The sequence below is a fragment of the Pseudomonas sp. GM41(2012) genome (genome assembly GCF_000282315.2).
Lineage (GTDB): Bacteria > Pseudomonadota > Gammaproteobacteria > Pseudomonadales > Pseudomonadaceae > Aquipseudomonas.
Genome location: NZ_AKJN02000006.1, coordinates 1,484,419 through 1,542,089 on the forward strand (window position 1 = coordinate 1,484,419; position 57,671 = coordinate 1,542,089).

Annotated in this window: 50 protein-coding genes (1 of these 50 running past the window's edge); 28 read left to right on the forward strand and 22 right to left on the reverse strand. The window is 58.2% G+C overall.

Annotated elements, in window-relative coordinates; genetic code table 11:
• Positions 1-347, reverse strand: the start of a protein-coding gene (locus PMI27_RS19215; protein ID WP_008155767.1) for an oligosaccharide flippase family protein. 1,030 nt of this gene lie to the left of the window's left edge; 347 of the gene's 1,377 nt are visible here — the first part of the coding sequence; its start codon is at positions 345-347; its stop codon lies beyond the left edge, outside the window.
• 95 nt (positions 348-442) lie between these two features.
• Here PMI27_RS19215 and PMI27_RS19210 point away from each other — a divergent pair, with 95 nt between their 5' ends.
• Both PMI27_RS19210 and PMI27_RS19205 read left to right on the forward strand, forming a co-directional pair.
• Complete coding sequence (locus PMI27_RS19210; protein ID WP_008155768.1) at positions 443-1,966, forward strand: O-antigen ligase family protein; 1,524 nt, start codon at positions 443-445, stop codon at positions 1,964-1,966.
• A gap of 5 nt (positions 1,967-1,971) precedes the next feature.
• Positions 1,972-4,590, forward strand: a complete 2,619-nt coding sequence (locus tag PMI27_RS19205) for a hypothetical protein (RefSeq protein ID WP_008155769.1) — start codon at positions 1,972-1,974, stop codon at positions 4,588-4,590.
• 64 nt (positions 4,591-4,654) lie between these two features.
• Here the strand turns inward: PMI27_RS19205 and PMI27_RS19200 are convergent, their stop codons facing one another.
• The gene (locus tag PMI27_RS19200; RefSeq protein WP_008155772.1) at positions 4,655-6,301 is read right to left on the reverse strand and encodes a phosphoethanolamine transferase; all 1,647 of its coding nucleotides are present in this window, start codon (positions 6,299-6,301) and stop codon (positions 4,655-4,657) included.
• A 257-nt stretch (positions 6,302-6,558) separates the two neighbouring features.
• Between PMI27_RS19200 and galE the strand changes: the two genes are divergently transcribed.
• Entirely contained in the window at positions 6,559-7,536 is a 978-nt protein-coding gene (gene galE, locus PMI27_RS19195) for a UDP-glucose 4-epimerase GalE (protein ID WP_008155774.1), read from the forward strand.
• 44 nt (positions 7,537-7,580) lie between these two features.
• Here the strand turns inward: galE and PMI27_RS19190 are convergent, their stop codons facing one another.
• The 5 genes from PMI27_RS19190 to PMI27_RS19170 form a co-directional block, all read right to left on the reverse strand.
• Positions 7,581-8,312 (reverse strand): CpsD/CapB family tyrosine-protein kinase, encoded by a 732-nt coding sequence (locus PMI27_RS19190; RefSeq protein ID WP_238545902.1) that lies wholly within the window; start codon positions 8,310-8,312, stop codon positions 7,581-7,583.
• A gap of 68 nt (positions 8,313-8,380) precedes the next feature.
• Complete coding sequence (locus PMI27_RS19185) at positions 8,381-9,940, reverse strand: GumC family protein (RefSeq protein ID WP_008155777.1); 1,560 nt, start codon at positions 9,938-9,940, stop codon at positions 8,381-8,383.
• A gap of 20 nt (positions 9,941-9,960) precedes the next feature.
• Complete coding sequence (locus PMI27_RS19180; protein WP_050595035.1) at positions 9,961-11,016, reverse strand: hypothetical protein; 1,056 nt, start codon at positions 11,014-11,016, stop codon at positions 9,961-9,963.
• A gap of 86 nt (positions 11,017-11,102) precedes the next feature.
• Positions 11,103-11,660, reverse strand: a complete 558-nt coding sequence (locus tag PMI27_RS19175; protein WP_008155781.1) for a polysaccharide biosynthesis/export family protein — start codon at positions 11,658-11,660, stop codon at positions 11,103-11,105.
• 449 nt (positions 11,661-12,109) lie between these two features.
• Positions 12,110-12,607: a hypothetical protein gene (locus tag PMI27_RS19170; RefSeq protein ID WP_008155783.1), complete on the reverse strand. Its 498-nt coding sequence runs from the start codon at positions 12,605-12,607 to the stop codon at positions 12,110-12,112.
• 375 nt (positions 12,608-12,982) lie between these two features.
• Here PMI27_RS19170 and PMI27_RS31870 point away from each other — a divergent pair, with 375 nt between their 5' ends.
• Positions 12,983-13,153, forward strand: coding sequence for a hypothetical protein (locus tag PMI27_RS31870; protein WP_008155785.1), 171 nt, complete (start codon positions 12,983-12,985; stop codon positions 13,151-13,153).
• 3 nt (positions 13,154-13,156) lie between these two features.
• Here the strand turns inward: PMI27_RS31870 and PMI27_RS19165 are convergent, their stop codons facing one another.
• Entirely contained in the window at positions 13,157-13,810 is a 654-nt protein-coding gene (locus PMI27_RS19165; RefSeq protein ID WP_008155786.1) for a peroxiredoxin, read from the reverse strand.
• Between the two features lie 1,234 nt (positions 13,811-15,044).
• On the opposite strand from PMI27_RS19165, the gene PMI27_RS19160 reads away from it, so the two are divergent.
• Complete coding sequence (locus PMI27_RS19160) at positions 15,045-15,761, forward strand: glycosyltransferase family 25 protein (protein ID WP_008146733.1); 717 nt, start codon at positions 15,045-15,047, stop codon at positions 15,759-15,761.
• A 101-nt stretch (positions 15,762-15,862) separates the two neighbouring features.
• On the opposite strand, the gene PMI27_RS19155 is transcribed toward PMI27_RS19160, so the two are convergent.
• Positions 15,863-16,192, reverse strand: coding sequence for a hypothetical protein (locus PMI27_RS19155; protein ID WP_008146735.1), 330 nt, complete (start codon positions 16,190-16,192; stop codon positions 15,863-15,865).
• A gap of 185 nt (positions 16,193-16,377) precedes the next feature.
• Here PMI27_RS19155 and potE point away from each other — a divergent pair, with 185 nt between their 5' ends.
• A complete protein-coding gene (gene potE / locus PMI27_RS19150; RefSeq protein ID WP_008146737.1) occupies positions 16,378-17,787 on the forward strand; it encodes a putrescine-ornithine antiporter in 1,410 nt (469 codons plus the stop codon).
• Positions 17,784-20,069: an Orn/Lys/Arg decarboxylase N-terminal domain-containing protein gene (locus tag PMI27_RS19145; RefSeq protein ID WP_008146739.1), complete on the forward strand. Its 2,286-nt coding sequence runs from the start codon at positions 17,784-17,786 to the stop codon at positions 20,067-20,069. Before potE ends, PMI27_RS19145 begins: the two co-directional genes overlap by 4 nt.
• Positions 20,070-20,162: 93 nt before the next feature.
• On the opposite strand, the gene betA is transcribed toward PMI27_RS19145, so the two are convergent.
• The 4 genes from betA to speB form a co-directional block, all read right to left on the reverse strand.
• Positions 20,163-21,851: a choline dehydrogenase gene (gene betA, locus PMI27_RS19140; RefSeq protein ID WP_008146741.1), complete on the reverse strand. Its 1,689-nt coding sequence runs from the start codon at positions 21,849-21,851 to the stop codon at positions 20,163-20,165.
• Between the two features lie 2 nt (positions 21,852-21,853).
• Positions 21,854-23,422 carry a purine-cytosine permease family protein gene (locus PMI27_RS19135; RefSeq protein WP_008146743.1) on the reverse strand — a complete coding sequence of 523 codons (1,569 nt, stop codon included), beginning with the start codon at positions 23,420-23,422 and terminating at the stop codon, positions 21,854-21,856.
• A 187-nt stretch (positions 23,423-23,609) separates the two neighbouring features.
• The gene (locus PMI27_RS19130) at positions 23,610-25,118 is read right to left on the reverse strand and encodes an aldehyde dehydrogenase family protein (protein WP_008146745.1); all 1,509 of its coding nucleotides are present in this window, start codon (positions 25,116-25,118) and stop codon (positions 23,610-23,612) included.
• A 27-nt stretch (positions 25,119-25,145) separates the two neighbouring features.
• Complete coding sequence (gene speB / locus PMI27_RS19125) at positions 25,146-26,150, reverse strand: agmatinase (protein WP_008146747.1); 1,005 nt, start codon at positions 26,148-26,150, stop codon at positions 25,146-25,148.
• Positions 26,151-26,301: 151 nt separating this feature from the next.
• Here speB and PMI27_RS19120 point away from each other — a divergent pair, with 151 nt between their 5' ends.
• The 6 genes from PMI27_RS19120 (at position 26,302) to lipA (ending at position 35,029) form a co-directional block, all read left to right on the forward strand.
• On the forward strand, positions 26,302-27,216 hold the full coding sequence (locus tag PMI27_RS19120) for a LysR family transcriptional regulator (protein ID WP_008146748.1): 915 nt from the start codon (positions 26,302-26,304) through the stop codon (positions 27,214-27,216).
• A gap of 57 nt (positions 27,217-27,273) precedes the next feature.
• Positions 27,274-28,782 (forward strand): sigma-54-dependent transcriptional regulator, encoded by a 1,509-nt coding sequence (locus tag PMI27_RS19115; protein WP_008146749.1) that lies wholly within the window; start codon positions 27,274-27,276, stop codon positions 28,780-28,782.
• Between the two features lie 432 nt (positions 28,783-29,214).
• Complete coding sequence (gcvH, locus tag PMI27_RS19110; protein WP_008146750.1) at positions 29,215-29,592, forward strand: glycine cleavage system protein GcvH; 378 nt, start codon at positions 29,215-29,217, stop codon at positions 29,590-29,592.
• Between the two features lie 10 nt (positions 29,593-29,602).
• A complete protein-coding gene (gcvP, locus tag PMI27_RS19105; RefSeq protein WP_024164555.1) occupies positions 29,603-32,458 on the forward strand; it encodes an aminomethyl-transferring glycine dehydrogenase in 2,856 nt (951 codons plus the stop codon).
• 141 nt (positions 32,459-32,599) lie between these two features.
• A complete protein-coding gene (glyA, locus tag PMI27_RS19100) occupies positions 32,600-33,856 on the forward strand; it encodes a serine hydroxymethyltransferase (protein ID WP_008146395.1) in 1,257 nt (418 codons plus the stop codon).
• 156 nt (positions 33,857-34,012) lie between these two features.
• Complete coding sequence (gene lipA, locus PMI27_RS19095) at positions 34,013-35,029, forward strand: lipoyl synthase (RefSeq protein WP_008146394.1); 1,017 nt, start codon at positions 34,013-34,015, stop codon at positions 35,027-35,029.
• Here the strand turns inward: lipA and PMI27_RS19090 are convergent.
• Complete coding sequence (locus tag PMI27_RS19090; protein ID WP_008146391.1) at positions 35,004-35,513, reverse strand: winged helix-turn-helix transcriptional regulator; 510 nt, start codon at positions 35,511-35,513, stop codon at positions 35,004-35,006. The two genes, lipA and PMI27_RS19090, sit on opposite strands and share 26 nt — an antisense overlap.
• 100 nt (positions 35,514-35,613) lie before the next feature.
• Between PMI27_RS19090 and PMI27_RS19085 the strand changes: the two genes are divergently transcribed.
• Positions 35,614-36,243 (forward strand): isochorismatase family cysteine hydrolase, encoded by a 630-nt coding sequence (locus PMI27_RS19085; protein WP_008146390.1) that lies wholly within the window; start codon positions 35,614-35,616, stop codon positions 36,241-36,243.
• 5 nt (positions 36,244-36,248) lie between these two features.
• On the forward strand, positions 36,249-37,814 hold the full coding sequence (locus PMI27_RS19080) for an aldehyde dehydrogenase (NADP(+)) (protein WP_008146388.1): 1,566 nt from the start codon (positions 36,249-36,251) through the stop codon (positions 37,812-37,814).
• Positions 37,815-37,895: 81 nt separating this feature from the next.
• Here PMI27_RS19080 and PMI27_RS19075 read toward each other — a convergent pair whose 3' ends face one another.
• From PMI27_RS19075 to PMI27_RS30350, 3 genes are all read right to left on the reverse strand, one after another.
• Complete coding sequence (locus PMI27_RS19075; protein ID WP_008146386.1) at positions 37,896-38,276, reverse strand: RidA family protein; 381 nt, start codon at positions 38,274-38,276, stop codon at positions 37,896-37,898.
• A gap of 141 nt (positions 38,277-38,417) precedes the next feature.
• Positions 38,418-38,876 carry a metallophosphoesterase family protein gene (locus PMI27_RS19070; RefSeq protein WP_033053336.1) on the reverse strand — a complete coding sequence of 153 codons (459 nt, stop codon included), beginning with the start codon at positions 38,874-38,876 and terminating at the stop codon, positions 38,418-38,420.
• A gap of 33 nt (positions 38,877-38,909) precedes the next feature.
• Entirely contained in the window at positions 38,910-39,302 is a 393-nt protein-coding gene (locus PMI27_RS30350) for a GFA family protein (protein ID WP_008146382.1), read from the reverse strand.
• A 152-nt stretch (positions 39,303-39,454) separates the two neighbouring features.
• Between PMI27_RS30350 and PMI27_RS19065 the strand changes: the two genes are divergently transcribed.
• From PMI27_RS19065 to PMI27_RS19045, 5 genes are all read left to right on the forward strand, one after another.
• On the forward strand, positions 39,455-39,856 hold the full coding sequence (locus PMI27_RS19065) for a hypothetical protein (protein ID WP_033053149.1): 402 nt from the start codon (positions 39,455-39,457) through the stop codon (positions 39,854-39,856).
• 231 nt (positions 39,857-40,087) lie between these two features.
• Positions 40,088-40,369, forward strand: coding sequence for a DUF3303 domain-containing protein (locus PMI27_RS19060; protein ID WP_008146380.1), 282 nt, complete (start codon positions 40,088-40,090; stop codon positions 40,367-40,369).
• Between the two features lie 289 nt (positions 40,370-40,658).
• Entirely contained in the window at positions 40,659-42,272 is a 1,614-nt protein-coding gene (locus PMI27_RS19055) for an arylsulfatase (protein WP_008146379.1), read from the forward strand.
• 69 nt (positions 42,273-42,341) lie between these two features.
• Complete coding sequence (locus tag PMI27_RS19050) at positions 42,342-43,610, forward strand: OmpP1/FadL family transporter (RefSeq protein WP_008146378.1); 1,269 nt, start codon at positions 42,342-42,344, stop codon at positions 43,608-43,610.
• A gap of 48 nt (positions 43,611-43,658) precedes the next feature.
• Complete coding sequence (locus tag PMI27_RS19045) at positions 43,659-44,333, forward strand: DUF3313 domain-containing protein (RefSeq protein WP_008146377.1); 675 nt, start codon at positions 43,659-43,661, stop codon at positions 44,331-44,333.
• A gap of 87 nt (positions 44,334-44,420) precedes the next feature.
• Here the strand turns inward: PMI27_RS19045 and ligD are convergent, their stop codons facing one another.
• Together ligD and PMI27_RS19035 are read right to left on the reverse strand one after the other, a co-directional pair.
• Complete coding sequence (gene ligD, locus PMI27_RS19040) at positions 44,421-47,012, reverse strand: DNA ligase D (protein WP_008146375.1); 2,592 nt, start codon at positions 47,010-47,012, stop codon at positions 44,421-44,423.
• On the reverse strand, positions 47,009-48,001 hold the full coding sequence (locus PMI27_RS19035) for a methyltransferase (protein WP_008146374.1): 993 nt from the start codon (positions 47,999-48,001) through the stop codon (positions 47,009-47,011). The genes ligD and PMI27_RS19035 overlap by 4 nt, the downstream gene beginning before the upstream one ends.
• A 316-nt stretch (positions 48,002-48,317) precedes the next feature.
• On the opposite strand from PMI27_RS19035, the gene PMI27_RS19030 reads away from it, so the two are divergent.
• On the forward strand, positions 48,318-48,764 hold the full coding sequence (locus PMI27_RS19030; RefSeq protein WP_008146373.1) for a cupin domain-containing protein: 447 nt from the start codon (positions 48,318-48,320) through the stop codon (positions 48,762-48,764).
• 216 nt (positions 48,765-48,980) lie between these two features.
• On the opposite strand, the gene PMI27_RS19025 is transcribed toward PMI27_RS19030, so the two are convergent.
• Entirely contained in the window at positions 48,981-49,706 is a 726-nt protein-coding gene (locus PMI27_RS19025) for a tellurite resistance TerB family protein (RefSeq protein ID WP_008155509.1), read from the reverse strand.
• Positions 49,707-49,854: 148 nt separating this feature from the next.
• On the opposite strand from PMI27_RS19025, the gene PMI27_RS19020 reads away from it, so the two are divergent.
• The 5 genes from PMI27_RS19020 to PMI27_RS19000 all read left to right on the forward strand — a co-directional run bounded on the left by PMI27_RS19020 (position 49,855) and on the right by PMI27_RS19000 (position 52,990).
• Positions 49,855-50,280, forward strand: coding sequence for a GNAT family N-acetyltransferase (locus PMI27_RS19020; protein WP_008155508.1), 426 nt, complete (start codon positions 49,855-49,857; stop codon positions 50,278-50,280).
• Between the two features lie 248 nt (positions 50,281-50,528).
• Positions 50,529-51,245 (forward strand): phosphatidylcholine synthase, encoded by a 717-nt coding sequence (gene pcsA, locus PMI27_RS19015; protein ID WP_008155506.1) that lies wholly within the window; start codon positions 50,529-50,531, stop codon positions 51,243-51,245.
• Between the two features lie 16 nt (positions 51,246-51,261).
• Positions 51,262-51,648 carry a DUF488 domain-containing protein gene (locus tag PMI27_RS19010; protein WP_008155504.1) on the forward strand — a complete coding sequence of 129 codons (387 nt, stop codon included), beginning with the start codon at positions 51,262-51,264 and terminating at the stop codon, positions 51,646-51,648.
• A gap of 78 nt (positions 51,649-51,726) precedes the next feature.
• Positions 51,727-52,212, forward strand: coding sequence for a GNAT family N-acetyltransferase (locus tag PMI27_RS19005; protein WP_008155502.1), 486 nt, complete (start codon positions 51,727-51,729; stop codon positions 52,210-52,212).
• A 10-nt stretch (positions 52,213-52,222) separates the two neighbouring features.
• Entirely contained in the window at positions 52,223-52,990 is a 768-nt protein-coding gene (locus PMI27_RS19000) for a metallophosphoesterase (RefSeq protein WP_008155500.1), read from the forward strand.
• On the opposite strand, the gene PMI27_RS18995 is transcribed toward PMI27_RS19000, so the two are convergent.
• Positions 52,964-53,839 carry an alpha/beta fold hydrolase gene (locus PMI27_RS18995; RefSeq protein ID WP_008155498.1) on the reverse strand — a complete coding sequence of 292 codons (876 nt, stop codon included), beginning with the start codon at positions 53,837-53,839 and terminating at the stop codon, positions 52,964-52,966. The genes PMI27_RS19000 and PMI27_RS18995 overlap by 27 nt on opposite strands.
• Positions 53,840-54,319: 480 nt before the next feature.
• Between PMI27_RS18995 and PMI27_RS18990 the strand changes: the two genes are divergently transcribed.
• The gene (locus PMI27_RS18990) at positions 54,320-55,420 is read left to right on the forward strand and encodes a Gfo/Idh/MocA family protein (RefSeq protein WP_008155496.1); all 1,101 of its coding nucleotides are present in this window, start codon (positions 54,320-54,322) and stop codon (positions 55,418-55,420) included.
• A 4-nt stretch (positions 55,421-55,424) separates the two neighbouring features.
• Here the strand turns inward: PMI27_RS18990 and PMI27_RS18985 are convergent, their stop codons facing one another.
• Complete coding sequence (locus PMI27_RS18985) at positions 55,425-56,309, reverse strand: LysR family transcriptional regulator (RefSeq protein WP_008155493.1); 885 nt, start codon at positions 56,307-56,309, stop codon at positions 55,425-55,427.
• A gap of 147 nt (positions 56,310-56,456) precedes the next feature.
• Here PMI27_RS18985 and PMI27_RS18980 point away from each other — a divergent pair, with 147 nt between their 5' ends.
• Entirely contained in the window at positions 56,457-57,557 is a 1,101-nt protein-coding gene (locus PMI27_RS18980; RefSeq protein WP_008155491.1) for an alkene reductase, read from the forward strand.
• The last annotated feature ends 114 nt before the right edge of the window (positions 57,558-57,671 follow it).

Here is a 57,671-nt window from a genome sequence, read left to right on the forward strand (position 1 = left end):
TGTGCATACCAGGCGAGGGCCGCGAGGAGAAGTGTCGAAGCAAAAAGGATAAAGCCGCGCACGATCTGCACGGTCCAGATGGTATTGAGAAAAACCGGATCGTCGCCACGCGGGCTCTGGATGATGTTCTGGCGCAAGCCGACATCGGAAAGCATGTGCAGAACCAGAGAAACGGTGATGGCGATCATCATGATGCCGAACATCTCCGGCATCAGCAGACGGGCCATTATCAGGTTGCCGCCCAAGCGAAAGGCTTGAGACGTAACCAGTGCCCCCAGATTCCATGCCCCGGCAGAGATCGCACGCTTACGAAGGCCCAACGATGGCGACAAATCAACTAACGACATAGCATCATCCCCGGACTCAATGGCTCAAAAGGAACTATAGTCGCGTTTAGCCATTCCACTAGCCGTCGCTCATCAATCAATAAGTCCAATCATCCATGCCTGAGCACTTCCGAGCGTTGATTGTCATTCTGGTCCTTGCTGGCATCGTTTTTGCCATGGCACGTCGACCAGCGGCAGACCTGATTCCCGACCGTAATTTCACTCGTCGGCGCAATCTGTGGTTCGTATTGACGCTACTGGCATTTGTTTCGCACAGTTTCTGGGTGTACGCAGGCATTGCCGCGATCGTGTTGACCTTCGCACGAAATCGCGAGCGCAATCCCGTGGCGCTATTCTTCCTGCTGCTGTTTCTCATCCCACCGGCCACGGCGGAGATTCCGGGCTTCGGCCTGATCAACTATTTTTTTGCCATTAACCATATTCGTCTGCTGGCACTGTGTGTGTTGCTTCCGGCTTTTTTGGTTCTGCGCAAGCGCGCCGACACGGTCAGTTTCGGGCGCACCTGGCCTGACAAACTGTTAGCCGCCTACCTCCTGCTGACGAGTCTGCTTTTCCTGCGCGAAACCACCGTCACCGACACCTTGCGCCAAATGCTCTACATATTCATCGAAGTTTTTTTGCCTTACTACGTTGCCAGCCGGGCGCTGAAGAACCTCAGCGACTTCAAGGACGCTCTGTTCGGTTTTGTACTCGCCGCCATGGTGCTGTCGCTTATAGGTCTCTTCGAATATGCCAAGCACTGGCAGCTGTACAGCGCGGTTGTCTACGCCATGGGCATGCAATGGGATCCCGGCTACTTGAGCCGTGATGGCTCATTACGCGCCAGCGCCACTACCGGCCAGGCCATTGCGCTGGGCTTAGTCATCAGCGTGGCCATCGGCTTTTATCTGTACTTGCAGGAGGAGGTACGTAGCAAATTGCAGCGCAGCCTCGGCGCACTGTTGCTCGCCGGTGGTCTGTTCGCACCGCTGTCGCGCGGCCCCTGGATCGGGGCAGCCGTCATGATCGTCGTGTTCATCGGCACCGGCCGTAAAGCGATCAAACGCCTGATGCTGCTGGCGGCCGCCGGGGCGCTCGCCCTGCCCTTGCTGGCCATCGTGCCGGGCGGGCAAAAAGTGCTCGATCTGCTACCGTTTATCGGCACGGTGGAAGTCGAAAATATCACCTACCGGCAGCGCTTGATTGATAACGCCTTGATCGTTATCCAGCGCAACCCTTGGTTGGGTTCTTTCGATTTCCGCAGCACACCGGAAATGCAATCCATGATCCAGGGTCAGGGGATCATCGATATCGTGAACACCTATATCGGCATAGCGCTGTCGTTCGGTTTGATTGGCTTGACGCTCTTCGTGGTTTTTTTCGCCAGTGTCCTGCAGGGCATCCGCAAGGGGATGCGTTCGTTCCCCAACGAAGACGATGAGGCGCGCCGACTCGGACGTGCACTTCTGGCGACACTGGTCGGGATCCTGATCACCATCGTTACCGTTAGCAGTATCACGGTCATCCCTGTGGTGTATTGGTCGGTAGCTGGACTGTGCGTGGCCTACGCTCAGATGGCACGCAGGCTCAAGCACACCTCGACGGCCGTCTCGGCGAGTACCCATCTCCAACTCAGGTAGACCTCATGATCCAGTTGTCTCGCCGCCCCCAGATACTGCTCCTGCTGTTTTTGGCTATTTGGCCGTTTCGTATCTGGGCGTCGGACTGGGTCGTCAGTGTGGATGAGCGCAACGGCCTGCCAATGCTGGAGCGTGGTGGCAGTCCGGCAGTTGCTACGACATTCTCATTCTTTGGGCGCAACTGGGACTGGACGTATTTGCAGACCGAGTTCAAGGTAAACGCCCCTTATCGATACTCCCTTGCAGGCAAAAACAAAGCGCTGGATTTCGACTTGACTGCGCAGATTCAGAAGCAAAACGAGCAGAAGCTGACCTGGAACTTTGCCGTGGATGCACACAGCGGGAAGTCGGGCATTTCAGGTGGTGGCATTGTCTTCGAATTCGACCCCGCTCTTTTCGCTGGAGAAATGGGCGAACCCACTTTGCTACCCGACAACCGCGGCTGGACCTGGGGCAATGCACAAGGGCGGCGCATCGAAATGCGCTTCGAGCCCGCACTGGCGAGTGTGTACCTGGAACCGGGCAGTAAATCCGAGGTGCGTGCTTTTTTCTTCAAGAACACAATCAAACCTGGCCGCCTGGATTTCACAGCGACCTTGAGCGTTTCTGGCGATGTGGCGGTCGGCCCAACCACTACCGAGCGCTTCGGACTGTCGGACCCAAAGAGCTGGCCGACTGACAAGCTCGACTGGAAAACCTCGCCGGTCGACCTGTCCTTTCTCAACGCTCAGGAAAAACCTGCAGGCAAGCGCGGCTTCGTCAAAGCCTCCGGCGAGCAATTGCTATTTGCCGACAACACGGCGGCGCGTTTCTGGGGCACCAACCTTTCGGCTTACGCGCTGTTCCTCACGTCAGACGATGCAATCAAGCTGCAGGCCAAACGCCTGTCTGCACTGGGCTTCAATCTTGTACGACTGCACCACCATGACTCGCCATGGGTCTTCCCGAACATCTTTGGCGACGGGAGGGTCACGCGCAGCACCCAGCAACTGAGCCCGGAATCGCAGAAAAAAATCGACTGGTGGATCAAGTGCCTGAAAGACGAGGGCATTTATGTGTGGCTCGATCTGCACGTCCAGCGAGTCTTTACTGAAAAGGACAACATTGATGGCTTCGATGAATTGCCGAAAGAAGAACAGAATTTCACCTATCTCAAGGGCTATTCCTATGTAAATCTCTCCATTCAACAAGCCATGAAGCGCTTTACCGAAGCCTACCTGACCCATGTAAACAGCTATACCGGTCTCGCCTACAAAGACGACCCGGCAATTGCCGCCGTACTGATTACCAACGAAAACGACGTCACCAACCACTTTGGCAACGCCCTGCTGCCAGACAAGAATTTGCCGAAGCACAACCGCGTCTACATGGCGCAGGCCGAGGCTTTTGCCAAACAGCACAATCTGTCTGCAGACCAGACCTGGCGATCCTGGGAGCCAGGCCCTTCCAAGATGTTCCTTAACGATCTGGAGCGACGTTTCAACGTCGACATGATTCAACACCTGCGTGGAATAGGCGTGAAGGTCCCCATCGCCACGACCAGTAGCTGGGGCCGCAATGGCCTGAACTCCCTGCCGGCCCTTACCGCCGGCGACGTAATCGATGTCCATAGCTACGGTGGCTCGGGACAGGTCGAGAAAAACCCGCTCTACAGCGACGGCATAGTGAATTGGATTGCCGCCGGCCAGGTCATCGGCAAACCCTTGACTGTCACCGAGTGGAACAATGAGCCCTTCCCGATACCAGACCGTCACTCGCTGCCACTCTATATCGCCGGCACCGCCAGCCACCAAGGCTGGGATGCACTGATGCAATATGCCTACAGCCAGGAACCAATGGGGGGCGTAGGGATGAGTGCCAACAACTGGCACGCCTATAACGACCCTGCAATGCTGGCCACCCTGCCCGCCGCCGCCCTGCTTTATCGCCGTGCAGACGTTCGCGAAGCAACAACGACCTACGTCTTCGCGCCGTCGTCAGCCACCCTGTTCAACCAAATGATCACACCGGCCAACTCTGCTCTCCTGCGCACAGCCATGGAGAAAGGCAAGCTGGAAATCGCGATGCCACAGACGCCGGAGTTGCCTTGGTTGCAACAGAGCGTTATCCCAAGCAATGCAAAGGAATTTCATGCCCCTGACCAGTCGCTGCTGGACGCCAATGCCATCGAGTCCACGACCGACACCGGTGAGCTAAAGCGCAACTGGAAACAAGGCGTCTACACCATCAATACGCCGCGCACCCAGGCCGCTACCGGCTGGATCGGCGGTGAGTCGATCAGCCTTGGCAACATTAAGGTTCAAGTGAAGACCGCCAATGCCAGTGTGGTGGTGCAAAGTCTGGACGACTCGCCTTTGAGCCGATCGCAGGATTTGCTGATTTCGTTAGGCACCCGTGCCATCCCCCAGGACGACGACAAAATACCTTTTTACGTTGAGCCACTCGAGGGCACGCTAACCATCCAGGCACCGCAAGGCTTGACACTGGTCACCCACGGTATTCTGGGGCAAATGAAGAAGCTGCCCGCGACCTACCTTGATGGCCGCTATACAATCAAGTTCGACGGCTTGCAGGCGTCGAACTGGTTGTTTTTGAAAAAAGGCGTCACGCAAGCACAACCTTAGGCGACGCGCAGCCAACTTCAACCTGATGGAACAACGCCTTGCGGCGTTGTTCCGCGAGGGCTGTTTAAAGGGCGTCAAAATCAAACGATGGAACATAGCCTGCGCCGAGCAAATGTGGACATTTCGACGATACAAAATCATCACTCAATAAATCCTCCGAACTTTTATACCTGCTCGTGAAAACCCCTGTGATATTTAAAAGCGTATGCGACAAGGAGGAAATGCTGATTTTCTGACTCTCTCTCGCCTTCAACTTTAAAAGCTTGAGCGATTGCGGGTTTGAAACATTATCGGATGCCCAGATAAATGCCGAAACCGGGAGATCATATTTATTGCCAATACCATGACCCAAGAGCCCTCGACTGTCATCCATCATGTTTTCACCATGATCCGATGAATAAAACAAGACAGATGGTTTTTTGCTTGACTTCAACCGATCAATAATGGTGCTCAATAGCCAGTCCGTATACAAAATACTATTGTCATATTCTGCGGTGATTTTGTCTTTGAAGTTGTCTGTTGAAGGCTTGAACTTATCGAAATTTTCCGGGTATCGGCGTGAATACTCGAAATGACTACCCTTGACATGAATGAATATGGCTTTCTTTTGTGTATCGCTTTTATTTAGTATTTCTTCATACTCTGAAATCAATGCCCCATCATAGCTTCTCTCAAAATACTGACGGTATTGTGCCTCTGCGGCTATTTGTGGAATTATTCCGCCAAAACTATCAACCTCTTGCACAGACAACCAATAGGTCATGTACCCGGCGGCGCGATATATACTTACCAATGATTTTGTCGACGCAATGGCGTCCCAATCCGATATAGGCTCAAGGCTCAGCATTGAAGGAACCGCAAACGAGGTATAGGGGGCTGTCGTGCAGATCTGATTAAACTTGAAAAGCCCTGCCTGCTTACCGAGATTCGGGGTTGTTTCCTTGTTATAACCGTAGAGGGACCAGTTCTGCGGCCGTGATGACTCACCGATGACAAAAACAATGGTTTCTATATTGGATTGATCCGACATACTGGTTATTTTTACATCAGACTCCCGACGGCGCTTGATAAGGTTCTCCGTCCCCAAATACAAGTTTGCAGTCAAGGCAATTTGTGACAAATAACCTACTGGCGTGCTTTGATCTTTTGCCAGGAGGTCCATGACTGCAGATTTCCCGAATGAATTAAGTTTGACGGTTTTATAAAAATACGCCCCATACCCCACTAACAAGGCGCTAACAACCAAAACAAAAATACCTTTGTTTTTATACAACTCACGCTTGTGCAGGCCTATTAATCCAGCCCCATAGCACAATATGAAAACCACCAAAACGATACTAATGGGCTGCCAATAGGTCGGCAGAAACTCGCTGGCCTCCTGATAGTTTGTCAAACCAATGAATATATAGGCAGCTGTTAATCTCGAGTTGAAATTCAGCACCAAAAACAGATCAATAGCTGCTACCAAATAGAACGGCAGCAGAATAATGTGAACCTTGAATTGACTGGATGAAACAAATCTAATTGCCAAAAGCCACAACACCGACATGCCAAGGGTGTAAACGACCAATAAATCAATTTTAGAGTATTGATAGTTTGCCAGCGTTCTAACAATCAACGGTGATAGCAGAAATGACCACAATACTAAATTTGGCCATTCCGCTTTAAATATTTTTAATGAGTAATCGATAATTCTGGCAGGATTTTTCATTTGATAATTATCCTCGCAGGATGCCCAAATGTCTCCTCAGAGGGTAGCTTCAATTGGCGCGCTCGCTGCAACGTGTTCGAAATATTCTGTCCTTTGGCGTTCCAAACGTAGCGAGTCGCAAGGCTTGACACTGCTCACACTTGGCATTGCGGGGCAAATGAAGAAGCTGCCCGCGACCTGCCTTGATGGCCGACTACAATCAAGTTCGACAGGCAGTAGCTTGCACAGCGATAGTGCCCAGGAAATCGGAGATCAGGATGAAATTTTTGGTGGTGGGTGGCGCGGGTTATATCGGCTCGCACATGGTGAAGCAGCTACTGAGTTCAGGTCACGATCTTGTGGTGGCAGACAATTTCTCAACGGGTTATCGCAGCGCGTTGAGGGGCGGGACATTGGTCGAACTGGACATAGCCGACGAACAGGCGCTGGACGCCCTGTTTGCGGGACACCACTTTGATGCCGTGTTCCACTTCGCCTCCTTTATACAGGTGGGCGAATCCGTCGCTGAACCTGCCAAGTACTATCAAAACAACTTCGCCGCCACCCTGACGCTGCTCCAGGCGATGGTTCGCGCCGGGGTTAAACACTTCATTTTTTCCTCGAGCGCCGCCGTCTACGGGGACCCGGTGTATGTACCGATCGACGAGGAGCATCCCAAAGCCGCGATCAACCCTTATGGGCGCAGCAAGTGGATGGTGGAGCAGATGCTTGAAGATTTCGACCGCGCCTATGGGCTGAAATCGGTGTGCCTGCGCTACTTCAACGCCGCCGGAGCAGACCCTGAAGGACAGTTAGGTGAACGCCATGAACCGGAAACCCACCTGCTGCCCCTGATCCTGCAAGCAGCCTCCGGACGGCGCGCAACCATCACCGTCTATGGCCGTGATTACGACACACCTGACGGCACTTGCATTCGCGACTACGTCCATGTTGTCGACCTTGTTGCCGCTCACGCGCTTGCCGTGGATTATCTGCTGGCAGGAGGTGCAAGCACGGCGTTCAACCTCGGTAACGGTCAAGGTTTCTCAGTACAGGAAGTGATAGATACCGCGCGCGACGTGACCGGCCAGGATATATCTGTCAGCGAAGCGCCACGTCGCGCGGGCGATCCACCACGCCTTGTGGCCGATCCCCGCAGGGCCAACACATTACTTGGCTGGCAACCGCAATTTGGCTCACTTGAACAGATAGTGGCGCACGCCTGGAGCTGGGAGCAGAAGTACCCTTGGCACTGACCGCCGGCGCTAGCCAATAGCGCCGACCTCCTGCGGGTGATGCTCTAGTAGTAAGAGCGGTTTTCGGGTTCGGCTTTGTTCAACACCGTGCCAATCAGATTGGCTGTCCCAAGATGATGCAGGCTTTCCTCGATCTCTTTCCTGCTGTTCAATCCGTTAGCGACAACGAGCAGGACGCAGTCGAACCTGGGCAGGACGTTAATCACATCATCCGAACTCAACAACGGCGGCAAGTCGAAAATCACGATGCGTGAGTTGTAGCGCTCGCGCAGATCAGCAATCAAATGGCTGACTGCAGGCGATGACAACACCTCGGTGGAAAGAGGAATCGGCTCGCGCGTCGGCAAAACCACAAAGCGCGGCAAGGTCGGATTGACCAATACTTCTTGCAGTTCAGCTTCATCTGCCAACAATTCATTAAGCGATTTATCCATCGGCAGACCCAGGTACTCACCCACCTTCGGACGACGCAAGTCGAAGTCCACCAACAACGCCGTCTTGGTCGTGTGATGCGCGATACTCATCGCCAGGTTTATAGCCAACACCGTCTTGCCTGCCTCTGGTGTCGGCGAGGTGATGGCGAGCGTGCGCCAGCCATTTTCCTCCATGGTTTTTAGAACTTGTGTACGCAGTAGATCGAATGCCCCGCTCATACTCGAATTTTTGTTGTAAGCCACAATGCGGTTGCGCTCAAGGTGATCTGGTCGCAAAGGTACAACCTTGGTTTGCACATAACTGAGTGCATTCAGACCTGTGGACTGCGCGGTCGGTGTCATGGCTTTTGACGAGGTCTGTTGCTCGGTTTTTTCGGTATCGGGATTGAACATTTCCATGGCTATATTCCTTACGCAAACCGGCCCAGAGCTTTAAACATCAGAAGATCCAGAGGCATGTAGAGGAAGTGCAGGAGCACCAGAAAAATCGCGATTGTCGCGACTCCACAGACGATCAATAGCATTCGCCACTTCCTGCGGCGTGCCAGTTCAGCCTTGGTGTGAATGTAGGGAATGGAAACCAATACGCGTCTACCCAGCACGCTGGCCAAGGCCTGGGCACCGCGTACACGCTGACTTATCATCTCGAGGAACATCACCAGCGCGCCAGCACCCACCGGGGCAAGCAAGAAACCCATGGCAACCACTTTTTTACGGTTAGGCCGTACCGGCTTCTCGGGCATCAGCGGCGACTCCAGAAGAACAAAACGCTCGGCTTTGTTTTCCTGCTCCAGGCTTTCGGAAATTTTCGCACTCATTTCCTTCGTGCGAATCTCCTCATATTTTTTACGAGCATTATCATGGTCACGCATCACCGTGACCAAGCCGCGCTCGACTTGCGGCGTCTCAATAATTTGTGCCTCGTATTCGGCTATTTTTCCGAGTATTTGCTGCTTTTGATCGGCCAACGACTTGATACGTGCTTCCGCTGCGGTGATCCGCGCCTGGGCCTTGGCAACGTCCAGATTGACCGAAGCCGCTGAACCAGCACCTTTGCCAGCCTCAAGTGCAGCAATTTTGCGTTTGACGGCACGCACGTCGGGGTGGGCTTGCGTATACAGCGACTGCAACCGGATGTACTCCGCTTTGAGGCTAGCGAGATCCTGTGGTTTATCAACTGCCGCACCGGGTGTTCCAGGCCTGGTCGCTAGCCCGGCATTCGCGGCGGAAAGCTCCAGCTCATTGAAGCGCAAGTCCTCACGGGCAGTTTTGTAGTCACGGTCGACCTCTTTAAGCTCGGTTTCGGCGCGCGTCAACATATTCATGCGCAGCTCTTGATGCTCGGGCAGCGCGTTGCTGTGTGCCTGCTTGAAGTCCGCCAACCGGTTCTCGAGGGCTTCCAGTTCCACCCTGAGTTTGTCCGCCTCCTGCGTCAGGAACTCTGTCGTTTCACTGGCGCGTTCGGTACGCTGCTTGATGTTTTCATCCAGAAACAGCGTCACCAGTTCCTTGGCAACTTTGTTCGCAACCTCTGGCTGCCTGTGCTCAAAGGAAAGACGGAAAGCAATCGTCACCTCTCCGCGCCCCTTGACCGCAGCACTGACCAGGGAGACCACAATCGCATTGCGCATTTCTTCAATCTTCTCGCTAACGCTCAGTTGCCGGCTTTGCGAAGCAAAAAGATTGTATTTGTCGATGATCCCTTCCAGATGTTCACGGGTCATCACGCGCTGGCGAATGACTTCGATGCGCTCATCGGCAAAGGTATTGTTGTTGGCCGCCACCAGGTCTGGCGAAATCTGTTGAGACTCCACCAGAATCGTGCCGGATGACTCATAGGTCGGCGGGAGAGAGATCGCTACCGCTATGCACACGCCGAGTATGACCACGAAACTCACGATCAACAGCAGGGCGTGGTGCTTGATGATAGCTAGGTAGTCGTTGAACGACATTTCGTATTCAGAGGCCATATTTCTCACACAGCTGAATTTCAGAGACCGGGATAACTATAGGTCAACGTCAGCCCGACGACGTTTGCAGTGGCATCCGGCAAGCCATCTTGCTGGCGTTGTTTGTATGTGTAGGATAGGCGTGCAATCCAAAAAGGCGAGAGTTCTTGGCTAAACCAGGCACTGTAATTTCGCAGGGTATTCGGCGTCCGGCCTTTGGCGTCTTGCCAGGAGGCATCGAGACCGGTGCGTCGGGTCTCGTCGACGGCATAGCTCCATGTCCCCCTCAGGGCATCAACCTCGACGAAACCACCGTCCCCACTGGCGAGAGTGCTACGACTGGCGTCGATGCTGGTATCAATACGCTCACCGGCATATTGCAACAATAAACCGCCCTGGCCTTTGGGGCCGCTACCTGTGCCGGAGACTTGGTTGAGACCCGCGTAGGCCGTCCCCTTAAGTCGCTCGGAGAATTCGACATTCAAGCCGACCGTGGGGGTGTAGCTGTTCGAGGAAGCCACCGCAGACCCCTTTTCCGGCTCATAGCGCCTCACGCCCAAACGGGTGAACAGCTCGACCTGCTCACTCCATGCATAGTTCCAGCTGAAGCGGGTCGCCAGCTCGTCATAGTTGGTCAGAGAAGCAACATCGTAAGTGATATGAGTGTAGTCAGTCTCGTTAACCAGGGTACTTCGCTCGCTGAGAGCAGTGCTCCAGTTGCCGCCCACCAAATACATCTTTTGCGTGCCATCGGAGGCAACTACGCCGGTTTCCTGAACCACCGTGGAAAGCGTAGAGTTTTCTTCATATCTCGCCGTGAGTCCAAAAGCACCCGTTTCGGTCGCGCGCTGCCACCCTAGGTTTAACCTGGGATCTTCACGGTCCGAAACGACGGACGTATCCGACGAACGCACGATGTTTAATCCGAGACCGAACTGGAACTCATCCCGTCCGGAAGTACCCACGAGGCTGTAATCGGGGGCGATGATGGTGCGGGTCACCCCTTTCTCATCACTCGTGAGCAGCAGTGGATTGCTGTCGTACTCGACCGTCGAAGGCACTGCTATAGCTGATTGCCAAGTAGCAGCATAGGCCATGTCCGAACACGACAAAGCCAGGATTGCCGTCGCAATCCCGGTCGTTCGAAATTCAAGCAAGATAATCCTTAGTGCCTCGCGCAAGGCTAAGGCACGACCAGCGTATCGCCGGCTTTAAGTAGAAAATTGGTGGTCATGTCTTTCCCTGACATCAACTCGCTGTAGTCGACGCGCAGGATTTCTTGTTTAGCCCCATTGAGCCGCACGACCTTAATGTCGTCTTTATCGGCGAATTTGTCGAGCCCACCCGCCATGCTTATTACCTGCAGCACTGACGTTTGACCTGACATATGCACGGTGCCAGGCTTCAGCACTTTGCCCTGAACGTAGACGAGATTACCTTCGGTGCCGGTGACGACTACGCTCACCTGCGGATCAGGTATGAATTTCTCAAGCTTGGCAGCGATTTGCTGCTCGACAGCGGTGGTATCAAGCCCCTCAACATCGACTCGCCCTACCAGCGGGAAGGTAATGCTGCCATTGGGGAGTACGCGTACATCCTGTTTAAGCTTGTCTTCGCCCCAAACGGAAATAGAAAGGTTATCTCCCTGATTCAGCCGGTAAGCCCCGTCCTTTTCGACGGCATTGGAAATGCTGGGCCAAACGGCCAGCGCGCAGAGCACAGGTATCAATGAACGGAACATCGGGATCCCTCCGTCTAAGTAGCCATGCAAGGAGTTTAGAACAAAAAAAACCTTGTCAAATCACTCTAGCCTATTTCCTGCCAAAGAAACGACTAAACAGCAATCACCTTGAGCTTGCGGGCGGTCAATTCCGCCAATGCAACACACCTGAAACCGGAACGTTAGTGCAAAACAGCATAATCGTGTTATTTAACAATAGGTTGGAGCAAGAAAATCGCCCCCGACATATTTCGCGCCAATATTAACTACATCATGCCCGTTTGAACCGGCTCAACCGCGCCACTGTCACCCTGACGATGACTACGTTTGCCAGCGCAACTAACTGATATCAACAATTACATTGCAATGACAGACATCATCCGCAAAAACTATATATAAAGCTGTGTGTCTATCCAGTCACCAGAGTGACCGTCTAAATAACCCTTATTACCTAAAACGTTAACAACCCGCTATATCTTCCGTCGGTTGGCGACCACAATAAAACCAATCAATGCGGAAGAAAATAACCATGCTGCCGCAGAAAGCGGTACTGCATTGTGTTGGTTGATATCCGAAGCCCCCACCAGACTTTTATCCTGGAGAGATGAATCAATTTTGAATTTCTTATTGTCAACCGCCGCCATTAATCCGTCGCGGGAAGAAGAATTGACGGATACATCCACGCCTGAGTCAGCGCGATGATTGACACTGTTAACTTTCGCAGAATGGGCATCATCGACGTAAATATCAGTGATCGATGAAGGCAAGCCAAGGCCCTTTCCAAAAGTAAACAGTGTGCCACCCGCGTGATCTTTGAGAGCAGTACAAAGTTGAGGCCCTAACTCCTCGCAAGCGCTGCTTATTCGACTAATTTCATAGGCCAAACTGGTCGCCTGAGCACTAGCAACGGCTGCACCATCCAGGATCACTGACAACAACACAAATTTAATGACAAGTGTTGAGCGCATAACACCGCCTCCTTGCGCAGGGGGTTATTCGTTTGTCGGTTGAAGGAATCTTATCGGCTAAATTGAGCCTATAAGCACATCGCTATTACGTCAATGGTCCGTCACAATAATAAATCGAAATTTCATTTTAGGGAGATGACGTCAAAATAACGCCACAACAAGCACGTCAGTCCCGTGAATTCTATCCATGTGAAATAGCTTCACGCTTGGACGTCAGCTCGCACCAGGGTGCTGGCCCACGTCCCGGCGCAGCGCCTTGCACCGGGCAACGAAGCACCTTGGCACTGGCATGGGCTCGACTGCCGACGACGCTTGTAAAGGTGGGGTTTGTCGGTGACTTTCTGAAAGTACCTGACGGTCGAGAGTTTTTGACGCATGAAGACGGCATGGCAGGTAAAGGCTCCCCGTGCATTCTCAGCCCTGGAACACTGTAGGAGTCTCGGCGCCGCGCCAGGAACCATGCTCAACCTCCCTGGCACCCGCGCCGAGCAGATCAATGCAATGCGCGCAAAAGGCATCGCGATTGAAGACCGGATGAATGACTGACCATTACTTTGGTTGCGCCACCGTACGCAAATAAGGTTTCACCGTCTTGAAGCCATCCGGGTACTTCTTCCTGGCATCGTCGTCGGATACCGACGTAGGAATGATCACGTCCTCACCCGGACGCCAGTTCACCGGTGTGGCAACCGTGTGTTTGGCGTTTAACTGGATAGCATCGAGCAGGCGTAACACTTCATCGAAATTGCGTCCGGCACTCATCGGGTAGACCAGCATCGCCTTGATCTTTTTATCCGGGCCGACAATGAACACTGAACGCACCGTGGCGTTGTCCACGGCAGTACGAGCGCCGCCACTGGCGTTCGGGTGAATCATGTCGTAGAGCTTGGCCACCACCAGATTCTCGTCGCCGATCATAGGGTAGTTGACCGCATGGCCCTGGGTTTCTTCGATGTCTTTGGCCCAGGTCTGATGGTTGCCGACCGGGTCGACGCTGAGACCGACAATCTTGGTGTTGCGTTTGTCGAACTCCGGCTTGAGCCCTGCCATATAACCGAGTTCAGTGGTGCAGACCGGGGTGAAGTCCTTCGGATGTGAGAACAGGATGGCCCACTTGTCGCCAATCCATTCATGGAAATGGAGCGTGCCTTCGGTGGTTTCGGCGGTGAAATCCGGTGCTTCGTCGCCAATTCGAATGGTCATATGCGTTCTCCTCGCTGTGAAGGGTAGGGAAACTCTCGGAACGATCCAGTATAGGAGACCTTGAAGACTTCGCTTTGCCCCCCCCCCCGCCGAAGGGCTGGCGTCAGTGGTAAATGCTCGGAGCTATCGTGATGCTGTTTTCAGGTACACACATGCGTAGCGGCTTTTGGATCAAGAGCGAGGCGGCCGAGTTGTGTTTTGTTTTTTGTGTGTATATCCGTTTCTGCGGTCACGGCGGCTTATGGTTCCGCTCTTACAGCGGGTCACTTGGAAGAGCCCCAAGTAACCAAAGGCTCTTGCCCCTTTCGTTCGGTGCCTCGCTGTGGCTCGGCATGCCCTCGCTCCGGTCCTGCTCCGTGGGCCCGCCGCCATCGGCCATCCATGGCCGGGGGCGGCTAACCCGGCATCCATGCCGGGTTGCCCACTGCGCAGAACCTCCACTCGGCCTCTCGATGGGGCGTGCACCTCAAGATCAAGAGCTGCAGGCGAGCTAACGCTCGGCCTGATGAGTGGTGAGAAGCGGGTGTTCGCAGCTCTTTCTTGGAGTGCTGTTGATCTTGCTTTGGCTTTGGCTTTGGCTTTGGCTTTGTCTTTTGATCTGCTTGCCCCTTTCCCAGAGGCCGAACGCAGGTATTGCGCAGGGGGCACCGCGGCAAGGATGCCGCGGTAGCCGCCCCCGGCCATGGATGGCCGATGGCGGCGGGCCCCCGGAGCAATGCCGGAGTGAGGGCATGCCGAGCCTAGGCGAGGCACCGAATGGAGGGGCAAAGCCTTTTGGTTCCTTTTTGGCGTTTGAAAAAGGGACTCGCTGTAAGAGCGAAACCGCCAGCCGCCATCACCGCAGAAACGGATATGTCCCCCAACCCTAAGTGAACAGAACAGCGAACCTATCGATTACACACCGATTTAAGAGACGAAAACTCCATCCGAAAATGCTGCCTATACTGCAATCCGGGGTCGATAGAGAAAACGGACAACCACCAAGCACCCAGCCTGTCAGATTGAGGTCATGGAAGTTGACGCCGAGCCGTCAGGAAATGCACAAAGTGGCCCTACTCTGACGCTGCGCGAGTGAACCGCCGGACGCCTGGTTGATGAGGAGTACTTCAATCGGACACAACCCGGAAGACGTAAGGGATTGCCTCATGTCGGCAGTGCTTGCGTATGATTTTTTCCGAATTCTGCGGGTTCCCCAATCCAACTGCCCTGATTGTCTGCGCTAAGGACCTGACAGATGAATGTGATCGAGTATTTTGATCGAGTAAGAATCATCAATATCTCGTCAAGAAAGGATCGCCGTTTAGAAACAGTAGAAGAGTTCACTCGCAACGGTTTTCACATTGATGATGAAAAAATAGGCTTTTTTGAGGCTGTTACGCCCAGTGAGGGAAATGGTTTCCCGAGCGTCGGGGTCAGAGGCTGCTTTTTGAGTCATCTGGGGGTGCTGGAAGAGGCAATGCGCCTGAATCTGAAAAATATCTTGATCCTGGAAGACGACATACAGTTTTCCAGAAACATTTCTCAATATGGCAAAGAGGCCATCGAGTCCCTGGAAGGTATGGAGTGGGACATCGTCTATTTCGGGCATCCGTTTGAAGAAAATTCAAACGTGCCCGCTTGGAAAGCAGTCGACCGGCCAATACATTTGGCCCATTTCTATGCTGTAAACGGGAAATGCTTTGGGAAATTGAGGGATTTTTTATTCCAGATTCTGGAGCGGCCGCCGGGACATCCTGACGGAGGTCCGATGCATTATGACGCTGCTCTCAATACGCTTATTCATAAGAATAAAGAAATTTCGGCTTACTATTTCACCTGGAATTGTGGCTATCAAAGGCCCTCGCGCACGGACCTGCATGAGCTTTCCATCTTTGACAGGGTGCCCCTCCTGCGGCCGGTAATGGGCATGCTCAGGAGGTTAAAGGCAAAAAACCTGAGAAGAACCCGATAGTTTTCTCTCTTCAGGGAAGGTCTGAAGTACCCAATGCCTGACGTAACCCGCCCGGTACGGCGCAGGCGCCGTGTCCGGGGGATTTTGGCGGACTGCCCTCGTCATTTGCGCGCCAGTTTGTACCGGACGCACTCCTCGTAAAAGCTCTCGCGCAGGGCGGCGGGTTTCATCCGCGAATGACTGTCATAGGTCTGCTCGGTAATGCCCATCGCCATCATGTGCATCCACGGCTTGCTGAATTTGTAGGTGTGTAACTTCTGCCGCGCTGCATACAGTGAAACCCCGGACAGCTTGAGTTCCTGGGCTCTCGCCGCAGTACCTGCGCCCCAGCTGCAAATGTAACGATCATTCGATGCCAGCTCTTTGGCCTGGACAGAGGCGGCAACGCTCGCCAGGCCTAACGAAATCAGCGCAACCATCACATTCCGCATTTGCATTCGATCCCAACTAACTGAAAATAAATTGATTTTGGTCAAAATATTCAGTCTTCGGGGCCAGCAAAATGCCTTAAGTGCGCTATAGCCTGTTTTCTCCGTGTCTTACGGACGTTTCCTGCGCCAATTCAATCCTTTGCTATAGCTAACGCTCTTCTCCCGCCAACGAATGAGGCAACGGAATGTCAGTCGCAAAGAAAATGACCGTAGGGCAACTGACGATGTTGACCGCCGTCAACATGTTGGGCTCCGGCATTGTGCTACTCCCCACCAAGCTTGCAGAAGTCGGCGGTATTTCCATCCTTTCCTGGCTGATCACGGCTACCGGCTCCCTGGCGCTGGCCTATGCCTTTGCGCGCTGCGGGATGCTCAGCCGAAAGACCGGGGGCATGGGCGGCTATGCCGAATATACGTTCGGCAAGGCGGGCAACTACATCACGAACTACACCTATGGCCTCTCGCTGTTGATTGCCAACGTAGCCATCAGTATTACGGCGGTCGGCTATATCCAGGAGCTGTTCCATGTTGAACTGGGTTCACTGCAAGTGGGTCTGGCGACCATCGCTCTGTTGTGGATCACCACTTTCGCCAACTTCGGCGGCGCGCGGATTACCGGCCGGATCGGTGCGGTTACGGTTTGGGGGGTGATTGCGCCGGTAGTGCTGGTGTCCACCATTGGCTGGTTCTGGTTCGACAGCAGTGTCTACGCCGCCGGCTGGAACCCCCACAACATGGGCTGGCTAGAAGCTGCAGGTGCATCGGTGGCGATCACCTTATGGGCATTCCTCGGCCTGGAGTCGGCGTGCGCCAACACCGACGCGGTGGAAAATCCGGAGAGGAACGTACCGATTGCGGTACTCGGCGGCACCCTCGGCGCGGCGGTGATCTACATCGTCTCCACCAACGTCATCGCCGGTATCGTCGGCAACCCGGAACTGGCCTCCTCCACTGCACCGTTCGGGCTGGTCTTTGCCAAGATGTTCACCCCTATGGTCGGCGACATTGTGATGGCCGCGATGATCCTCGCGTGCATCGGTTCGCTGCTGGGCTGGCAATTCACCATCGCTCAGGTCTACAAAAGCTCCGCGGACACCGGTTACTTCCTGTCGATCTTTGCCAAGTCCAACAAGGCTGGAACACCCATTATCGGCATGCTGGTGCTGCTGGCCGTGCAGACGGCGCTGGCTTTACTCACCATCAGCCCTGACCTGAGCAAGCAGTTCGACACTCTCGTCAACCTCGCGGTGGTCACCAACCTGGTGCCCTACATCCTCTCCATGGCCGCGTTGATGACCATTCAAAAAGTATCCAACGTTCCGGCGGGCTCAGCGCTGATAACCAACATCATTGCGTGGGTGGCGGCGGCTTACAGCTACCTGGCGCTGTACAGTTCGGGCGCTCAGGCGCTGATGCTCGGCGGCGTGGCAACGATCTTTGGTTGCACGCTGTTTGGCTTCGTCAACAACCGCCTGATCCGCCTCGAAGCGCTCAATAACAGCGTACCGACACAGACCGTCAGCGCTCAGCACCTCGTGGGTAAGCCGGTGCCGGTCAATAACTTGCAAGCAGTGACCGTGGAGGCTCAATTATGACGGAATATAGACAAACGCTCGGGATGCTCGCGCTATTGGTCAGCAGCCCGCCAGACAAACGCACCGTCTTCGGACGCGCCCTGACTCAGTTGGTCAATGATGTAGAAGAACGCGCCGTTCATGTGCTGGCGTCGGAAACCCTGAGCGACGCCACGTCGATCCTGTGTTCGGACCCGGCCATTCAATGCGTGCTGCTCAGCTGGGAAATGGACAAAAGCGAAGGCCACGAGGAATGCATCAAACTGCTCGTCAGCCTGCGTGAGCGCAACACCCGGGTGCCGGTTTTCCTGATTAGCGACCGCAGCACCGCGTCGAGCATTCCGCTGGTGGTCATGCAACACGCCGATGACTTCATCTGGCTGCCCGAGGACACCAGTCGCTTCCTCAGCGGGCGCATCCTGGCGGCCATCGAACGTTATCGCCAAGCCGCGCTGCCCCCCATGTTCGGGGCGCTGGTGAAGTTTTCCCGAACCTATGAATACTCGTGGCACACCCCTGGACATGCCGGCGGCACAGCGTTTTTGAAGAGCACCGCGGGGCGCGCCTTCTACGAGTTTTTTGGCGAGAACCTGCTGCGTTCGGACCTGTCGATTTCGGTCGGAGAACTCGGTTCGCTGCTCGATCACAGCGGCCCCATCGGCCAGGGCGAGCGCTACGCCGCCAAGGTGTTCGGCGCCCACCGCACCTACTACGTCACCAACGGCTCGTCGATGTCTAACCGCGTCATCCTCATGGCCAGCGTCACGCGTAATCAGATCGCCCTTTGTGACCGCAATTGCCACAAGTCCGCCGAGCACGCTATGACCCTGTCCGGGGCCATTCCGACGTACCTGGTACCGACGCGAAACCGCTACGGCATCATCGGCCCGATCCTCCCGCAAACCCTGAGCGCCGAAGGCGTGAGAGTGGCCATTGCCAACAACCCGCTGGTCAAGCGAGGCATCGACCCGACACCCGTCCACGCGATCATCACCAACTCCACCTACGACGGCCTGACCTACAACGTCACCCGCGTCGAAAAGTTGCTGGGGCAAAGCGTCGATCGCCTGCATTTCGATGAAGCCTGGTACGGATATGCGCGTTTCAACCCGCTGTACCGCGAGCGCCACGCCATGCACGGCAGCCCGGACGATCACGACGACTCGAAGCCGACCGTGTTCGCCACCCAGTCGACCCACAAGTTGCTGGCCGCCCTCTCCCAGGCCTCGATGATTCACGTGCGTAACGGCCGCAACCCGATCGATCACGGGCGCTTCAACGAGTCGTACATGATGCACGCCTCGACTTCGCCGAACTACGCGATCATGGCTTCGTGCGACGTCAGCTCGGCAATGATGGAAGCGCCCAGCGGGCAAATTCTCACCACCGAATCGATCGAAGAAGCCATCAGTTTCCGCCAGGTCGTCTCGCGCATGCACAACGAGATGTTGAGCAAGGAAGACTGGTTCTTTACCTGCTGGCAGCCGCCGACCGTGCAGGTTGGCGCGGCCACCGTGCCGTTCCATGAAGTCGACCCGGTGCTTTTGAAAACCGAGCCAAACTGCTGGGTACTGCATCCCAACGCGATATGGCACGGCTTCGGTGACATCGAAGAAGGCTACTGCATGCTCGACCCGATCAAGGTCTCGGTGCTCAGCCCCGGCATGGGCGACGACGGCAACCTGCTCGACTCGGGCATCCCGGCCTGTGTGCTCACGGCGTACCTGGGACGTCAGGGCATCGTGGTCGAGAAAACCACCGATTTCACCATTCTGTTCCTGTTCTCTATCGGTATCACCAAAGGCAAATGGGGCACCTTGCTCAATGCCCTGCTCGACTTCAAACGCGACTATGACGACAACGTCGAACTGGAACTGTGCCTGCCGGATCTGCTGGCCGCCAACCAGACTCGTTACGCCGGCATGGGCCTCAAGGACCTGGCCGACGAAATCTTCGCGGCCATGAAGAAACACAAAACCACCGCCAACATGGCCCAGGCGTTCGGCACACTGCCGAAAGCCGAATTCAGCCCGGTGGAGGCCTACGAAAAACTGGTCAGAAACGACATCGAACGGGTGACTCTCGAAGAAGCCGCCGGACGCATCGCTGCGACCGGGATCGTGCCATATCCACCGGGCATTCCATTGCTGATGCCGGGTGAAAACGCCGGGCCTGCGGACGGGCCGTTGCTGGCCTATCTCAAGGCGCTGGAAGCCTTCGACAAATCCTTCCCGGGTTTTACCCATGACACCCATGGGATCGAAAGCGAGGGCGGAGTTTATAGCTTGCTGGTGTTGAAATGAGCTAGCACCTGTACGTACTGCGAAGTAAAAAAAACGGGCGCCCTGAAGGCGCCCTTTTTATATGTCTTCTCCTGAGCGATTAACCCGTCGGGGCTAAACCCTCACATTGCGTCCCGGCAACGATGATCGCTGGCTGGTTTCCCAATCCTGGACCAGACCGACGGGCGCATCGGACGCCGGCAGCATGGTGCGCCCTCGAACCAGATCGGAAGCCCGCTCGGCCAGCATAATGGTCGGTGCGTTGAGGTTGCCGTTTGGCTCGGTCGGGAACACCGACGAGTCAATCACCCGCAACCCCGCGATGCCCCGCACACGCAGCTCCGAATCGACCACGGCCATCTCGTCTTCGCCCATACGGCACGAGCCGCAGGGATGGTAGGTGCTTTCGAGGTTTTCACGTACGAAGGCGTCGATTTCTTCGTCGGTATTCACCTGTGGCCCGGGGGCTATTTCGCCGTCGCGGAAGCGGTCCATCGCCGGTTGGCCGATGATCTCGCGGGTCAGGCGGATGCAGCGGCGGAAGCCTTCGCGGTCTTCTTCGCGTTGCAGGTAGTTGAATTGAATCAGCGGATGCTCGTACGGGTCAGCGGAGCGCACCCGAACATAGCCGCGGCTCTTGGGTTTGTTCGGCCCGGTGAGCACCATGAAGCCGTGACCCTTGATCGGTTTGTTACCGTCATAACGCATGGCCGCGGGCAGAAAGTGGAACTGAATGTCCGGCCAGCGCAGGCCCTTGTCCGAGCGGATGAAACCACCGGCCTCGAAATGGTTGGTGGCGCCGAGTCCGTCCTTGAACAACAGCCAGCGCAGGCCGATCAACAGTTTGCTCAGCGGGTCCATTTTGCTGTTGAGCGTCACCGGTTCCTTGCAGCCGAACTGGATATACACCTCGGCGTGATCCTGCAGGTTCTCCCCTACTCCCGGCAGTTCATGACGCACGCCGATCCCGGCTTTGCGCAGGACCTCGGCCGGACCGATACCGGAGCGCTGCAACAGATGCGGCGAACCGATAGGCCCCGAAGAAATCAGCACCTCACGGTTGCAAAAGACCTGATGCGTCTGGCCTTCGTGGTCATACATGACGCCGACGGCTCGCTTGCCTTCAAGGATGACCTGACGGGTCATTGCATGGGTGATCACGGTCAGGTTCGGACGTCCCATGGCCGGGCGCAGGTAAGCGTTGGCCGTGGAGCAGCGCACGCCGTTTTTCACCGTCATGTGCATCGCACCGAAGCCTTCCTGCATGTAACCGTTACAGTCCTCGGTCTTGATGTAGCCCGCCTCGGCGCCGGCTTCTACCCAGGCCCCGTACAGCGGATTTTTCATGTGATTGCCGTTGGTGGTGTGCAAGGGGCCGGTGCTGCCGCGATAGCCGTCACCGCCCTCCTCGTAATGCTCGGCCCGTTTGAAGTAAGGCAGGCAATTGCGATAGCCCCAGCCCTCTGCACCCAGCGACTCCCACTCGTCAAAGTCATAAGCGTGGCCACGGATATACACCAGGCCATTGATTGACGAAGAACCACCGAGCACCTTGCCCCGTGGGCAGTGAATGCGACGTCCGTTGAGGAAAGGCTCTGGCTCGGTTTCGTAGCGCCAGTTGTACTTCTTGGTGTTCATGGGGATCGAAAATGCACTCGGCATCTGGATCACCACACTGCGATCGCTGCCGCCGAACTCCAGCACCAGCACTGAAGTGGCCGGGTCTTCACTTAGGCGGTTGGCCAACACACAACCTGCCGAGCCGGCGCCGATGATGATGTAGTCGTATTTTTGCGTAGCCATGATTATCTCCGGACCGCCGATTCGTTGAAAACGGGCAACGACGGCTTGGTCAACGTGTCGCCGGTGGTGTATTGCGGGGATGTTTTTTCGATGTACTGGATGACGATTTCTTCGCGTTTGAGGTCGATCGAGCGGCTGAACCAGTAGTACACCAGCCCCGACACGATCAGCCCGACCAGCCAGGCGATATCGATGCTGCCAAGCGCCTTGGCGAGCGGGCCGACATAGACTTCACGCTGTTCAACACCATCGTAGATGTAGAAGAACGGGATCATCGAGATGAAGCCGATGGCATACGCCGCGATGCCGCGCAGGCCCCAGCTGCCGTAGATGTTGCCGTGGGGCATGAAGAAGTGCGGGATGGCGTAGCGACCCTTGCGGACGAAGAAGTAGTCGGTCAGGTTGACCGAGGTCCAGGGCACCAGGAAGTACAGCATCACCACCAGATAAATGCCCAACACCGACAAGCCTTTGCCCGAACTCTGGATGCTCAGGGCCACGCCCAGTTGCAGCAGGATCACGAAACCAATCGCCAGGATGCGCGCCTTGCGCGTCGGCTCGATGTGCTTGATGGAGTCGACGCAGGTCAGCGTGGTCAACTTCGCGCTGTAGATGTTCATGGCGATGACCGGCAGGAACGCCAGGATCGTGACAACCACCACCACAGTTCCCATCAGTGGCGACACGGTGTTGCCGACTTGCCCAAGGGCCACCAGCACGTCTGTTGAGTGCAGGTGATCGGCCAGCCAGCCACCCACGGAAATCATCCATGCTCCGGACAACGACGCACCCAGGAACACCACCGCGATCAGTTTGCCGCTGGAGGTGTTCTTCGGCAGGTAACGCGAATAGTCGGACACATACGGGGCGTAAGCGATGTTGTAACTCGCCGCTGCCGCGAACTGGGCGATGAAACCGGTCCAGTTGAAACCCAATGGCGCCGGGGCCACTTCACCGGCTGCGAGTACCGGCACCGCAGCATCGGGAACCCAGCCCATCAGCACCGCCAACGTCACCAGGCCGTAAAGCGGAAGCGACAGGTACAACGCCCATTTGAAACTGCGGTGCATCCAGTCATGCCCGAGGATCGCCAATACGGCCGCTGGTATCGTCACCGCCACCGCGATCACCGCGGGGTTGAAGCCGAAGAGTGTGTGCAGCCCCTGCATCATCAACACCAGGTTGACGATGTTGAAACCGGCGAACACAAACAGCGTCGCCAGCAGCACCAGGATCACACCGCGATAGCCGAACTGCGCACGCGACTGGATCATCTGCGGCAAGCCAAGGTGTGGACCTTGCGAGCCGTGAAACGCCATGAACAGCGTGCCGAACATGATGCCCAGCGTGCCGGCGAGTGTGGTCCAGAGCGCGGTCAGGCCGACGCTCGGGCCAACGAAGCCGATGGTCATGGTGAAGAAGGTGAAATTGCCGAGGAACCAGAACGGGCCCTGGCTCGACAGTTTGTCGGTGCGCTCGTTCTCCGGGATGAAGTCAATCGAATGGCTTTCGACGACGGGTTTGTCGTCCAGGACCGACACGCTCAGGGCTGACTTGGCGTTAGTGTTCATGATGGTCTCTTATTGTTGGAAGATCATGACGAGGTAACTGCATTCTTTGGGTGAACGCCCCTGTGGGAGCGAGCCTGCTCGCGAAGGCGATGTGTCAGGCGACATTGATGCTGAATGTGCCGGCATCTTCGTCGGAACGCCGCCCGGAGCAAGCCCGCTCCCACATGGGATTTGAGTCAGCCTTGACTCAGGGAAGCGTGATCCAGACCGCCTTGGTCTCCAGCAGATAATCGAGCTGCTCCGCGCCCAGGTCCTTGCCGAATCCGGACTGTTTGTAGCCACCGAACGGCATCGACGGGTCGAGGGTGCCGTGGGCGTTGACGTAGACCGAACCCGCTTTCAACCGTGGGATCAGGCTGTGCACCTTTCCAAGGTCATTGGAATACAGTGCGGCCGCCAGGCCGTAAGGCGAGTCATTGGCCAGGGCCAAGGCCTCTTCTTCATCGTCGAACGGTGCGGTGACCAGCACCGGACCAAAGATCTCTTCCTGGACGATGCGCATGTCGTTGCGGCAATGGGCAAAAATGGTCGGCTCAACGAAGAAACCGGGACCTTCGACTGGCTGGCCGCCGTAGACCAGTTCAGCACCTTCTTGCTTGCCGGTTTCGATGTAGTCGGTCACTCGCTCCTTCTGCAACGCCGAGACCAACGGGCTGATGAAGCAGTCTGGATCCAGACCCGGGGCGATTTTCAGCGTGCGGGTATAGGCGATCAGTTCGCGCAGGAATTCGTCGTAGACGCTGCGATGAATGTAGGCGCGAGTACCGGCATCACACACCTGGCCGGAGTTGAAAAACACGCCGTTGGCAATCGCCTGGGCGGCGGCCGGCACGTCGGCATCGGCCAATACGATTACCGGTGATTTTCCTCCGAGTTCGAGGGTTAGTCGCTTCATTTCGTCCAGCGCGGCGCGGCCGACGGTACGGCCGACCGGGGTCGAGCCGGTGAAGGTGAGCTTGTCGATACCGGGGTGCGTGGCCATGGCCGCACCGACTACGCTGCCGCGTCCGGTCACGATGTTGATCACCCCGTCCGGGATGCCCGCTTCCTGCACCAGTTCGGCAAAGCGCAAGGCCGACAGCGAAGTCAGTTCGGCGGGTTTGACCACCACGGTGCAACCGGTTGCCAGGGCGGCGCCGAGCTTCCAGGCCATGGTTTGCAGCGGGAAGTTCCAGGGCACGATGGCGCCGACCACACCTACCGCTTCCTTGCGGGTATAAGCCAGGTAATTGCCCGGCAGCGACGGTTCAACGGTTCGGCCATGCAGCTTGGTCGCCCAACCGGCGAAATAACGCAGCGTATCGACCGTGCCCTGGATATCGACATCCCGCGCGAAGGCGACTGACTTGCCCATGTCGATCGATTCGATTTCCGCCAGTTCGGCGGCGTTGCTTTCAATCAGGTCCGCCAGGCGTTGCATCAGCCGTTCGCGTTCTGCCGGTTTGGCCTGACGCCAGGCGCCACCGTCAAACTGTGCGCGGGCGGCTTGCACCGCGCGGTCCAAATCCTCGGTAGTGCCCATCGGAATACGCGTGATCAGGCCCTCGGTCGACGGTTCGATAACATCGGATGTCTGCCCGTCGCTGGCCTCGACAAAGGCGCCACCGATGAACATCTTCTGAACCTTGCTGAGGAAGGTCTGGGTGGCCTCGGATACACCAAATTTTTGCAAATACTGCTTAACGATCGTGTCCATTTTCATTCCCTCTGTGCGGCGGTCAGATCACGCCGTGGCCGTGGTGGATTCGCTCATGGCGTGCCGTGCTTGAGCCCGCTCGTGGAAGATGAAACCGATGCTGTTGAGCAGCAGTTGCGCCGCCAGAATCGAGGTCATGCCGGAAGGGTCATAGACCGGTGCAACCTCCACCAGATCCATGCCAACGATGTTGCCTTGGCTGCGTTTGGCCAGGGCCTGGATGATTTCCAGCACTTCGTAATAGAGGAAGCCGCCGTGACTTGGGGTGCCGGTGCCAGGGGCGATGGACGGGTCGAAACCGTCGATGTCGATGGTGATGTAGTAGTTGATGTTCTGCGGGATCAACGCCAGCACACCTTCGACGCCGAGGCGGCGCACATCACGGACCGAAAGGATCTTCGAGCCGGCCGCGTGCGCTGCTTCGTAGTCGTCGCGATTGGACGACGACACGTTGCGGATACCCATCTGGGTCATGCCGACGATGTGGTTCATTTCGGACGCGCGGCGCAGCGGGTTGCCATGGCCGTAGCGAACACCGTGGCGCTCGTCGACGAAGTCCAGGTGCGCATCGAAGTGGATGATATGGATCGGGCCACGGCCCTCGAACGCCTTGATCACCGGGGCGTGAACCGAATGATCGCCACCGAGTACAACCGGCATGACACCGGCATCCAGAATCTTGCGCACGGCGTATTCGGTGTTCTCGTTACTGGTGACCATGTCGGTGTGCACGATGTCTGCATCACCCACGTCGACCATGCGCACGTCGGAGGCGGTCAGGTACATGACGTCATCTTCGTGGTCATAGGCGCCGGCATGGCCGAAGGAAAACAGGGTCGATGCCTCACGAATACCGCGTGGTCCGAAGCGTGCGCCGGAACGCCACTGGGTGCCCATGTCGTTGGGCACGCCGAGGACCGCTACGTCCGCATCCAATGCGTCCCAATCGGTGCACACCGGGGATTTGCCAAAGGTGCAGTGACCCACGAATGGCAGGTTCAGGCGACCGGATTCATAACCGTTGTTCGACATTTCAGGCATCTCCAATTCTTGTTATCAGCTGACGGACGTGGAAGGCGACCGCCGTTGGAATGACTATGGGCGCAGGTTTTCGTGGAAAAAATGCTAAACATCAGATACTCATATCGGCATTACCGATGCATCCACACGCGGGAGGTTCAAGGTGATCCAGCTGCACGATGTCGATCTGAAACTGCTCAGGGTGTTTGCCACGATTGTCAGGTGCGGCGGGTTCTCTGCTGCGCAGGCGGCGTTGAATGCGGGCCAGTCAACCATCAGCGAACAGATGACTCATCTGGAAACCCGGCTCGGGGTCAAACTCTGTCAACGCGGGCGCAGCGGCTTTCGTCTGACCGAGCAAGGTGTGGCGATCCACGAAGCCACTCAGCGTCTGCTCTCGGCGGTGGAAAACTTCTGCATGGACGCCGACGTGCTCAAGCAGCACATCAGCGGCAAGCTCAATCTGGGGATCATCGACACCACCATTACCGATCCCGATTCTCCACTGCCGCGCACCACCCAACGCTTCGTGTCGAGGGGGCACGACGTGCACCTGAACGTGTACGTCGGCACCCCGGCGGAACTGGAAGAACGCGTGCTCGACGGCCGCCTGCACCTGGCCATCGGGCACTTCCCAATCTACGTTCCGGGGCTGTTGCACTCGCCGCTGTATCAGGAAGCCTTGGGGTTGTATTGCGGACGGCGGCACCCGCTGTATGGCAGCAAGGCCGAGGGCGACGAACTGCTCGAAGAGATTGCCGCTAGCCGGATTGTCGTCAGGGGCTACATGCAGCAATACGACCTGGAACACTTGGGCGTGAGCAAAGCCGCCGCGACCGTCGACAACATCGAAGCGCTGGCGATTCTGCTGATTTCCGGCGCCTATCTGGGCTTTCTGCCGATGCACTTCGCCGCTCAGTGGGTCAAGACCGGCGAGATGCACCAACTGGCGCCCACCAGCTTGCAACTGATGTCGCCGTTCGACGTGATCACCCGACGCGGCACTGCCCCGCCACCGATCCTTCAGGCGTTCCTCGAGGATCTCGCCGCCTGTTCGCGCACCGCCGGCAACACCTGACAGACACGACGTGTGCCGGTCATACTCATTCTGTTCGCAACCCTTGCAGGCCACCCTATGCGCATTCACGTCACCTTCATCGACCGCGTCGGCATCACCCAGGAAGTGCTGGCCCTGCTCGGTGGGCGCCGTTTCAATCTGGATGCCGTCGAGATGGTGCCGCCCAACGTTTACATCGATGCCCCGACCCTCGGCGCCGATGTACTGGAAGAGTTGCGCGAGGCTTTTCTTGGGGTGCGGGGCGTGCAAGCGGTGACGATGGTCGACATCCTCCCGGGGCAGCGCCGACGCTTGCAACTCGATGCCTTGCTGGCGGCCAGCACCGACCCGGTGTTGGCGGTGGATGAGCGCGGTCATGTGCTGCTGGCCAACCCGGCGCTGATTTCACTGTGCGGTCGAGAACCGGCCGGTGAGCCGCTGACGGCGCTATTCGATGATCCTTCGCTGCAACGCACATTGATCGAACACGGTTTTCGCCTGCCCATGCACGAGGTTAGTCTCGGTGGCCAGACGCTGCTGCTGGACGCGATGCCAATCACCGATGCCGGCGCCCTGCTGACTCTTTACCAACCGAACCGCATCGGTGAACGTCTCTCGGCGCTGCATCATGACCATGCCGAAGGTTTCGATGCGCTGCTCGGCGAATCCCCGGCGATTCGTACGCTCAAGGCCCGTGCCCAGCGCGTGGCAACACTCGATGCACCGCTGCTGATTCAGGGCGAAACCGGCACCGGCAAAGAGTTGGTGGCGCGTGCCTGCCACGCGATCAGCGCCCGCCATGACTCACCCTTCCTGGCCCTGAACTGCGCGGCGCTGCCGGAGAGCCTCGCCGAAAGCGAGCTGTTCGGCTATGCCGCGGGCGCCTTCACTGGTGCACAACGGGGTGGCAAACTCGGCCTGCTGGAACTGGCCGACCAGGGCACGGTGTTCCTCGACGAAGTCGGTGAAATGTCGCCCTACCTGCAAGCCAAATTGCTGCGTTTTTTAAGCGATGGCTGCTTCCGGCGGGTGGGTGGTGATCGAGAGGTCAGGGTCAACGTTCGGGTCCTCAGTGCGACCCACCGTGATCTGGAGAAAATGGTCAGCGAAGGCAGTTTTCGCGAGGACCTGTTTTACCGCCTCAATGTGCTTAATCTGCAAGTGCCGCCGTTGCGCGAGCGCGGCCACGACATCCTGTTGATGGCCAATCACTTCATGCAGCAGGCGTGCGCGCAGATCCAGCGTCCAGTCTGTCGCCTGGCGCCCGGGACCTATCCGGCGCTGCTCGGTAATCGCTGGCCAGGCAATGTGCGGCAACTGCAAAACGTGATCTTCCGCGCCGCGGCCATTTGCGAAAACCCGCTGGTGGACATCGACGACCTCGACATCGCCAGAACGGCGGTGGAGCGGCAAAACGACGGTGAGGTCGGCAGCCTGGAGGATGCCGTCGAAGGCTTTGAAAAGAACCTGCTGGAACAGCTCTACAGCAGTTATCCCTCCAGCCGTTTACTGGCGGCACGCCTGCAAACTTCGCACAGTGCGATCGCCATCCGGCTGCGTAAATACGGCATTCCGAACAAGCAATGAAGCCACTGCCGAAACACAATCCCATCACCAACACTGCCCCTGTGGGAGCGAGCCTGCTCGCGATAGCTGACTGACATTCAACAGAGATGTCGACTGATACTCCGCCATCGCGAGCAGGCTCGCTCCCACAGTGGATATGCATCAAGCACACATGTGTGTAAATCGATACAGCGTATCGAATTCAAGACAAAACCCTCTCGACCCGTCTGGCCCGTACTTCGCACCCTTCGCTACAAGTGCCTGTATTGATTTCAATACGAACGCGCCATACCTACGCACCTAAAACCAACTCAATCAATTGATTTATATAGATAAATCAAACCTGGCACCACCCTTGCTATCAACCCTCAAGCCACGCTCGCTGCCCGGCACGAGCCTGTCCATCGCCATCCGCCACCAGTAGCGGATGAGTCAGAACAATGAGGAGTTGATATGAGCGAATTACGTTTTACCGTCGATCACGAATGGCTGCGTCTTGAGAGCGACGGCCTGATCACTGTGGGGATCACCGCTTATGCCCAGCAAGCGCTGGGGGACGTGGTCTTCGTTCAGGTGCCTGAACTTCGCACCTTCGGCGCTGGCGATGAGGTGGCGGTACTGGAGTCGGTGAAAGCTGCCAGCAGCGTGTACATGCCGCTGGATGGCGAAGTGGTCAAGGTGAATTCGACGCTGGAAAGCTCTCCCGAATTGATCAACGAAGACGCACTGGGTGAGGGCTGGTTCTTCCGTATGCGCCCGAGCGACCCCACCGCGATGAACGCCCTGCTCGACCAGAGCGCTTACGAGCGCCTGACCAACGACGACGCTTGAGGATTTGCGTATGACCACCCTCCTCGACACCCGTAACGAATTCATCGCCCGCCACATCGGCCCGCGTGCCGGCGACGAGCAAGCCATGCTCAACAGCCTCGGCTTCGACTCGCTGGAAGCCCTGAGCGCCAGCGTCATCCCCGACAGCATCAAGGGCACCAGCGTCCTCGGCCTCGAAGACGGCCTGAGCGAAGCCGATGCCCTGGCCTTGATCAAGTCCATCGCCGGCAAAAACCAGCTGTTCAAGACCTTCATCGGCCAGGGCTACTACGGCACCCACACGCCGTCGCCGATCCTGCGCAACCTGCTGGAAAACCCGGCCTGGTACACCGCCTACACCCCGTACCAACCGGAAATTTCCCAGGGCCGTCTCGAAGCGCTGCTGAACTTCCAGACCCTGATCAGCGACCTCACCGGCCTGCCGATCGCCAACGCCTCGCTGCTGGACGAAGCCACCGCCGCCGCCGAAGCGATGACCTTCTGCAAACGCCTGAGCAAGAACAAGGGCAGCCACGCCTTCTTCGCCTCCGTGCATTGCCACCCGCAAACCCTCGACGTATTACGCACCCGCGCCGAGCCGCTGGGCATCGACGTGGTCGTGGGCGACGAGCGTGAACTGAGCGACGTGACGCCATTCTTCGGCGCCCTGCTGCAATACCCGGCGAGCAACGGTGACGTGTTTGATTACCGCGAACTGACCGAACGCTTCCACGCCGCCAACGCGCTGGTGGCCGTGGCCGCCGACCTGCTGGCCCTGACCGTACTGACCCCACCGGGCGAATTCGGCGCCGACGTGGCCATCGGCAGCGCGCAACGCTTCGGCGTGCCGCTGGGCTTCGGTGGCCCGCACGCGGCGTATTTCTCCACCAAGGATGCGTTCAAGCGCGACATGCCGGGCCGTCTGGTCGGCGTCTCCGTCGACCGTTTCGGCAAGCCGGCCCTGCGCCTGGCGATGCAGACCCGCGAGCAACACATCCGCCGCGAGAAGGCCACCAGCAACATCTGCACCGCGCAAGTCTTGCTGGCCAACATCGCCAGCATGTACGCCGTGTACCACGGTCCGAAAGGCCTGACGCAGATCGCCAATCGCGTGCATCACCTGACCGCGATTCTGGCTAAAGGCTTGAGCGCATTGGGCCTGAAGGTCGAGCAGGAAAACTTCTTCGACACGTTGACGATCAAGACCGGCGCCCACACCGCCGCGTTGCACGAGAAGGCCCGTGCCCAGCAGATCAACCTGCGCGTGGTCGATGGCGAGCGTCTGGGCCTGTCCCTCGACGAAACCACGTCGCCAGCTGACGTAGAAACCCTGTGGGCCCTGCTGGCCGACGGCCAAACTCTGCCGGACTTCGCCGCCCTCGCCGCCTCCGTGCAAAGCACGATCCCGGCCGCGCTGCTGCGCCAGTCGCCGATCCTCAGCCACCCGGTGTTCAACCGCTACCACTCGGAAACCGAGCTGATGCGCTACCTGCGCAAACTGGCGGACAAGGACCTGGCCCTGGACCGCACCATGATCCCGCTGGGCTCGTGCACCATGAAACTCAACGCCGCCAGCGAAATGATCCCGGTGACCTGGGCCGAATTCGGCGCCCTGCACCCGTTCGCCCCGGCCGAGCAAAGTGCCGGCTACCAGCAACTGACCGACGAGCTGGAAGCGATGCTCTGCGCCGCCACCGGTTACGACGCGATCAGCCTGCAACCGAACGCCGGTTCGCAAGGTGAATACGCCGGCCTGCTGGCGATTCGTGCCTATCACCAGAGCCGTGGCGAAGACCGTCGCGACATCTGCCTGATCCCGTCCTCGGCCCACGGCACCAACCCGGCCACCGCCAACATGGCCGGCATGCGCGTGGTGGTCACCGCTTGCGATGCCCGCGGCAACGTCGACATCGAAGACCTGCGGGCCAAGGCCATCGAGCACCGCGAACACCTCGCCGCGCTGATGATCACCTACCCGTCGACCCACGGCGTGTTCGAAGAAGGCATCCGCGAAATCTGCGGCATCATTCACGACCACGGCGGCCAGGTGTACATCGACGGCGCCAACATGAACGCCATGGTCGGCCTCTGCGCGCCGGGCAAGTTCGGCGGCGACGTGTCGCACCTGAACCTGCACAAAACCTTCTGCATCCCGCACGGCGGTGGCGGTCCGGGCGTCGGTCCGATTGGCGTCAAGTCGCACCTGACGCCGTTCCTGCCGGGTCACGGCACCATGGAGCGTAAAGAAGGCGCGGTCTGCGCCGCACCGTTCGGCAGCGCGAGCATTTTGCCAATCACCTGGATGTACATTCGGATGATGGGCGGCGCCGGTCTGAAGCGCGCGTCGCAACTGGCGATCCTCAATGCCAACTACATTTCCCGTCGCCTCGAAGAGCATTACCCGGTGCTGTACACCGGCAGCAACGGCCTGGTGGCGCACGAATGCATCCTCGATTTGCGTCCGCTGAAAGACAGCAGCGGCATCAGCGTCGATGACGTCGCCAAGCGCCTGATCGACTTCGGTTTCCACGCCCCGACCATGTCGTTCCCGGTCGCCGGCACGCTGATGATCGAGCCGACCGAAAGCGAATCCAAAGAAGAACTGGACCGCTTCTGCGACGCCATGATCCGCATCCGCGAAGAAATCCGCGCGGTGGAAAACGGCACCCTGGACAAGGACGACAACCCGCTGAAAAACGCCCCGCACACCGCGGCGGAAATCGTCGGCGAGTGGACGCATCCATATAGCCGTGAGCAAGCGGTTTACCCAATCGAAACCTTGATCGACGCCAAATACTGGCCACCCGTAGGTCGGGTCGACAACGTGTTCGGCGATCGCAACCTGATCTGCGCCTGCCCGTCGATCGCCGACTACCAGGACGCCTAAAAACAACACCCCCCTGTAGGAGCAAAGCTTGCTCGCGATAGCCGTCACACGGTCCGCCTGATGAACCGCGTCATCGTTCATCGCGAGCAAGCTTTGCTCCTACAGGTCAGCCAATCCAGAGAACAAAAAGAGGACTCCACCATGTTCAGCAAACACGACCAGATCAAAGGCTACGACGACGAACTGCTGGCAGCGATGAACGCCGAGGACGCACGTCAAGAGCACCACATCGAGCTGATCGCTTCGGAAAACTACACCAGCCAACGGGTGATGGAAGCGCAAGGCAGCGGCCTGACCAACAAGTACGCCGAAGGCTATCCAGGTAAGCGCTATTACGGTGGCTGCGAGCACGTCGACGTGGTCGAACAATTGGCCATCGACCGCGCCAAACAGCTGTTCGACGCCGATTACGCCAACGTCCAGCCTCACTCCGGCAGCCAGGCCAACGCCGCGGTTTATCTGGCATTGCTGCAGGCCGGCGATACCGTGCTGGGCATGAGCCTGGCCCACGGCGGCCACCTGACCCACGGCGCCAAAGTCAGTTTTTCCGGCAAGTTGTATAACGCCGTTCAGTATGGCATCGACACCGCGACCGGGCTGATCGATTACGACGAAGTCGAACGCCTGGCCGTCGAGCACCAGCCGAAAATGATCATCGCCGGCTTCTCTGCTTACTCGAAGACCCTGGACTTCCCACGCTTCCGGGCGATTGCCGACAAGGTCGGCGCTTATTTGTTTGTCGATATGGCCCACGTTGCCGGGCTGGTAGCGACCGGTCTGTATCCGAACCCGATTCCTTTTGCCGATGTCGTCACCACCACGACCCACAAGACCCTGCGGGGTCCGCGTGGCGGCCTGATCCTGGCCAAGGCCAATCCGGAACTGGAGAAAAAACTCAACTCAGCGGTGTTCCCCGGCGGTCAGGGTGGCCCGTTGATGCATGTGATCGCGGCCAAGGCTGTGTGCTTCAAAGAAGCGCTGGAGCCAGCCTTCAAGACCTATCAAGCGCAAGTGATCCGCAACGCCCAGGCGATGGCAAAAGTCTTTATTGATCGAGGCTACGACGTGGTGTCGGGCGGTACCGACAACCACCTGTTCCTGGTCAGCCTGATTCGTCAGGGCCTGACCGGCAAAGACGCCGACGCCGCCCTTGGCCGTGCCGGTATCACCGTGAACAAGAACGCCGTACCGAACGATCCGCAATCGCCGTTCGTGACCTCCGGCCTGCGCATCGGCACGCCGGCGATCACCAGCCGTGGTTTCAAGGAAACCCAGAGCATCGAGCTGGCGGGCTGGATCTGCGACATCCTCGATCACCTCGGCGATGCCGATGTCGAGGCTCACGTCGCCAGCCAGGCTGCTGCGATGTGCTCTGATTTCCCGGTCTACCGCGACTGATTGCTCGGCACTATCCCTGTGGGAGGGAGCCTGCTCGCGATTGCGGAGTGACAGTCGACATCAATGTTGAATGATTAACCGCTATCGCGAGCAGGCTCGCTCCCACAGGTTCCGATGCGATCTCGCCTCCCCCACTCGAACAGAAGAACACTACACATGAGCGTACTTGTGGAATCGACCGGCAAAGTGCCGGTAAAAATGGAAGTCGGTGTAAAACTGCGTGGTGCAGAAAAGGTCGCGCGGATTCCGGTGAAGATCATCCCGACCGATGAGTTCCCACGCAAACCCGACTGGATTCGCGTGCGCATTCCGATCTCCCCCGAGGTCGACCGGATCAAGCAGCTGCTGCGCAAACACAAGCTGCACAGCGTCTGTGAAGAAGCCTCCTGCCCGAACCTCGGCGAGTGTTTTTCCGGTGGCACCGCGACTTTCATGATCATGGGTGACATCTGCACCCGCCGTTGCCCGTTCTGCGACGTCGGCCACGGCCGGCCGAAACCGCTGGATGCCGACGAGCCGATGAACCTCGCCGTGGCCATCGCCGACCTTCGCCTCAAGTACGTGGTGATCACCTCGGTGGACCGCGACGACTTGCGCGACGGCGGCGCCCAGCATTTCGTCGATTGCCTGCGCGAAATCCGCACGCTGTCGCCGGGCGTGCAACTGGAAACCCTGGTGCCGGATTACCGTGGCCGCATGGACGTCGCCCTGGCGATCACCGCCACTGAACCACCCGATGTGTTCAACCACAATCTGGAGACCGTCCCGCGCCTGTACAAAGCCGCGCGGCCGGGTTCGGATTTCGAGTGGTCACTGGATTTGCTGCAGAAGTTCAAGCTAATGGTCCCGCATGTACCGACCAAATCCGGCCTGATGCTGGGCCTTGGCGAGACCGACGAGGAAGTCATCGAAGTCATGCAGCGCATGCGTGAGCACGATGTCGACATGCTCACCCTCGGCCAATACCTGCAACCGTCGCGCAGTCACTTGCCGGTCCAGCGTTTCGTCCACCCGGACGTATTCGCCTGGTTTGCCGAGGAAGGTACGCGGATGGGCTTCAAGAACGTTGCCTCCGGTCCGCTGGTGCGTTCGTCCTACCATGCGGACCAACAAGTTCAGCGGGCAACGAGCACTGTGGATTCTCTCCTTACTGCTGAATTCGATTCCCCTTGAAAGCCTCACGCCGTGCGTTGCGTTCTTCGATGTAGGCGGCGCTCGGCTCGCTGATCAGCTCTTCACGGCGCAAGAGTTCGCCGCAATGTTCGCAAAGCGGGCCTAGCCCGGCGGGCTGGCCACAGGTTTTGTGGGTATAAACGACCGCCAACTCCTCCTCTGGCGACTTGCACCAGGCTTCTCCCCACGCGCGCAGTGCAAGCACCACCGAATAGAAGGCCTGCCCTTTCGGGGTGAGGTGATATTCGTAGCGTGGCGGCCGCTCGTTGTAAGGACGGCGTGCGACGAGTCCGTCAGCCTCCATACTCTTCAGGCGTGCGGCGATCATTTGCGGAGTTCCTCCGGTCTGCGCCTGGATCTCGTCGAATCGATGGCTCCCCATGAACAACTCACGCAGGACCAATACGGTCCAGCGGTCGCCCACGACCGCCTCAGCCCGCGCAATCGGGCACAGGGTTTGCGCAGCACTTGTGTTTACCGACATAAGGACTTGCCTCTTCTACAGTTACTATGATTATCATATCTAAAGCGTACCTGGGCAAGCCCTCGGCACGAGTCATCCAAAATCCCTGGAGAAAACCGCCATGTCCAAAGCCATTTATCCCCTCAACAGAACCGCGTATCTGCTGGTCGATCCTTACAATGATTTCCTGTCGGAAGGCGGAAAGATCTACCCCTTGATCGAGCCGATTGCCGAGCAAGTCGGCCTGCTCGACAATCTGCGCGCCCTCGACCGCGCCGTGCGTGCACTCGATATTCCGGTGGTCATCGTACCGCACCGCCGTTGGCAGCAAGGCGACTACGAAGGCTGGGATCATCCAAGCCCTACCCAATGCAAGGTCATGCATATGCATCACTTCGCACGCGGAGAATGGGGCGGCGAATGGCATCCCGATTTCGCGCCAAAGGATGGCGACATCGTCGTTCAGGAACATTGGGGCTCGAGCGGCTTTGCCAATACCGACCTTGATTTTCGCCTCAAGCAGAAAGGCATCACGCACGTGATCATCGTTGGCCTGCTGGCGAATACCTGCATCGAGGCAACCGCGCGCTACGCCGTGGAACTCGGTTACCACGTCACACTGGTGCGTGATGCGACCGCAGCCTTCAAACCGGAAATGATGCATGCCGCGCATGAACTCAACGGCCCCACGTTCGCCCACGCCATTGTGGCGACGGACGAGCTCATCGCGTCTCTGGCACAACAGGGGTGACACACATGAAATTGACTGGAAACCTCATTATTGGCGCAAACGAAGTCCCGGCCACTGAAGGGACAATGAAGGCGCTCAACCCCGCAACCAACCAGTTGATCGAGCCGGATTTCGCATTCGGTGGCGTGGCGGAAGTCGACCAGGCGGCGACGCTCGCCGACGAAGCATTTGACCATTACAGCCATACCTCGCTCAGCCGGCGCGCGGCGTTCCTGGAAAGCATTGCCGACAATCTCGACGCTGTCCGTCATGAGCTTGCCGCACGGGCAGCGCTCGAAACGGGCCTGCCTGAGGCTCAGCTTGAGGGCGAAGCGGCAAAAGCCGCCACCCAGTTTCGCCAATTCGCGGAGGTCGTACGCAAAGGACGCTTCCTGCAGTTGGCCATCGATCCGGCACAGCCACATCGTCAACCCCGCCCACGCATGGATCATCGACTTCAGAAAATGGCGATCGGCCCGGTGGCTATTTTCGGTGCGAGTAATTTTCCCATTTCGTATTCGGTCGCAGGTGGCGATACCGCTTCAGCGCTGGCAGCCGGCGCGACCGTCGTCGTGAAGGCGCATAACGCCCATCCAGGCGCATCAGAAATTCAGGCGCGTGCCATCCGCAAGGCGGTGCAAGAGAACGGACTGCCAGAGGGTGTTTTCACGATGGTGCGTGGCAGTGGCAACTCGATCGGCGAAGCCTTGGTCGATCATCCGTTGATCAAGGCTGTGACGTTCACCGGCTCGGAGGGTGGCGGCATGGCGCTGTACCGGCGTGCGCAGCAACGCCCCGATCCCATTCCCGTGTTCACCGAGATGACCAGCGTCAACCCCACGTTCATCCTGCCCCATGCGCTGGCCGCGCGTGGAGCGCAAATCGGTGATGGCTTTATCGAACGCATGCTGGTCAATGTGGGGCAAGCCTGCCTCAGGCCTGCCATCCTCTTCGCCATCAAAGGGGCTGGCTATGAAGCGCTGCGCGCCGCCATGGTCAAGCGCGTCACCGAAGCATCGGCGCGCACCATGCTGACGCCGGGTATTCATGCGTCCTACTCGAACGGCCTCGCCGCAATGGAGAGCGTTGGTGCAAATCGCGTCGCCGAAGGCTCGCTAGCCAACGCAGATTTTGATGGCCAATCGGTGTTGCATGAGGTCGACGGTCAACGCTTCCTGACCGAAACGGTACTTGCGCAAGAAGTATTCGGTCCTTCAGCCCTGCTGGTGAACGTCAAGGATGAGGATGAACTGCTCGCCGTCGCTCGCTCGCTCAAGGGCCAGCTCAGCGCCGCCATGCATCTTGATGAGCGCGATATGCCACTGGCTCATCGCTTGCTGCCGGTCCTGGAGCGGCGCACCGGGCGAATCGTTGTCAACGCTTTCGCGCATCCTCAAGAGGTGTCTTTCGCCACCATCCACGGTGGACCGTTTCCGGCAACGTCGGACAGCCGTTTCACCTCGGTGGGCATGACGTCGATTGAACGCTTTTTGCGCCCGGTGTCCTACCAGGGTTTTCCTGATGCGCTTTTGCCTGAGTCATTGCGCGAGCTCGATCCCTTGGGGCTGCCTCGCCTCGTAGACGGCCAATAAAAGCCATCCTTGAAGCAGTCTTTGCCAACCCGCCCGGTGGCGCCCGCTCGTTGAGCGGGACCGCCGGATAAGTTCGCGGACTCAGCCCTTGGCCGCCATCGCGGTGACTTCCACGCGCATGCCTTCAACCGCCAGGGAAGCCACACCAACGGCAGCCCGAACCGGCCAAGGCTTGGCGAAGAAGCGCTGGTAGACCTCGTTGAAGGCGGCGCGGTCGGCCATGTCGGTAAGGTAGATGGTCAGATGCAGAACCCGGTCCATCGAACTGCCGGCGTGTTCCAGCGCAACCTTGAGCGCCTGCAGCGTGCACTCGCTTTGCAGGGTGATGTCGCCCAATTCCAGACTGCCATCGGCGCGGGTGGGGATCTGAGTGGAGACCAGCAGGCCGCCGAAACCGGCGACATCCGAGGAGATGGATTGCGGATCGGGGTCGGGAAGAAAGGTGATGTCGTGGTTTGCCATGGGTGTCTCTTGTTTGAGGGGGTAAAGGGGCCGTCGAGTATATAGCGGCTGGAAAACCCGGTGTGGAACGCTCAGTTTGATAGCGATGTCTTCAGGCTTGAGACGCCAATGCTTGTGTAGCCAAAATACGCCAGGGAAAGGTCATTCCAGTAGCGAGACCAGGCGCGGTTCAATCGAGGTCTCAAACACCTCAAGCAGCGCCAGCGTCACCGGCAGCTTGAAGCGCCGGCGTCCCGCGCTGCCGGGATTGAGGTAGAGCTGTTCGCCCCGCCATTCTATGCGGGGCTTGTGCGAATGGCCGGTGATCACCAGCCTGATGCCTGCATCAAGCACGGCGGGGAGATCGGCACTGTCATGTACCAGCAAGGTCTGCCATCCGTTCAGGTCGAAACATAGGCCGTCGGCGAGATTTTCCGCCCAAGGGGCGTCCAGGTCATTGTTCCCGCGGACCACGTGCAGCGGGGCTATTGACGCCAGTTGATCGAGAATTTCGGGATTGCCGATGTCGCCCGCATGAATAATCCGTTCGCAACCCTGCAGTGCGGCAAGGGCTTCGGCGCGGAGCAAGCCATGGGTATCGGAAATCACGCCCACTTTCATGCAACGCTCCAGATCCGGTTCATGCATCGGCACCTATTCCTCAAAGCGACCCGTGGCATCACGATCGCGCTCGTATCGTTTTGTGAGCGGAAACGGCGGCAACCAGGACTCGCGACGCACGATCCAGCTTTCGTAGGTTGGCATCAGTTGGTCTGGCGCATCCAGGGACCCCAGGTTCACTTCGATTTCGTCGTCGGTGCGGGCAAAAACGGACGAGCCACAGCGGGGACAGAAAAACCGCCCGGCGTAGTCGCGTGTTTCACCTTCGATCGTCACCGCACTCTGAGGGAATATCGCGGATGCATGAAAAAGCGCCCCATGATGCTTGCGGCAGTCGAGACAGTGACAAAGGCCGACCCGATACGGGAGTCCCGACGCCTCAATCCGGACGTTGCCGCACAGGCAACCCCCCGTGAATCGCTCCATGCTGCGTCTCCTCTGAAATCAAGCAGTCGGAACGTGATGACTTGCGCGCGGCCTGTGCACGACTCTTAAGCCTAGACCCGGCGTTCCCCGTTTGCCAGAAGGGCAAAAACCCTATGGGCAAACCGGATCGGAGCACTCTATGATTGAACCCCATGACCACCACGCCTGCGATCCGCCAACCCTGCCCGCCCGGCGCCTGCGACTGCGGGCGTGACCCGCTGCTGGAAACACCGGGGGCGGACGTGCGCATTCTGTTTCTGACCCGTTCAGAGGAAAAGCGCCTGATCGAACGCCTGGAAAACCTCCAGAGCCTGAGTGATCTGGAGCGCCTGCAACAGCGGATGTATGAGCAGTTGGGCATCCGCGTCGACATCGCCCCCGGTTTCAACGAAGTACGCACCATGCGCGGTATCGGTATCAACCTTGGCGAACAACCGGGGCTATGCCGCAAAACCCGTCAGTCGATCCCGGCCGCGATTCGTCGCGCACTGGAGAAGCGCCCGGAGATTGCCTACGCGCTGCTCAACGCCAACGACCTGTTGCGCGATGCGTGAAATCAGCCCCATGAACATCGTCCTCCAGGCACCTGCAAAATTCGTTGCCATGCAACGAAACAGGATCAGCGGTCATACGCAGAGTCTGGCCCGCTGCTATGCCTTCTCATGGGAGCAGTGGTTTCAAGCCAGTCAGGGATGAAGCTGGACACTCAAGCGTGACCGTGGTCCCGGCACCCGCCAGGTGTGCGCGAAGAGCAACAGGTGCCAATCCGTAGCAGGAGGTGGCCAATGTTATTCATAGTCAGTTGGTCTATCAGTTCGGCAAATCGTAACAGCGCGATCGGGCGTTTCCTCAAGACCGGGGGTGCTCCACCCGCCGGTGTCAAAATGCTGGGACGCTGGCACGCCGTCGGTGGTGCGTCCGGTTTTGGCGTGGCAGAGGCCAGCGATCCGGCCGCCATTCAGAAGTGGGTGCTGGAATGGAGCGACCTCATGACCATGGAAGTCCAGGCGGCACTGACCGATGAACAGATAGCGCCGCTGCTGGCGGCCGCTGTCGGCATGCAATAGTCGTTGGGGCGGCGAGCCCGGCTCGCCGCCTCATGCCCTCCCGCGATTCGAACAACACATTCCCTATGATCGATCCAGGCACGGATTGAGGACTTCGTCTGGGTGAGATGTCAGTAATCATCCGAATCCGCGACAAGCTGTAAAGCCCATGAAACAGAGGCCTGCGGTCGAAAAACCAATTACTGGAAATATCACAATTCTTACCTACGCTCTTCGCGGGGGATCCAAAATTTCCTGGGCGGTCGGGGGCTCGTCTCAGAGTACCAACGCTAGTGCGAAGGAGCTCGATATGAACCGGACAAAGCTATCCTCAATATTCGCCGTCCCCTTGTTTCTGTCTGCAATGGTTCTCCCCGGCATCACTCAAGCTGCCGACAAAAGCCCCAACATTGTGGTCATCATGGGCGACGATATTGGCTGGTCCAATATCGGTGTCTACAACCAGGGCATGATGGCCGGTCGAACACCCAACCTCGACCAGCTCGCGGCTGAAGGCATGCGTTTCACCGACTACTACGCCGAGGCCAGTTGTACCGCCGGGCGCGCCAACTTCATTACCGGCGAACTGCCGATCCGTACCGGGATGACCACTGTTGGGCAGGCCGGTTCTCCCATTGGTATTCCCGCCGAAGCCGTCACCATTGCCACCGCGCTCAAGTCCATGGGCTACGCCACCGGCCAGTTCGGCAAGAACCACTTGGGCGACTTGAACGAGTTCCTGCCGACCGTGCATGGTTTCGACGAGTTTTTCGGCTACCTCTATCACCTCGACGCCATGGAAGACCCGGCGCACCCCAATTATCCGCAAGATCTTCTGCCCACCGTCGGCCCACGGAACATGGTTCACAGCTGGGCCACGACGACTGACGACACCACCGTGATGCCGCGCTGGGGCAAGGTCGGCAAACAGAAAATCGAAGACGCCGGCACCCTCTATCCGGAGCGGATGAAAACCGTCGATGACGAGATTCGCGACAAGGCCCTCGCCTTCATCGACAAGGCCAGGCAGGACAACAAACCATTCTTTCTCTGGCTCAACCCGACCCGCATGCACATCGTCACTCACCTCTCCGACAAGTACCAAGCCATGCGCAATGCGCAAAATGGCTGGTCGGAACAGGAAGCCGGCATGGCGCAGATCGACGACATCGTCGGCGAGGTGATGGCCAAGCTGAAAAAAGACGGCATGGATGACAACACCATCGTGATTTTCACCACCGACAACGGCGCTGAAAACTTCACCTGGCCGGATGGCGGCACCACGCCGTTTGCCATGGGTAAAGGCACGGTGATGGAAGGTGGTTTCCGGGCTCCGGCGATCATTCGCTGGCCGGGCAAGGTACCTGCCAACCAGGTGGCCAACGGCATCATGTCAGGCATGGATTGGTTCCCGACGCTGGTCGCGGCGGCGGGCAACCCGAACATCAGCGCAGAATTGCTCAAGGGCAAACAACTGGGCGATACCACTTACAAAGTGCACCTCGACGGCTACGACCAGACACCGATGATTACCGGCAAAGGTCCGTCCAATCGCCATGAAATTTTCTATTTTGGCGAAAGCACGCTGGGCGCGATCCGTATCGATGACTTCAAGTACCGCTTCATTGACCAACCCGGTGGCTGGCTGGGGGCAAAAACCACGCTGGACATGCCGATCCTGACCAACCTGCGCCTCGACCCGTTCGAACGCGCCGGGTGGCCGGAAAACATGGCGGCCAATGGCTCGCTGGAGTATTTCGAGTGGTTCAAATTCCAGTTCTGGCGCTACGTGTTTGTGCAGCAACAGGTGGTCAAACTGGCTGAAACAGCGGTTGAGTTCCCGCCCATGCAAAAGGGCGCGAGCTTCAACCTCGAAGCAGTCAAAGCCAAGATCGAAGCGGCCCGGGCGGCCATGGGCAAGTAAGCAGTTGAATGCGCGGGTGGCCAGCGCTCGCCACCCGCGTTCATGACGCACATGTGCTGAGGTGACCCCATGCAGATAAAAACATCCACCCTGCCCGCCATCACCCTGTGTGCCCTGTGCAGTCAGCACGCTTACGCCGGCGGCATCATGCTCTATGAAATCGGCACTGATAACGCCGGTCTGGCCAACGCCGGCGCCGCGGCCCGTGCTCAAGGCCCCTCGACCATCGCCAGTAACCCGGCGGGTATGAGTTATCTGCCCGGCACACAGATCACCGGTGGTTTGCAGATTCTCTACGGCGACCTGAGCTTCGATCGTGACTCAAACACCAATGGCACCGGCACCGGCAGTGGTAACGTCCTCGACCCGATTCCCGGTGGCAGCTTCTTCGTCAGCCATCAATTCGACGACCACTGGAGCATTGGCTTCGGCCAGTACGCTGACTTTGGCCTGGCGGCCAAATACGACAACGATTGGTCCGGGCGCTACTTCGCACAAGACGCCAGCCTCGCCGGTTTGTCTTTCGTGCCCAGCGTGGCTTATCGCTTTAACGAGCAATGGTCGGTGGGCGTTGGCGTGAAAGCCATGTACGGCATGTTGCAAGCGCAAACCGCGATCGACCGTTCGCCTTTCGGCTTCACCGACCGCAGCGACGGCCAATTCAAATACAAGGACCAGGATTGGGGTTTCGGCGCGAATGTGGGTGTTATCTATGCCCCGCAACCCGGCACCCGCATCGGCCTTGCCTACACCAGCAAAGTCGATCTGGAGTTCGAGGACGGGCTGGACGTCAAAGGCGACGGGCCCGCTCTGAATCGTCTGGACGGCCTGAACACCCAACTCGACATGACCGTGCCGCAAACTGCAACGCTGAGTCTGTTCCAGCAACTCGACCCGCAATGGGCCCTGCTGGCCTCGGTCAACTGGCAGGACTGGTCAGAGTTTGGCGATATCGCGGTGCAAGTCGACACCACCGCGTTTGGCGCTCAATCGACGACGGTCGACGCCCATTTCAAAGACACCTGGCAACTGGCGCTCGGCGCGCAGTATCAGGCCACGCCGCAACTGTTGTGGAACGTCGGGGTGGCGTATGACAGCAGCGCCGTTTCGGACGCAAACCGAACTTTTACCGTGCCCATGGGAGAATCCTGGCGCATTGCGGCCGGAGCCACCTATGCTCTGAACGAGGTCACCGACGTTAATGTCAGCTGGGCCATGGTCTGGCTGGGCGACATGCCGGTGGATCAGACCAAATCCACGTCGGGTATTCGAACTTCCGGTCAGTTCGACAATGCCTGGATTCAAGCCGTGACCGGCAATATGACCTGGCGTTTCTGATGCCCTGCGACCAAGAAAAACGACTCAAACCATGGAGCACACACCATTATGAACCTGTCCCGAAAGCTGTTTATTGGCGTTGCGCTGGCCAGCCTGCTGCTCGGCGGTTGCACCTCGAAAGTCACTGAGAAGGCGCAGTACTCCGGCTTCCTGTCCAACTACAACAACTTGCAGGAGGTCACCACCACCAGCGGCGAAACAGCCATGCGCTGGGTGAGCCCGTCCTGGAATCCAGATGCCTATAACACCGTGGCTTTCAATAAGCTGGAACTCTACCCGGCGCCCAAGCCCACTGAGCGGGTTAACCAGCAAACCCTGGACGAGTTGCAGAGCTACATGACCAGTAAGGCCAAAGGTGTACTGGGTCAGAAGTATCGGGTGGTATCGAGCGCGAAATCAGCGCCAGCCGGTTCAAAAACCTTGATCATGCGCGCAGCGATCACCGGGGTGAGTGCCGAAAACGAAGGCATGAAGTGGTATGAAGTGGTGCCGGTTGCCGCCGTCGTGGGAGGTGTTTCCGCTGCCAGTGGTCACCGCGATCAGGACACCACACTGTTCATCGAGGCCGAGTTCATCGACGCCAGCACCAACCAGACCGTGGCCAAAGTCGTGCGCAAAGTCTTTGGCACCACACTGGAAAACGCCAGCCAGAAGATCACCACCAAGGATTTCAAAGTGGCGATCGACAAGCTGACCAGTGACCTACAGGCATTTATCAAATAGCTTTTTTGTAGGAGCACGGCTTGCCGGCGATGGCGCCCTTGAGAACGCCATCGCCGGCAAGCCTTGCTCCTGCAAGGGTGTGCATGGCTATTTTTTCATCCCGACCCGCCGCCGCATTTCGGCGGTGATCGACTGCCGGGTTTTCTTCAAATCCTTCCACGGCTCGTCGCCGACCTCGGCCAGGCGTTCATGCACAGTGTGGATGTTCCACTGATTGCCGCCCTTGAGCTCGGCCACCTCCTCGCGAAAGATCGGTACCGACACCGGCAACCCTTCGCGGGTGCGCACGGCGTAAGCGCAGATGGTCGTGGCGCCGAGGCCGTTGCGCAGGTAATCGATGAAGATCCGCCCGACCCGGTTCTTCGGTCCCGACACCGCGGAAAAACGCTCCGGCAGCAACTTGGCCATATGGCTGACAATCGCGTGGCTGAAGTCTTTCACCTCATCCCAACCCAGCTTGCGAGTCAGTGGCACCACCAGGTGAATGCCCTTGCCGCCGCTGGTCTTGAGAAACGCCTTGAGCCCCAGTTCATCGAGTACCGAGAGGGTCAGCTGAGTGGCTTCGACCATGCTTTTCCAGGGCAGCGCCGGGTCCGGGTCGAGGTCGAGGACGAAGCGGTCGGGTTTGTCGAGGTTGTCCGAGGTAGCGTTCCAGGTGTGCAACTCGACGGTACTCATCTGCACGGCGCCGATCAGGGCCTCGGCGTTGTTGATGATCATCACCGGTTGGCCGGTGAGTGCCTTGTCCAGGGCGGTGATCCCCGGAATGGCCAAGCGCTCGGCGTTCTTCTGGAAAAACAGTTCGCCGGCGATGCCGTCCGGGGCGCGCACCAGCGCCACGGGACGGTCCCTCAGCTCGGGCAAAATCCATTCGGCGACGCTGGCGTAATACTCCGCCAGTTGCACTTTGGTGGTGCCGCTGCTGGCGTCGATCACCCGGTCCGGGTGAGTAATGCGCACCTTGCCCTCGCCCAGGCCGATTTGTGAGGGCGCGGGCGCGGCTGTCTTTTTGCCAGGGGTGGAAGGTTTTTCGGCAGTGGTTTTTTTCGCGGCTGAAGTCTTCACGGCTTTCGGACGCTCCTCGGTAATGTCTTCGGCAGGTTTGTCGTCACGCAGGCCATGGAACACCGCATGACGGACTGAACCTTCTTTGGTCATTTCGGCAAAAGCGACCTCAGCCAGCAGCGTGGGCTTGAGCCAGTGCACACCCTTGGCGTCAAAACCGCTCGGCGGGTTGACCACTGAACTCTTTTTGGTCTGCAACGGTTTCAGTTGCTCGTAAATACGCTTGAGCGTCGTCTCGTTGAACCCGGTGCCGACCTTGCCCGCGTAACGCAACTCGCCACTGTCACGGTCATGCAGTCCCAGCAGCAGCGCACCGAAGGCATTGCGCGAGCCTTTCGGGTCGGTGAAACCGACGACCACAAATTCCTGCCGATGCTTGCACTTGAGCTTGATCCAGTCGCTGCTGCGCCGCGACACATAAGGCGTGCCCAGACGCTTGCCGATCAGCCCTTCCATCTGCATTTGGCAGGCGCTGTTGAGCAGCGCTTCCGGCTCTTCGCTAAAAGCATCGGAGAAGCGCAGCAACGGATCTTTGTTGGGGTTGAGCACGGTCGACAGCGCGACCCTTCGCTCCTCGACCGGCACCTCGCGCAGGTCCACGCCATTGAGGTAAGGCATGTCGAACAGGTAGTAGACGATGTTGCCGCTGCGGCCCGAGTCGAAGGCGTTTTGCAAGGCCTGGAAGTCCGGCACGCCCTGCTCGTCGGCGACCACCATTTCCCCGTCGAGCCAGGCCGATTCGAGACCCAGCGCCGCCAGCGCCTCGGCTTGTCTGGGCAGTTTGTGGGTCCAGTCATGGCCGTTGCGGGTGAACAGTTTGACCTCGTCGTGGTCGATGCGCGCCATGATCCGATAGCCATCGAACTTGATCTCATAGCTCCACTCGCCGCCCGGGGCCTTTTCGACCAGCGTCGCCAGTTCCGGTTTGAGCAGCTCCGGCAATTTGGCTTTGCGGGCGCCCGTCAATGGCGCCGACTTTTCCTTGCGCGTCGGGGCGGCGGGTTTTTTGACGGGTTTGGGTTTGGCAGCGGTCTTCGGCTTTTTGGCAACGATGGTCCGGTCACTGAGCACGCTGTCGGGCTCGGCGGCGACCACGTCATAATCACTTTCGGGTTTGGCCGCGCCGTCCTGATGCTTGATCAGAAACCATTGCTCCTGCTTGCCTGGCATGTGCGTGCGCACCAGGTTCCACAGGCCGCCAAGCTTCTCGCCCTTTAGCTCGAATTTGAGCTTGCCCTTGGCGTACGCCTCGGCAGGATCGTCCTGAGGAATCCACACTCCCCGGTCCCAGACGATCACGTCGCCGGCACCGTAATGCCCTTCGGGAATGCTGCCCTCGAAGGTGGCGTAATCAATCGGATGGTCTTCGACGTGCACCGCCAGGCGCTTGACCTTGGGGTCCAGTGACGGGCCTTTGGGCACCGCCCAGCTTTTCAGCGCGCCATCGAGTTCCAGGCGAAAGTCGTAATGCAGGCGCGAGGCGTCGTGCTTTTGGATGCAGAACTGCAAGGCATGGTCTTTCGCAGTTTTTTTGCCCGAACGTTTACCGGCAGCCGGTTCAGAGGTTGCCGAGAAATCGCGCATGCGATTGTAATCGTCCAGGCTCCTGGTCATGGCACACCAGCTGACGTAACTGTGCCCCCGATGCCGGGGCCGATACGCGTGACAATCAGGGCGACGACGGCAATTCGTTCCACCCGCTGATAGCCAGGGGTCAACAGTTCTTCACCGAACACGTCGGGGTCGAGTTCGTGGTAGGTCCAGCCGAACATCGGCGATTCCAGACGCGGCGTCACCGCATCCAGAAACGGGTCGAGGCCATCGATCATCGCCACGCCGGTATACAGCACCAGCGAACCACCGGGGGCCAACCGATACAGGGCCTGTTCGACAATACGCAACGACAATTGCGCGCCGAGCGCGCCGCCGCCATGCCGGTAAGCACGCTCGGCCGGGTCGGCCATGTAGGGCGGATTGGCGACGATCAGGTCGAATTGGCCGTCAATGTCTTGCAACACGTCGCTGGCCTCGATGCTGACGTTAGCCACCTCGGCGAGGGCGACGTTGACCGCCGTCATGCGTAACGCCAACGGGTTGATGTCCACGGCCAACACCTCAGCTTCACGGCGCGCGCGGGCAATCACAATCGCCCCGACGCCCGCGCCGCAACCGATGTCCACGGCGCGCCTGATCGGCGCAAAGCTCTGTTGCAGATGGGCGTGAATCAGTTGTGCAAAACGGTAGGTGTCGGGGCCGAAGAACACCGCGTCAGCGGCATCCGTGGGGTAACCCGAATGCACGAACAACAGGTCATCGAGGCTTGACCAGCGCACATGACTTTTCAGTCGACCATTGCATTCATCAAGGACGCCTGCCTGTTGCAACTGCCGCTGCTCATCCACCGACAACAGACCGGGCTCAAACGGCCGCGACCAGCCGAAGACTTCGCGCAGGGTCCGGGCGTTTTGCCCAAAGGAGCGATCATTGACCCGCTGATGGGTCAGCGGCGTTGGCGTGATGAAACGGTAACCGTCGGCCTGCAAGCGGCGCCCCAGCTGCAACAAGGCCAGATCGGCGGCGCCAAGGTGTTCTTCCTGATTCATGAAGGGCTCCCTATCGAAAACGGATTTGAGTTCGATGGACCGTCGCGTGGCCATCAGACCAGCGGGGTGGGCATGCCGATGGGCGGACAACCACGGAATCAAGACCTGCATTTGCTCGTCGGCGGCAAGCCCTTTAAGTGTAGCGTGCAGGCTTATCCGCTGAATCAGCACGTCTCTACATCAGCAGAGCGACACCCCCGGAAGAAAATTCCATCGGCGTTGAAATCGCCCGGACAGACGGGCTTGTGGCGCGGCCCCGGCGCCAGATCAAGTGAATATACTCAGCGGGTGTGGACTCATCCTTCGGAGAGCAATCATGCGAACGATTCATGTCATCGAGACCGGAGAAAAACCCGACCCGGTCAATGTCGTGGGTGAGACCATCACCATTCTTGCGGGTGGGGATCTGAGCAAACCTTTTGAAATGCATATCCAGGAAGGCGTGCAAGGCGGCGGGCCGCCTGCGCACTTTCATCCTTGGGATGAAGCGTTCTATGTGATTGACGGGCAGGTGGAAGTGACGGTTGCGGGCAAGGCCACCACCGTTTTCCCCGGGGGGTATGTGCATATTCCCGGTGGGACTATTCATGCTTACAAGAACATCAGTGCGACGGCGAAGCTGATCGGCGTGGTATCTGACCCGCGCGGAGGTCAGTTCTTTGCCGCGCTGGATCAGCTCAAAGTGCCGCAGGATCTACCGCAGATACTGGCAATCGCCGAGAGCTTTGGCGTTACGTTTCTGCTGCCGAAAGCCCCCCTGTAAGAGCTAATGCTGTTCACTTAAGACATTCTTCAGTCGAGCTAGAGCCTGTGGCGAGGGGATTTATCCCCGTTCGGCTGCGAAGCAGTCGTAATCCAGACAACTTAGTCTGTCTGAAAAGACGCTGGGGCCGCTTCGCAGCCCAACGGGGATAAATCCCCTCGCCACAAATATGGACGCCGCGCTTAAGTGAACAGCATTACCCTGTAAGAGCCATCATCAGGCCACGCCACCTTTGGCCTGTTGTTCCAGATGCACTTGCAGGTCCGGATCGATGTTAAGCGCCGCAGCCAGTTCGTCCAGATAGCTACGTTCGGCGTCTTGCTGATCGTCCACCAGCATCACACTGGCCAGGTACATCTCCGCCGCCATGCCGGAATCTGTGGCCGACTGCGCCACATCGGCGGCGTCCAGCGGCCGCGCGACTTCGTCATCCAGCCATTGCTGGAGCTCTGGGTCATCCGTGTGGCGCCCGATTTCGGTGCTGATCATCTGCTTCTCGGCGTCATCAATCCGGCCATCGGCCTTCGCCGCCGCAATCAATGCACGAAGAATCGCATGGCTGTGGTCCTCGACTTCCGGGCCGGACAACAGGTCGACAGTGCGCGGCGCCTGTTGCGGCGCCGAGGCCTGGCTGCGTTGCCAGGCTTGATAGGCCTGGAATGCCATCATTCCGAGCGAAGCCAGCGCCGCGTAGTTGGTGCCACCACCCGAGCGGGTCTGGGTCGAACCGCCCATGGTTGCGCCACCGCCCAGCAGACCACCGAGCAAACCACCCAGGCCACCGCCCCCGGCGCTTGAACCGGCGCCACCGCCCAACAGGCCGCCGAGCAATCCACCGAGACCGCCGAGACCACCTTGGGCCGACGCGCCACCGCCACCCTGTTGCGACATAGAGCCTTGGCCGGCCCTTAGTAATTGTTCGAGCAGATCGCTGGTGTTCATGACGATGTCCTCATCGGTTGGAGTGATCCAGTCAGGCAACGATAGTCCTCGCCGGCAAATGCGCCACCACCGTTTGGCCGACCCTGATGACCATCGGCTGCGAGTGTTCTACCCTCGCTAACCCGAAGCCCACAGGATCACCAAACACATGGACCGCCATCTGATTGTCGTCAGCGACGTCATCGAACCTGAAGTCGAACACGTACTCAGCGCCGGGCTCAGTGCCTTCAATGATCAGATGACCGGCATCAACGACCGCCGGTCGCTGGCAGTCACGGTTCGTGATCCGGATACCCATCAGGTGCTGGGCGGTATTACCGGGCGTACGTCGCTCGGTCTGCTGTTTCTCGATTTGTTCTACTTGCCCGAGTCACTGCGCGGCTCCGGGCTCGGTTCTCGACTGCTCAACGCGTACGAGGAAGAAGGCCGGCGTCGCGGTTGCCGCTCGGCGGTGCTCTATACCCTCAGTTTCCAGGCCCCGCAGTTCTATGAAAAACACGGCTGGCAGCGCTTCGGCGAAGTGACTTGCGACCCGCCAGGCACGAGTCGGGTGTTCATGAGCAAGGCGCTGTGAATGAGCCCGTTTGCAGCCGATCACTCCGCTGATCACTGCGTTTGAGTAAAACGTATCGTCCTGCGCCGATGTTTCATTTAATACCCCCGGATTTATCCGGGTCATTTTTTTGCGGCCCAGCTAAGATTTACAGATGGTGAACCTTATCCCCGGATACCCGGTCGATACATGCAACCTGACTTGGTTTGCCGACACCCCCCATTGAAGGGGTGATAACAGGCTTGCTTCACTTTCTGGAGAACGCCCCCGTGATATCGACCCTACACATCGCCAGGCTAAAAGCATGGGGCGCCCATGGTTTTACCGCCACCGGCGTGGTCACAGCCTTCCTCGCGACCCTTGCCCTGCTGGAAAACCAGGCCACAAACTGCCTGCTGTGGCTGGGCGTCGCCCTGATCGTCGATGGGCTGGATGGCGCGTTGGCACGCAAGGTCAATGTCCAGTCGGTACTGCCAAGTTTCGATGGCTCGATCCTCGATCTGGTCATCGACTACCTGACGTACGTGTTTATCCCCGCGCTGTTCATTTATCGTTACATCCCCTTGCCGGACTACACGCTGCTGCTGTCCGTGTCGCTGATTCTGGTCTCGTCGCTGTTTTGCTTCTGCAACGTCAACATGAAGAGCAAAGACAACTACTTCCAGGGCTTTCCCGCCGCGTGGAACGTGGTAGCCCTGTGCCTGTACATCATCGCCCCGTCGCCGTGGATCACTTTACTCACCATCATCGGCCTGGCGCTGTTGACCGTGACCCGGATGAAATTCCTCCACCCGTTCCGCGTGCGCAAGTTCATGCCGATCAACATCGCGGTAACAGCCATCTGGCTGCTGTGCAGCTTGTCGCTGGTGGTCAACCATCCGGTGATCAACCCGCTGGTGATGGGGCTTTGGCTGCTGATGTCGGCTTACTTCCTGGGGATCTGCATCTGGCGCACGGCGCTGGAGTGGTTCGAAAACTCGCGGTAATAAAGGAAGGTAGAGCGTGCCCATCCATATCGTGCGTCTCGGCTCACCGCGCGCCGCCAATGAAGGCCTGCGCCTGGGCACGGTGCGTCGCCCGCCGCGTGGCGTGCCGAAAGCCGAGTTTGCCAGTCGGGATTTTTATGACGTGTGGCAGCCGCTGCTGTCTCCCAGCGCAGAACTGGTCGCAGAAGCCAAAGCGGCAGAAGACGCCAAGGCGTGGGAAGTGTTCAAGCGCAAGTTCAAGACCGAAATGAACCACCCGGCGCCCAGCCAGTTGCTCGATTTGTTGGCAGCGTTGTCCCATCAAACGTCACTGGCCATTGGCTGTTATTGCGAAGATGAAGCGCATTGCCATCGGTCGGTATTGCGGGAGTTGTTAAAGGCGCGAGGTGCTCAGCTCAAATAGTCGCTCGCTACTGCGACATTGACCGTTCAAGATCGGCTCAAAGGATTTTGGCAAAGACACAAGGATTGAGGTCTTAACGTGAATAACCAGATTCGACTTGCAACCCCTGACGATGCGGCAGCCATTAGCCAGGTCATCATTCAATCGCTGCGTCAGTCCAATGCTCGGGACTACCCGCCCGACGTCATCACCCAGGTAGAGAAAAGCTTTTCTACCGAGGCCATCCGCGTCCTGTTAAACCAACGCCAGGTCTTTGTCGCCACCCACGATAAGCGTGTAGTCGCCACGGCCAGTCTTGATCAACACGTTGTACGCAGCGTATTCGTAGACCCAGACCATCAGGGGCGCGGACTCGGCAAGCAGTTGATGGAGACGATTCAATCTGTCGCCCAGGAAGCACATATCGAGGTACTGCGCGTCCCCTCCTCCATCACCGCAGAAGCCTTTTACTTCAAGCTGGGTTATCGAAAAGTTCGCGACGAATTTCACGGGGCCGAGCGTACGATCATCATGGAGCGGCGTTTACCTCGACGTCAGTTCAGGGCTGACATTCAAATCAAGTAGGAGTCGATCTATGCGCATCGCCTTGCTCTCAGACATCCACTTGTCCGTCAACGCGTTACCTTTTCCCGATGTGGATGCCGACATTGTCGTTCTCGCCGGAGACATCTCTCGTCCGGCTGCGGCCATTGAGTGGGCTAAATCGTGCCCTCTTCCGGTCGTGTACGTGGCAGGGAATCACGAGTTCTATGGCAGTGACCTGTTTTCTACCTACGAGCACTTGAACAGGTTGTCGCAAGGGACACAGATCCACGTATTGGAACGCTCGGAGTATCTCCACAACGGCGTGCGGTTTTTGGGTTGCACCCTGTGGTCTGACTATCGTCTTTTCGATTCTGCAGAGGATCGGGCACAGGGTGTTGATCTGGCTACGAAGCTCATGCGGGACTTCACCCACATAAAAATCTCGCCCGATTTTCCAGACCTGTTCAGCCCGGCAGTTTCCCAACTGGTTTTTTTGCAGACAGTAGCCTGGCTGGAAGACTGCTTCACCCGCGACGGAACGACGCCCACGGTGGTGGTTTCGCATTTCGCACCAACACGGTTGAGCATAAGCCCGCTATTTGAGAATTCGCCGATTAACGCGAGTTTTGTTTCAGACCTCGAAGACCGGATCAAGGTCTGGCAGCCGGCGCTTTGGCTACATGGCCATACCCATGGGAGCTTTGACTACGCGGTGGGCAAAACCCGGGTCATTTGCAATGCCCGGGGTTATGCAAAAAATGGCGTTAATGAAAACCCGGAATTCAATGGCTCATACGTAATTGACCTGGATATCTGAGGCAGCACGGCCCTGCTTCCTGCAAGCCGGATCCAGAAAACCGAGCAAGGCCTGGCGGGTGTCATGCAAGGCCGCCGGGTGTTCCATATCGAGGAAATGCCCGGTGTTCTTGATGGTATGGAAGCAGGACTGAGGGGCATGATCGGCAAAAATCCGGGCGTCTTCTACCGAGGTGTACTCATCCCATTCGCCGTTGACAAACAGCAGCGGGATTTCGATCGCATTGGCACAGGCGACATAGCAATGGGTGTCTTGGGTCAGCACCTCATTGACGTGGAAATGCATCTGCCGGTACTCGTGCTCGGCCAGGCTGCTGACATGACGGTCATTAAAGCGTTTGAACAGCGATGGCAGGTGCTTGCCGATCGTGCTGTTGATCAAGCGACTGACATTGAGGCGGTCACACGCCTGGAGATGGTTCAGGCCGCGCTCCAGGTAATCGCGCATCGGCGCATTGACCCGTGCGGCGAATGAACTGATCACCGCTTTCTCGATTCGTCGCGGCTGCTGGGCCAGCGCCAACAAGGTAGCCGCACCGCCCCAGGAAAAGGACAGTACATGGTGTGCACAAAAGTGTTCGATCAATTCCAGCAGTATCGCTGCCTCGTCTTCCTTTCGGATCGGTTCGCCATGGAGGTTGTGTTGCTTTGACTGACCGGCGTAGGGCTGGTCGTAGAGGACCACATTGAATCGTGGTTGCAGGTAACGCACCGTTTGGGCAAAGGATGCTGTTGTTGCCAGTGAGCCGTTGACCAGAATGATGGTCTTGTTAGCGGCGCTGTTGAGATAGTGCTCGGTATAAACCTTGTACTTCCCGCAGATCTCGACGATGGCAGTTTTCGGCATCATGTTACTTTTCCTTGTACCAATTTGAGCTAAACGCAAAGCATGAAAATGCCCGGACGGCCTTTGTGACCGACGAGTCATGGACTGACCATTTGTTCAGAGTTAAGCAGGGATTTCCCCGTCTGCAAGAACGCAGACGAGTTTTCCTCGAACCCTAAGTGCTGAACGGACTCGGATCCCGAGGGCGACCATTGAGCGCGTGCTCTCGCGCCCCAACTCTCGCCGCCAGGAATTCGCCCACCTGCTCCGGTAGCGCAGGCCCGAGCGGAGCAGGCACAGACCTGTTGGTTCGCACAACGCGCGGAAATGCTCGATTGCGGACATCGACGTCCGGAATGTTCGGACCTCTAGCGCATTTTTCCCGACCTTCTCAATTCCTACACTGGGCCATCAACTTTTGCGCAGTTTGTGGCGTTGGCCTATGCCTCCGGCCCCCGACCAGCAGCGCAACCTTACCCTTCAAACTAAGCCCAGGAGCTTTGCATGACCATGCCATCTAAAATTCGAGTGGGTCTTATTGGCGTCGGTAATTGGGCCGAGTACGGGCACTTGCCTGCCCTCAAGCTGCTTCCCGATTACGAACTGACGGCAGTCCACAGTCGCGATCCAGCCAAAGCCACCCAACTGGCGCAGCGCCACGGCATCCGCTTTGCGCTCGACTCCGTGGAGGCTCTGGTCAATCATCCGGAAGTGGACCTGGTGGTTGTGCTCAACACGGCACCGCAACACGAGATCACCGTGCGGGCAGCCATCGCCGCCGGTAAAGACGTGTACTGCGAATGGCCGCTGACACCCAGCAAGGCCGTGTCGCAAGAACTGATGGAGCATGCGCAGAAAGCCGGCGTTCGGCACATCATCGGATTGCAGCGTCGACTGAACCCGGACTATCGCTACGTGCGCGACCTGTTAAAGGACGGCTACATCGGGGAACTGCGTTCGGTACGACTACACATCAGTGTCGAATACTTCCAGCGGGAACGCATGGCCGCCCTGCATTTCACCATCCCGCCGGAGAACTTCTCCAGCCTGCTCTCCATCTATGGCGGTCACTATTTCGATGCTGTGTTCACCATGCTGGGCCATCCAGACAGCATCAGCGCCCTGACCGTCAACCAGTTCCCCGAAGTGACGCTGATCGAGACCGGTGAGGTGCTGAAACACTCAACGGCCGACCAGATCGTGGTTAGCGGAACCTTCCCCAACGGCGCTGTGCTGACGGTCCATATCGAAGCCGGGAAACGCAACAACTACGGCATGCAACTGGACCTGACCGGGACCAAAGGCGATATCAAGATCTGGAACACCACCAGTTTCGGCGATGAGCTTAATGTCATCGATGCAGCCCAGGGAGACTCGCAGCCTATGCGCACACTCAAGGTCCCGCCGCGCTACAACTGGTTGCCAGAGAACAACCTGGGAGGCAGCCAGCAGGAACTGGCCAATTTGTATGCCGCCTACGCCAAGGATGTCCGTGACGGTACACACCTGGCGCCCACCTTCGCAGACGCTTTGCGCATGCACGAATTGATCGACGCCATCGAGATCTCCAACCGCGACGGAGTGCGCCTGAAGCTGGAGGCGTGAAGAATCAGATGCGCAAGTGCGCACTCATGTAGTCAATGAAAACGCGCAGCTTGGGCGAGGCATAGCGGCTGGCTGGCCACAGCATCCAGAAGACGACTTGACGGTCCATGTAGTCGTCCAGCACGGTGACCAGTTGGCCGCCCTCCAGCGCTTCGCGCACCAGGAAGCCGGGCAGGAAGGCAATGCCCCTGCCCTGGATTGCGGCATAGGCAAGAGGCTCGACCGTGTTCGCAGTCATGGTCGCGGGTAGCACCAATTCGGACTCGGAGGCTTCGAGCTGCAGCGGCCAACGCTCCAGCTTTCCCGTTGCGGGAAACTTGTGTTGCAAGCAGAAATGGCTTTCCAGTTCACGCGGATGGGCAGGTACACCATGGCGCTCGAGATACGTGGGCGATGCCACCAGCACATGCGCACAGGAACCCAAGCGGCGCGCGGACAAGCGAGAATCGGTTTGCTCGCCGGTCCGAATCACCGCGTCGAAACCTTCTTCGATCACATCGACCATGCGGTCGGACATATCGATATCCAGCTCGATCTCTGGATACCGCTCCATGAACCCGTCAAAAGCCGGCATGAGCAGGTCGCCCAGTTGCGGCGTGCCCACGCGAAGCCGACCACGCGGGTTGCCGGCCAGGCCTGACAACTCGGATTCGGCTGCGGCCACTTCGCTCAGGATGCGGCGGCATCGTTCCAGGAACATGGCCCCCTCGGCAGTCAGCGTGACGCTGCGTGTGCTGCGATGAAACAGCCGCACACGCAACCGCTCTTCCATCCTGACGATGGCCTTGCCCACGGCCGAAGAGGAAACCCCCAGTTGCCGGCCGGCCTCGGTAAAGCTGCGCGTTTCGGCAACTTGCACGAACATTGAGATGCTACTCAGGCTGTCCATCACTTTTCCTGCTTGCCCCCGGTAGAGCCCCACCACAAGACGGGATTACGGAAAAACTATCCGAAGTGTTCGGCATCGCGAGATATTTTTCTCCACGAATTTTACGCCTACATTGCGCCCATCCCACCACTGATAGGTATCGATGTCATGTCCAAACTGCATACGAGCATCCAAATTGGCCCCTACCAAATTGCCCATCGCGTCGTCCTGGCGCCACTTACCCGCATGCGTGCCGAGCCGGGCGCCATTCCTGGACAGTTGATGGCCGAGTACTACGCCCAGCGTACAACCGCTGGCGGGCTGCTGATCGGCGAAGCCACTATCGCCGCAGCCAATGGCAATGGCTACCTCGGTGCTCCCGGTCTGTATGACGACAGCCAGATCGCTGGCTGGAAACGTGTGACCGACGCCGTCCATGCCAAGGGTGGGAAAATTTTCCTGCAGCTTTACCATGCAGGGCGCCAGTCCAATAGCCTGCTGCAGCCGGACGGCGGCCAGCCTGTGGCCCCATCCGTTGTGGACCACGGCGGCCTCGCCTTCACCGAGACCGGCTGGACCCCCGGCACCCCGGCGCGTGAACTGACCATCGCTGAAATCCGCGGGCTGGTAGACAGCTTCCGCGCTGCGGCCGAACGCGGTATCGCAGCCGGATTCGACGGCGTGGAGTTGCACTCGGCCAACGGCTACCTGTTCGATCAATTCCTTCAGGACGGCAGCAACAAACGTACGGATATTTACGGTGGCTCGTTCGAGAACCGCAGCCGGTTCCTGCTGGAAGCGGTAGAAGCGGTGATCTCCGTCTGGGGCAGCAATCGGGTGGCGGTGCGTCTGGGGCCGAGCGGCAATTTCGGCGATATGTCCGACAGCGACCCCATCGGCCTGTTCACCTATGTCGCGCGCGAGCTGAACAAGCTGGACCTCGCCTATCTGCATCTGATCGAGCCGCGCATCCTGGGTGTCGCCGAGGACGAGCGTCGGGACCAGAATCCGGTGGCGTCCCAACTCATCCGCCAGCACTACAAGGGCACCCTTATCGCGGCGGGCGGCTTTTCCGGTGAATCGGCCAAGGCGATCCTTGAAGCCGGCGATGCCGACCTGGTCGCTTTTGGCCGCCACTTCATCGCCAACCCTGACTTGCCAGAGCGCCTGCGCAAGGGCTGGCCGCTGAACCCGTACGACCGCGAGACTTTCTTCGGTGGCACCGAGGTGGGTTACACGGACTATCCTTTCCATACCGAAGCAGCATGACAATCCGCACCGCTGGCAACTGGGGTCGTAGTACCCCAGCTGTCCAGAAAGCCTGATCCACACCGGACGACTTGCAATCACATCGAATAGTTGCAGGCCCAGCCTCGACTGTCC

Excerpts from the sequence above, each read along its gene's own strand:
- PMI27_RS19210 (WP_008155768.1), top strand. The coding sequence starts at position 443 with ATGCCTGAGCACTTCCGAGCGTTGATTGTCATTCTGGTCCTTGCTGGC.
- PMI27_RS19205 (WP_008155769.1), top strand. The coding sequence starts at position 1,972 with ATGATCCAGTTGTCTCGCCGCCCCCAGATACTGCTCCTGCTGTTTTTG.
- PMI27_RS19200 (WP_008155772.1), bottom strand. The coding sequence starts at position 6,301 with ATGAAAAATCCTGCCAGAATTATCGATTACTCATTAAAAATATTTAAA.
- galE (WP_008155774.1), top strand. The coding sequence starts at position 6,559 with ATGAAATTTTTGGTGGTGGGTGGCGCGGGTTATATCGGCTCGCACATG.
- PMI27_RS19190 (WP_238545902.1), bottom strand. The coding sequence starts at position 8,312 with ATGACACCGACCGCGCAGTCCACAGGTCTGAATGCACTCAGTTATGTG.
- PMI27_RS19185 (WP_008155777.1), bottom strand. The coding sequence starts at position 9,940 with ATGGCCTCTGAATACGAAATGTCGTTCAACGACTACCTAGCTATCATC.
- PMI27_RS19180 (WP_050595035.1), bottom strand. The coding sequence starts at position 11,016 with ATGGCCTATGCTGCTACTTGGCAATCAGCTATAGCAGTGCCTTCGACG.
- PMI27_RS19175 (WP_008155781.1), bottom strand. The coding sequence starts at position 11,660 with ATGTTCCGTTCATTGATACCTGTGCTCTGCGCGCTGGCCGTTTGGCCC.
- PMI27_RS19170 (WP_008155783.1), bottom strand. The coding sequence starts at position 12,607 with ATGCGCTCAACACTTGTCATTAAATTTGTGTTGTTGTCAGTGATCCTG.
- PMI27_RS31870 (WP_008155785.1), top strand. The coding sequence starts at position 12,983 with ATGAAGACGGCATGGCAGGTAAAGGCTCCCCGTGCATTCTCAGCCCTG.
- PMI27_RS19165 (WP_008155786.1), bottom strand. The coding sequence starts at position 13,810 with ATGACCATTCGAATTGGCGACGAAGCACCGGATTTCACCGCCGAAACC.
- PMI27_RS19160 (WP_008146733.1), top strand. The coding sequence starts at position 15,045 with ATGAATGTGATCGAGTATTTTGATCGAGTAAGAATCATCAATATCTCG.
- PMI27_RS19155 (WP_008146735.1), bottom strand. The coding sequence starts at position 16,192 with ATGCGGAATGTGATGGTTGCGCTGATTTCGTTAGGCCTGGCGAGCGTT.
- potE (WP_008146737.1), top strand. The coding sequence starts at position 16,378 with ATGTCAGTCGCAAAGAAAATGACCGTAGGGCAACTGACGATGTTGACC.
- PMI27_RS19145 (WP_008146739.1), top strand. The coding sequence starts at position 17,784 with ATGACGGAATATAGACAAACGCTCGGGATGCTCGCGCTATTGGTCAGC.
- betA (WP_008146741.1), bottom strand. The coding sequence starts at position 21,851 with ATGGCTACGCAAAAATACGACTACATCATCATCGGCGCCGGCTCGGCA.
- PMI27_RS19135 (WP_008146743.1), bottom strand. The coding sequence starts at position 23,422 with ATGAACACTAACGCCAAGTCAGCCCTGAGCGTGTCGGTCCTGGACGAC.
- PMI27_RS19130 (WP_008146745.1), bottom strand. The coding sequence starts at position 25,118 with ATGGACACGATCGTTAAGCAGTATTTGCAAAAATTTGGTGTATCCGAG.
- speB (WP_008146747.1), bottom strand. The coding sequence starts at position 26,150 with ATGTCGAACAACGGTTATGAATCCGGTCGCCTGAACCTGCCATTCGTG.
- PMI27_RS19115 (WP_008146749.1), top strand. The coding sequence starts at position 27,274 with ATGCGCATTCACGTCACCTTCATCGACCGCGTCGGCATCACCCAGGAA.
- gcvH (WP_008146750.1), top strand. The coding sequence starts at position 29,215 with ATGAGCGAATTACGTTTTACCGTCGATCACGAATGGCTGCGTCTTGAG.
- gcvP (WP_024164555.1), top strand. The coding sequence starts at position 29,603 with ATGACCACCCTCCTCGACACCCGTAACGAATTCATCGCCCGCCACATC.
- glyA (WP_008146395.1), top strand. The coding sequence starts at position 32,600 with ATGTTCAGCAAACACGACCAGATCAAAGGCTACGACGACGAACTGCTG.
- lipA (WP_008146394.1), top strand. The coding sequence starts at position 34,013 with ATGAGCGTACTTGTGGAATCGACCGGCAAAGTGCCGGTAAAAATGGAA.
- PMI27_RS19090 (WP_008146391.1), bottom strand. The coding sequence starts at position 35,513 with ATGTCGGTAAACACAAGTGCTGCGCAAACCCTGTGCCCGATTGCGCGG.
- PMI27_RS19085 (WP_008146390.1), top strand. The coding sequence starts at position 35,614 with ATGTCCAAAGCCATTTATCCCCTCAACAGAACCGCGTATCTGCTGGTC.
- PMI27_RS19080 (WP_008146388.1), top strand. The coding sequence starts at position 36,249 with ATGAAATTGACTGGAAACCTCATTATTGGCGCAAACGAAGTCCCGGCC.
- PMI27_RS19075 (WP_008146386.1), bottom strand. The coding sequence starts at position 38,276 with ATGGCAAACCACGACATCACCTTTCTTCCCGACCCCGATCCGCAATCC.
- PMI27_RS19070 (WP_033053336.1), bottom strand. The coding sequence starts at position 38,876 with ATGAAAGTGGGCGTGATTTCCGATACCCATGGCTTGCTCCGCGCCGAA.
- PMI27_RS30350 (WP_008146382.1), bottom strand. The coding sequence starts at position 39,302 with ATGGAGCGATTCACGGGGGGTTGCCTGTGCGGCAACGTCCGGATTGAG.
- PMI27_RS19065 (WP_033053149.1), top strand. The coding sequence starts at position 39,455 with ATGACCACCACGCCTGCGATCCGCCAACCCTGCCCGCCCGGCGCCTGC.
- PMI27_RS19060 (WP_008146380.1), top strand. The coding sequence starts at position 40,088 with ATGTTATTCATAGTCAGTTGGTCTATCAGTTCGGCAAATCGTAACAGC.
- PMI27_RS19055 (WP_008146379.1), top strand. The coding sequence starts at position 40,659 with ATGAACCGGACAAAGCTATCCTCAATATTCGCCGTCCCCTTGTTTCTG.
- PMI27_RS19050 (WP_008146378.1), top strand. The coding sequence starts at position 42,342 with ATGCAGATAAAAACATCCACCCTGCCCGCCATCACCCTGTGTGCCCTG.
- PMI27_RS19045 (WP_008146377.1), top strand. The coding sequence starts at position 43,659 with ATGAACCTGTCCCGAAAGCTGTTTATTGGCGTTGCGCTGGCCAGCCTG.
- ligD (WP_008146375.1), bottom strand. The coding sequence starts at position 47,012 with ATGACCAGGAGCCTGGACGATTACAATCGCATGCGCGATTTCTCGGCA.
- PMI27_RS19035 (WP_008146374.1), bottom strand. The coding sequence starts at position 48,001 with ATGAATCAGGAAGAACACCTTGGCGCCGCCGATCTGGCCTTGTTGCAG.
- PMI27_RS19030 (WP_008146373.1), top strand. The coding sequence starts at position 48,318 with ATGCGAACGATTCATGTCATCGAGACCGGAGAAAAACCCGACCCGGTC.
- PMI27_RS19025 (WP_008155509.1), bottom strand. The coding sequence starts at position 49,706 with ATGAACACCAGCGATCTGCTCGAACAATTACTAAGGGCCGGCCAAGGC.
- PMI27_RS19020 (WP_008155508.1), top strand. The coding sequence starts at position 49,855 with ATGGACCGCCATCTGATTGTCGTCAGCGACGTCATCGAACCTGAAGTC.
- PMI27_RS19000 (WP_008155500.1), top strand. The coding sequence starts at position 52,223 with ATGCGCATCGCCTTGCTCTCAGACATCCACTTGTCCGTCAACGCGTTA.
- PMI27_RS18995 (WP_008155498.1), bottom strand. The coding sequence starts at position 53,839 with ATGATGCCGAAAACTGCCATCGTCGAGATCTGCGGGAAGTACAAGGTT.
- PMI27_RS18990 (WP_008155496.1), top strand. The coding sequence starts at position 54,320 with ATGACCATGCCATCTAAAATTCGAGTGGGTCTTATTGGCGTCGGTAAT.
- PMI27_RS18985 (WP_008155493.1), bottom strand. The coding sequence starts at position 56,309 with ATGGACAGCCTGAGTAGCATCTCAATGTTCGTGCAAGTTGCCGAAACG.
- PMI27_RS18980 (WP_008155491.1), top strand. The coding sequence starts at position 56,457 with ATGTCCAAACTGCATACGAGCATCCAAATTGGCCCCTACCAAATTGCC.